This is a genomic window from Sinorhizobium kostiense (assembly GCF_017874595.1).
Classification (GTDB): domain Bacteria; phylum Pseudomonadota; class Alphaproteobacteria; order Rhizobiales; family Rhizobiaceae; genus Sinorhizobium; species Sinorhizobium kostiense.
In genome coordinates this window covers 281,941-338,655 of sequence record NZ_JAGILA010000007.1, presented here as the reverse complement: position 1 = coordinate 338,655, position 56,715 = coordinate 281,941, and the positions used below count along the sequence as shown (strand labels likewise).

The window sequence follows — 56,715 nt, the reverse complement described above, 5'->3', positions numbered from 1 at the left end:
TGCTGAAAAGACGGGGCATTCGCGGTAATCTGTAGGCATGGCGTCGTGACGCCACGCCGCGGTGGCGCCGCCGCGTTTCGGATTTCAGCGCCGCGAATCCCAACGGGCGCGGTCGCTGCAGCACTTTGAATTGCTGCATGTCCCCTTTGGTTCGAGGTTGCTCCAAGGAGACATGCGGTAGCGCACGGGAGGTCGAAATGAGACCGCGATTGAAAGTCCTGACCCTGGCGGTAGATGACCTCGATAGGTCCCTCGCCTTTTACCGTGACGGAATGGGCCTGCCGACGAAAGGGATCATTGGGCAGGACTTCGAGGATGGAGCCGTCGTCTTCATCCATATGAACGATGACCTGATATTGGCGCTTTATCCTGCGCAGTCGCTCGCCAAGGATGCGAAGATAGACGCGACGCGCCAGCGGGTCGGCGCCATCTCGATCGGCCATCTCGTCAATTCGAAGGAGGAGGTCGATAGAATCATGAACCAGGCCGAGGCTGCCGGCGCGGTCATCACCGATCCGGCCCGCAAGCGCTTCTGGGGCGGTTACTCCGGCTATTTCCATGATCCGGATGGGCACCTTTGGGAAGTCGCCTGGAACCCGCAGTGGACGGTTCCCGATTGAAGTGCGCGGACTCGCATAGCTGACGGACTCACGGGCACACCTTCAACAAAAAAGGGCCCCGGCAGACCGGGACCCTCGAGATCGATTGACCGGTTGTCCCGGCTTTCCGATCAGTGTTCCTTGTTCGCGTAGACCGACTTCTTCGTCAGATAGATGAGGCCGGTGAAGATGAGCAGGAACACCATGACCATGAAGCCGGTGCGCTTGCGATCCTCGAGATGCGGCTCTGCCGCCCACATCAGGAAGGCCGACACGTCCCGGGCGTACTGATCCACCGTCTGCGGCGCGCCGTCGTCATAGGTGACCTGGTCGTCCGAAAGCGGCGCTGCCATCGCGAGGGCGGCGGCGCTGGCGAAATACGGGTTGTAGTGCGTGCCTTCCGCCACCTCGACGCCCGCCGGCGGATCCTGATAGCCGGTCAGCAGCGCGTGGATATAGTCCGGGCCGCCTTCCTGGTAGGGCCAGAAAATGTCGAAGACGAACTGCGGGAAGCCGCGCTCGATTCCGCGCGCCTTGGCAATCAGCGAGAAGTCCGGCGGAGCCGCACCGTTGTTTGCCGCCGCAGCCGCTTCCTTGTTCGGGAACGGCGACGGGAAGTAGTCGGACGGAATTGCCTTGCGCGCGAACATCTCGCCGTCCGCGTTAGGACCGTCCTGCACTTCGTAGTTGGCAGCGAAGGCCTTCACCTGGGCTTCGGAGTAGCCGAGGTCTCCCAGTGTGCGGAAGGGAACCAGGCTCATCGAATGGCAGGCAGCACAGACTTCGGTGTAGACCTTGAGGCCGCGCTGCAGCTGGCCCTTGTCGTAGTGGCCGAAGAGACCGGCAAAGGTCCAGTCCTGCTGCTCCGGCTTGTGGATCGGGTAGTGCGGCGTGCCGCCTTCGGCATGACCTTCGCCGCCGGCTCCGTCCTGGGCGATAGCTGCGCCCAGGCCCAGACCGGCAACGACAGCAAGTGACAGAATGCCTGTGACAAGCTTTTTCATTGTTGTGAGTTCCTTATCAATCGCTGTTCCGGTCAGGCGTGGGCGGTCTTCGGCTGCACCTTCGCATTCTGTTTTTCCAGCACCGCCTCGGTGATGGAATTCGGAATGCGCTTCGGCGTCTCGATCAGGCCGAGAACGGGCATGATGACGAGGAAGAAGCCGAAGTAGTACAGCGTACCGAGCTGCGAGAGCACGACATAGACGCCTTCGGCCGGGCGGGAGCCGAGCCAGCCGAGCATGATGGCATCGGCGACGAAGATCCAGAAGAACAGCTTGTACCACGGGCGGTAGACGGCGGAGCGGACCTTAGACGTGTCGAGCCAGGGCAGGAAGAACAGAACGATGATGGAGCCGAACATCACCAGAACGCCACCGAGCTTGGAGTCGATCGGGCCGATGTTGAAGGTGATGGCGCGCAGCATCGCGTAGAATGGGAGGTAATACCATTCCGGAACGATGTGCGCGGGCGTCTTCAGCGGGTCGGCCGGGATGTAGTTGTCCGGATGGCCGAGATAGTTCGGCATGTAGAAGACGAACCAGGCGTAGACGATGAGGAAGACGGAAACACCGAGCGCATCCTTCAAGGTCGCATAAGGCGTGAAGGGCACCGTATCGGTCTTCGACTTGACCTCGATGCCAGTCGGATTCGTCTGGCCGGTGACGTGCAATGCCCAGATGTGCAGGACGACGACGCCGGCGATCATGAAGGGCAGAAGGTAGTGCAGCGAGAAGAAGCGGTTCAGCGTCGGCTGGTCGACGGCGAAGCCGCCGAGCAGGAACTGCTGGATCCATTCGCCAACCAGCGGGAAGGCCGAGAAGAAGCCGGTGATAACGGTAGCGCCCCAGAAGGACATCTGGCCCCACGGCAGAACGTAACCCATGAAGCCGGTCGCCATCATCAGGAGATAAATGACGACGCCGAGTATCCAGAGGATCTCGCGCGGCGCCTTGTAGGAGCCGTAGTAGAGACCGCGGGCAATATGCAGGTAGACGGCGATGAAGAAGAAGGATGCACCATTGGCATGCAGGTAGCGCAACAGCCAGCCGTGGTTCACGTCGCGCATGATCTTCTCGACGGAGTTGAAGGCGACGGTCGTCTCGGCCGAATAATGCATCGCGAGGACGATGCCGGTCAGAATCTGCACGATCAGCATTACCGACAGCATCGCGCCGAAGGTGTAGGCGTAGTTCAGGTTCCGCGGCACCGGATAGGAGACGAAGGAGTCGTGGACGAGCCGCGGCAGCGGAAGACGGGAATCAACCCACTTCTCGATGCCTGTTGTTGGCGTGTAGGTTGAATGATCAGCACTCATTCTCAGTAGTCCCCTCAACCGATCTTGATAACTGTGTCGGAAACGAACGTGAAGGTCGGCACGGGGAGGTTCTCCGGTGCCGGGCCCTTGCGGATGCGGCCGGCGGTATCGTAGTGGGAACCGTGGCAGGGACAGAACCAGCCGCCAAAATCGCCGGCCTGGCCCAGCGGCACGCAGCCAAGATGGGTGCAGGAGCCGATCATCACGATCCAGTTTTCCTTGCCTTCGCCGGCGGAGCGATCGATGTCCGTTGCCTGCGCTTCCGACGGGAGGTTGGCGTTGCGCGCGGCCGGATCCTTGAGCTCGTCGAGCGCCACTGCCTTGGCTTCCTCGACTTCCTTGTCAGTGCGGTTGCGGATGAAGACCGGCTTGCCGCGCCACTTGGCCGTGAGCGACATGCCCGGCTGCAGGCTCGAAACATCGACCTCGATCGAAGCGAGCGCAAGCGTTGAGGCATCCGGACGCATCTGGTCGATGAACGGCCAGACTGCAGCCGTGGCGCCGACGACGCCAGCCATCCCGGTAGCCAGGTACAGGAAGTCGCGGCGAGTGGGCTCGCCCAAGGTCTCGCTTGAAGTGTCGTGTTCGCTCACGGCTAAACCATCCTCTCACGCAATGTTGCGGACACTGCATCCGCCCCCGGCGCGCTTCCTCCCGTCCCCGAGTCACGGAACCGCGCCCTGTCTCATTCGCTGCCACCCTACCCGGCTCACCGCTGCAAGCCTCGGATCAGGTGCCAGAATCCGGAGAATCCGGCACGCGGAATCCCCGTCAATCGGGCGCGTTCTATGCTTGAACGCGGACTATGTCCAGCCTTCATGCGGTCAGGCGGGCAGATTGTCGCGGGGAAAGATGCGGCCAATCAGCGCAAGGGCTTGGCGCGCTCCGAGGACGCCTTCCGGTCTCCTATTCGGCGGCTTCTTCCTGTGCGATGAAGCCGCCTGATTGGCGCGCCCAAAGCTCCGCGTAGAGACCCCCGCGCGCGATGAGCTCGGCATGCGTACCGTCTTCGACGATCCGCCCGCGGTCCATGACCACCAAGCGATCGAGAGCGGCAATCGTCGACAACCGATGCGCGATGGCAAGCACCGTCTTCCCGTGCATCAGTCGCTGAAGGTTTGACTGGATGGCCGCCTCCACTTCGGAGTCCAGTGCCGAGGTCGCTTCGTCGAGAACGAGAATGGGAGCGTCCTTCAGCATGACGCGGGCAATCGCGATCCGCTGCCGCTGTCCGCCGGAGAGCTTGACGCCCCTCTCTCCGACATGGGCATCGAACCCCTTGCGGCCGCGCTGGTCCATGAGGTCGTCGATGAACTCATAGGCCTCCGCCTTGCGTGCCGCCGCGATCAGTTGCTCCTCCGATGCACCCGGCCGGCCAAACAGGATGTTGTCGCGGATCGAGCGGTGCAGCAGCGAGGTATCCTGGCTCACCATACCGATGTTGGCCCTCAGCGACTCCTGCCGGACCGCGGCTATGTCCTGGCCATCGACCAGGATCTGACCGCCCTCGAGATCGTAGAAGCGCAGCAATAGGTTGACGAGCGTCGATTTGCCAGCTCCCGAGCGGCCAACGATGCCGACCTTTTCGCCGGGGCGGAGGGTCAAGGACAAGTCGTCGATGACGCCTCCCCCCTTGCCATAATGGAACTTCACGTGCTCGAAGCGGATTTCGGCCTTGCTGACCTTGAGGTCTGCCGCGTCCGGCCGATCGACGAGGCCGATCGGCTGTGACACGAGTTCGGCCGAGTTCTGCATCGTGCCGATGTTGCGCATGATCGCGTTGAACTGGCCCATCATCCGTCCGAGCAGCATGTTGAGCCGCAGCACCAGCGCCAGGGTGAAGGCGACGGCTCCGGAACTCACCGAGCCTGCCAGCCACAGATCGATGGAGTAGACCGCGATCGCGGTGATCATCAGCCCGGAAAGGAGCGCCTGCGATGCCCGGACGCCCGTCAACAGTCGCGTGAAGGGGATGACCGCTCCCTGGAAACGATCGAACCCGGCGCGGATATAGCGGTCGTTCTCTTCGTCGCTGCCGAATAGTTTCAATGTCTGCATGTTGGAATAGGCGTCCACCATGCGACCGTTGAGCATCGAGGCCATCTCGGCGGTGTTGCGGGCATGCCTGCGCACGCGCGGGACGAAATAGCGGGCGAGCCCCATGAAGACGAGGATCCAGAACGCCACCATTGCCGCAAGACGCCAGTCGAGCTGGGCGATCAGCGCCATCGTCGAGGCGGTGTAGATGACGATGAACCAGACGACCTGCAGCAGGGAAACGATGAGGTCGCTCGTCGCCTGCGCGCCGGTCCACACCTTGGTGACGATACGGCCGGAAAATTCATTCTGGAAGAAGCTTAATGACTGGCGCGCGACATGCACATAGGACTGCCAGCGAACGAGATTGAGAAAACCGGTGATGATCGACTGCTCCTCGACGAGCGCGGCGAGCGAGACGGCGACGAAGCGGAACACCAGCACCGTCAGCAGCATGAAGAGCAGTTCCGGACCGTTTGATGCGATCAATCCGCTCCAGCCGTCCTCCGGCCGCACCGTATCGAGTACGTCGACCAGCCGGCCGACGAAATAGAAGAGCCCGGCTTCGAGCATTGCCACCAGGCCGCCAAGCGCCGCCATCGCCAGAAACGGCCCCTTTGCCTGGCGCGCATAGAACCAGGCAAAGCCCCAAAGGGACCTTGGCGGCTGCAGGCGATCCCGCGGCGCGAAGGGATGGATCCAGTTCTCGAAGATGGCGACGATGGAGCGCAGCATTGTTCTGATAATAGGTGGCAGAGAGCGGACGGCAATCGGTTATCGCCGAACCGTCCATTACAAATGCGCAAGCTTCCGGCAACCTTTCGGCGAAAAGGCGAAGCGGCGGATCACTCCGCCGCCTCCTCCTTCTCGACCTGGTCGGCGATGAAGCCGCCAGACTGGCGTGACCAGAGATCGGCATAAAGACCGCGCTTTGCGACCAGTTCGGCATGCGAACCCATCTCGACGATCCGCCCGGATTCGAGGACCACAAGCCGGTCCATCTCGGTCAGCGTCGACAGCCGGTGGGCAATGGCGATCACCGTCTTGCCGGCCATCAGCGCGAACAGGTTCTCCTGGATCGCCGCCTCAACCTCGGAATCGAGCGCCGAGGTCGCCTCGTCGAGGATCAAGATCGGGGCGTCCTTCAGGAAGACGCGAGCGATCGCGATGCGCTGGCGCTGACCGCCGGAGAGCTTCACCCCGCGTTCGCCGACCTGTGCGTCGAGCCCTCGCCGTCCGTGCTGGTCTTCGAGCGCCAGGATGAAGTCCCAGGCATTCGCCTTCTTCGCCGCGGCGATGATCTGAGCGTCCGTCGCCTCGGGATGACCATAGGCGATATTGTCGCGAATGGAGCGATGCAGCAGCGACGTATCCTGCGTCACCACGCCGATCTGCGAACGCAGGCTGTCCTGCGTGACGGCGGAGATGTCGGTGCCGTCGATCCGGATCACGCCATCTTCGAGATCGTAGAAGCGCAGGAGCAGGTTCATCAGCGTCGTCTTGCCGGCGCCCGAGCGGCCGACGAGGCCGATCTTCTCGCCGGATCGGATATCGAGCGACAACCGGTCGATAACGCCTTTCGCCTTGCCGTAGTGGAAGCGGACATTCTCGAAGTTGATCGCACCTTGCTTCGCCTCGAGCGTGCCGGCGTCAGGCCTGTCGACGATGTCGTGGGCCTTGGTCATCATGCCCATGCCGTCATAGACGGTGCCGATGTTCTCAAACAGCGTCGAGACTTCCCACATGATCCATTGCGACATGCCGTTGATGCGCATGGCGAGACCGATCGCGACGGCGATCGCTCCGACGGAGATCGCACTCGTCAGCCACAGATAGATGCCGAGCGCACCGACGGCAAAGAGTGCGATGCAGTTGTTGGAGTAGACGCAGATGTGGAACAGCGTCACCTTGCGCATCTGCCGGTAGACCGTCTCGAGAAACTCCTCCATGCCGGCGCGCGCATAGGTTTCCTCGCGTCCCGCATGCGAGAAGAGTTTCACCGTCCCGATATTGGTGTAGCTGTCGACGATGCGCCCGGTCATCATCGAACGGGCGTCCGCCTGCTCCCTGGAGATCTTCTGCAGCCGCGGCACGAAATAGGCGACGATCGCAATATAGATCGCCAGCCAGATCGCGAGCGGAGCAACGAGACGCCCGTCGGCGGTCGCCACCACGACAAGCATCGTCGTGAAATAGCTCACCACGTAGACGAAGACGTCGAGGATCTTCATCACCGTTTCGCGCACGGCGAGCGAGGTCTGCATCACCTTGGTCGCGACCCGCCCCGCGAATTCATTGGCAAAGAACGTCATGCTCTGTCGAAGCAGATAACGGTGCATCTGCCAGCGGGCGATCATCGGATAGTTGCCGAGCAGAACCTGGTGCATGACGAAAGAATCGAGCGCCACCAGACCCGGCAATCCAATCAGGATCAGCGCGCCCATCCATGCGAGCCTGCCGCCCTCCGCCTCGAGGAAAGTCTCGCGGTCTGCATTCGACAGCCAATCGACAATGTTGCCGAGGAACTGGAACAGCGCCACCTCGCCGATCGCGATCAGCATCGTGCACAGGGCCATGACGAGAAGCCACGGTGCGGCGGGCTTCGTATAGTGCCAGCAAAATGCAAAAAGCCCCGTTGGCGGAACCGCCGGTTCTGCCAACGGATAGGGATTGAGGCGGGATTCAAACCAGCCGAACATTTCTGAAGCTCCTTCATGGGATATTGAAGGAAGGCGGGTCTCCCCGCATTCGTTATCTCTGAAAAATTCTCCGGAAATGGCCGCGACTCGCGCTAGAACCTCCGGAGAACCGGAGCGCGCTTCATTCGATCGATAGACGGAAAGGGCGCGGAACCGGTCAGGCCGGGGAAGGCCCGGCCACATGTGGGAGGCGTGTCAACATCAGAACTGTCATGCATGCCTCCGTCGGTTCGCGTGGAAGAGGATTGACCTTTACCCTTATTCCGCCTGCCGCGCCAGATTGTCGCATGTATTTTCCTGCACGTTTCTTCTCCAGCGGCCCAAATGTTGCCAATCCAGCACAGATTAGCGGCGGCAAATTCAGCGATACCGCATACAGCGCTTGACCAAATGCTCGTCGTTGAAGCCCATTCGATGCAAAAGGACAGTCCAATCCCTCCACGTCTCACCAAACGGCCTGATCGTCCATGAACGCTCTTCGCATCGCACTCTACCAGCCGGACATACCGGGCAACACCGGCACCATCCTCCGGCTCGCCGCCTGCCTCGGCCTTTCGGTCGACATAATCGAACCGGCTGGCTTCGATCTTTCCGACCGGAACCTGAAACGCGCCGGCATGGACTACATCGCCGCCGTGACGCTGACCCGGCACGTCAGCTGGGAACGCTTCCAAGCATGGCGAGCGGAAACGGGGAAACGACTTGTGCTCGCCTCGACAAAGGCGGCCGAGCCGTATACGCGCTTCAGCTATCGCGCCGACGATATCCTTCTCTTTGGCCGCGAAAGCGCCGGCGTGCCCGATCATGTGCATGACCGAGCCGACGCACGGATCCTCATTCCGATGGCGCCGGGCCAGCGCTCGCTCAACATAGCAATGGCGACCGCGATGATCGTCGGAGAGGCGATGCGGCAGACCGACGCCTTCTGACCGCATCAGCCAGAAGGGCGCCACCGGCCTGGAAGGGGCCGTGCCCGTCATGCGGCGATCTCGTTATAGGGGGTCGCCCTGCGTGCGGATTTCAGGGTGCGCGCCCACCAGGTCAGCCGATCCATCATCAGGAACAGCGGCGCCTGCATCTCCCCAGGCTTGTAAGGATTGCCGGCCGCGTCGAACTTCGACCAGGCTTTCGGGAAGGCTACTCCGTCCCTCAGCGTAACCGCATGCAATTCGCCGAACACCTGGCGCAACTGTTCGACCGCCCGGATGCCGCCGGAAGCGCCGCCATAGGAGACGAAGGCCACGGGCTTGGCGTGCCAGGGCTCATAGACAGAATCGATCAACTCCTTCAGAGCTGCCGGATAGCCATGATTGTATTCCGGCGTGATGACGATGAAGGCGTCCGCTTCAGCCACCTTGCGCTCCATCCACTCGGCCATGTCGCCGGGCTTTTCGCCTCGAGCGCTCCTGAATCTCAGCGGATCGATGATCGTCAGGCTGAAGACGTCGGAGGTCGAAAGCTCGCGGATAAGCCAGCTCGCGACCGTATCGCAAAAGCGGCCCTGCCGCGCACTGCCGTAGATCAGGGCAAGCGTCATCTTCTCTGTCATGCGGGATCAGCTCCTTGTTGTTGGCTACAGGGAGCTCATGCTATAGAACCTCAACTATAGTTGAGGTCAATAGCGCCCATGAAAAAAGATTACACCCACGATCTCAAGCGCGAGCTGACGGTCGGCGAGGTCGCCGAGCGTAGCGGCGTCGCCGTCTCGACGCTCCATTTTTACGAGACGAAAGGCCTCATCCGCAGCAATCGGAGCCGCGGCAATCAGCGCCGCTACCCGCGTGGGGTTCTGAGGCGCGTTGCCGTCATCAAGGTCGCGCAGCGCACCGGCATCCCGCTCTCGGAGATCCAGACCGCTCTGTCGGTGCTGCCTGACGACCGGCCGCTGACGGCCGAGGACTGGGCCCGATTGTCAATGACTTGGCGGCAACAGCTCGACGAGCGCATCACCAAGCTGACGGCGCTGCGCGATCAACTGACCGGCTGCATCGGCTGCGGCTGCCTGTCGATGCGCGACTGCCCATTGCGCAACCCCTATGACGTGCTCGGAACCGAAGGGGCCGGGCCACGCCTGATCGATCCGGCCGACGGCCCAAGCGAACGCGAGACCGGCTAAACCAATTCATGCAGCGGTTCTCATCCGGCTGAGCAGGACCATGCTCGCCAATGTGCCAAGGGAACAGCCAAGTGCGACCGCCAGCGCCAAGCGGTTGCCCGCCTCGGCGAGCACAAAGGAGAAAAACGGCGGCGCGGTGGCGAAAGCCAGATTGAGCGGCAGGCCAAGGCGCGCCATGACCGTGGCATATTGCGCCGGCGTAAAAAAGGCGAGCGGCATCGTCGCCCGGCTGACAGACATAGCGCCGCTCGAAAGCCCGTAGAGCACGAGGAAGAGAACGATCGTCCCTTCCGTCCCTCCTCCGAGGATCAGCATGAACAGTGCGATCGGCATGAGCGCTGCGGCGAAAAGGCCGGTCGTCACCCCATCCCAGCGATTGCCGCCGAGAAAATCGAAGAGCCGCGCCGAGAGCTGGATAAAGCCGATCGCGGAACCGAAACCTACCGCTAGATAGTCCGCCACCGCGAAGCTGCGAAACAGGTCGATCAGGACCAGTTGAAATCCCCAGGTGACGAAGCCGTTGAGCGCAACCGCTGCGGTGATCAGAGCGACGACCAGCAGGCGATGTCGCTGTGAATGTCCAGCTTTCCCGGCGGCAACAGCAGCCTTTGGCGCGGTGGCCGCCGGCCTGGTCCGCGGCAGAGCCCAAAGATGCAGCGGTGTGCAGACGAGGAGCATCGCGGCACCGTAGAGCACATATGTGCCGCGCCAGCCGAGGGTGGCTTCCCAGTAGACGGTCATGGGCCAGGAAACGCTTGGCGCAAGCGCCATCGCAAGCATCTGTGCCCCGATCGCCCTGCGCGCACCCTCCCCGGCGACCTCGGTCAGAAAGACATGCGCCGATGTCGTCAACGTCTGAGCCCCCGCCAGACCGAGGATCGCCCAGGCGGCAAAATAGACGAGCGGTCCTTCAGCCACGGCGAGCAGCCAAAGCCCGGGTGCGGCAAGTGCCGATCCGCAGGCGAGCACCGGCCGCGCCCCAAGGCGCGCATAGTACGACCCCAACGGCGGGGAACCGAGCGCCATGGCCAGAAGCATGACTGTTGGGCCGAGATAGATGCTTGAAGGCGCGAGCCCGAGATCCCTCGCCATCGCCGGCGCGGTCACCGAGACGAACATGAACATCGCACCCCAGGCGATGATCTGGGTGACAGACAGAACGATGACCGAGCGAAGGACGGGCATGAGACCGGACGGGTGCACGTGGGACTGGTGCGGGGCAGAAGAACAGCCAGAGGTTTATCCCGTCTGCGTGGACTTGGCCATAGCGTCTGACGGCAAACGAGGATTTTGCCGTTAAAAGGTGCACCTGGCGAAGAGCCGGATGCATTACCTCCGTCCCCGGACTTGCCCCGTCCTCCGCAGCTGCGTGGACCGGCCAGCGAGGGTGACGCATCCCGTCCCGGTGCGCCTCAAAAAGGCCGCGACAAAGTGCCCGAAGCGGACGGACCTTAATCCGCGCTTGGAAGCCGCCGCATCGTAAACTCGATCTCACCGCCCTCGAGCTGCCGCCAGCTTTCGACCTCAGTCCAATAGGCGGCCTTCGGCCAGGTCTCGAACCATTCGCGAGCCTTGGCGCGGGCTGCATTGCGTTCGAGGCGGAAGGTCTCGCGCACGAAGAGACTATCGCCTCGCGCGGGATTTTCCCGGCGGTGCCGGTCGATCTGACGCCGCAAGCCATCGAGCGGCGGTCCTGGTGGTAACTTCGCCATGGCTGTACCTCTCCAAGAAATGTAGGATGGCGACGGCACCATTGCCAGCCCTTGTGTCTCTCGCCGCAGCGCAGTCCGGCATTGCGGAGATTGTCACGGGAATCGCCCCGCCGTTGCCATTCGAGCGAAAATATGAACTGTGGCGACGACGATCGAATCGGCAACGACACGCGCCGCAAACGGAATTGAATGTCCATGGAAAGACCGCAATTGCCGCAGGGACTGCCTGCCGACATCGAAGACAAGAAGGCCGAAGCCAAGGCCTGGTTCGAGAGCCTGCGCGATGCGATCTGTGCGGCCTTCGAGGCGCTCGAAGACGATCTCAGCGGCCCGCTGTCGGACCAGCCCGCAGGCCGCTTCGTCGCCAGGGACTGGCTTCGTGAAGAGGGCGCCGGCGGCGGCGGGCGCATGTCGATGATGGAGGGCCGAGTCTTCGAGAAGGTCGGCGTCCACACCTCCACTGTCCATGGCGAATTTTCCCCGGAGTTCCGCGGCCAAATCCCGGGCGCCAGCGAGGATCCGCGCTTCTGGGCCTCCGGCATTTCGCTGATCGCCCACCCGGTCAACCCCAACGTGCCTGCCGTTCACATGAATACGAGGATGGTCGTCACCACCAGCAATTGGTTCGGCGGCGGCGCGGACCTGACGCCGGTGCTCGATCGACGGCGCGTCATGACCGACCCGGACACGGTACTCTTCCATCGCGCGATGGAGATCACCTGCAATCGCCACCCGGTCGCCGATCATGCGAAATTCAAGGAATGGTGTGACGAATATTTCTTCCTCAAGCACCGCAACGAACCACGCGGCACCGGCGGCATATTCTATGATTGGCTGCATTCGCCGGACGAGCTCGGCGGCTGGCAGGCAGACTTCGCCTTCACCCGGGACGTCGGCAGGGCTTTTGCGCTCGTTTACCCGAAGATCGTCAGGTCGAATTTCAATACGCCCTGGAGCGAGACGGATCGCGACGAGCAGCTGGTGCGCCGCGGCCGCTATGTCGAGTTCAACCTGCTCTACGACCGCGGCACGATCTTCGGCCTCAAGACTGGCGGCAACGTCGATTCGATCCTCTCGTCGCTCCCGCCGGTGGTTCGCTGGCCATGATTGTCGCATCCAACGGCAGTAGATTCTGACCGATCTGGTGGGACAGGCCGGCTCTTGCGCGCTGCGGCTGCGTTTGCGCCGCGCTCGTGATGCTTCGGTCACAATCCACTGCCGCTGGTATGACAGCAGCGAAGCCACGAACAAATTTCATGCTACGGCGTTTCCCTTCGAACGAGGGATCGAGGCATGGTGTTCAAGAAACGCACATTTTTTGGCGAGGAACCGGAGCGCGTGACACCGGAGCATCCGGCCGAACTCGAGCGCCGTGTGGCACACTTGCTCGCCGTGGCCCCCGGGCTGGATGCCGTCAACGTTCAGGTCACCTGCACCGGCAGCACGGCAGTGCTTGACGGAAGGGTGGCGTCGGAAGAGGAAATCGTCCGCGCTGAAGAAGCGGCAAGAGCCGTCCCCGGCGTCACCGATGTAATCAACCGAATCGAGCTGGCGAAGGTCGGCAGCGGCTGAACGCCGCGACCCGCCGGGCGGCATTTGCCCTCATCTGCGGGCGAAATCCCTTTGGCGTCAGAAGCTAGATCGATGCCAACGTCCAACCGACGATGTCAGCCGCCACCTTCGCGAAAGCCGCATCCAGGGCCGAAACAAAGGCTGTATTGCCCGGCCCGCTTACCGGCGCCACAGCCTTGAACGCTCGTTGGTGGCGCACTGTGCCATTCCGGTCGTCCAGAAGCTTCGCGAAGATCTCGACTACCGCCGTGTCCGGCCCGTCGGTGGAAATCTCGAAGGCACGGATTTCAGTGACGACCTGATAGTCGATCGCCAGCCCCTGACCCGGCTTGCCGACGCCGCCGACCCTGCCGGTGTTCTCGAAGGTCTGGACGAGCTTGTCCTGCACGATCCTCGGCAGCCGGTCGCCCCATTGCGCCCTGGCGAGGAATTGTATTTCCGACCGCGACAGTCGGACGACGATCTGTTCGCTGTCGAGTGTTTTCAGCGCTGTCGGCTCCGGCACCAGGATTTGCCGCCCGGTAGACGCAGGTCGATCGACAACGGGTGTGGTTGCCAGGCTGAAGGTATCGTTGACTGCCGGACGCGTTCCGCAGCCCGCCAACATCATCGCTAACGAAACGACTACTGCTGTCCGGGCGGCCCCCGCCTTACGCACAGCTACCAGACCCGGAAAACGCATACTGCAGACATCCCCAAACAATCAGGCTTCGCGCAGCCCCCCGCCGCGCTCAACCCATTCGCGATCCCGCGACGTGCGAATCAGCGCCGCGTGCGGCCATCATATTGCTTAACTGTTTCGCCGCCGAATAGAAGGCGTTGTGGATTTCTGTCGAAACTGGAAATCGTGCTTTGAAGACTTTGCACAGTGCGGCGCGTTTCGGTGACGAGTGCCTCCACGTCGCGCAGACCCGACCCCGAGAAACGCTTGAGGTTCTCTGTGATGGGACCGATCTGCGCATTGAGGTTGTTGGCCATTTTCCGGAAGGATTCGAGCGTCGAACGCGCTTCGGCCGAAAGCGACGGCGCATCGGCATCGCCAAGGAAGCCGTCGATCTTCGCCAGAATGCCGTCGACACGATTCGAGGCGGCATTCAGCTTGTTCGACATCTGGGTGAAATCAGTGATCGTCTGGTCGATGTCTTCCTGGCGGCCGGAGATCTTTTCGGCGAAGCTGGATACCTGGGCGGCAATCTTTCGGGCATCCGCGCTCGCAACGGAAATGTCGTCGACGACCGATCCGATCTTCTGCGCGTCGACGGCCGCCACCAGCGCGTCGACGCGCTTCAGCGTCTCCCGCGCGCTCTCGCCGAACTGGTTGTAGGTGCCAACCGTGCGCCTGAAGCCGGCGATCGCCTCAGAAACGCCACCCGAGGCATCCCTCAGATCCTTGCTCAGTTGCTCGGCATTGCTGACGATCGTGTCGATCTTCTTCGGGTCGACGGACTTGATCAGCCTGTCGGCGCCTTCGAGCGTGGTGTCGAGCTTCCTCGAAGCTGTACTGACCGATGCCGACAATTCCTCGACGCTTTTCAGGAATTGATCGATGACGTCGGAATTATCTGCAAGCGCCTTCGAGAATTTCTCGGCATTGCCGATCGTCGAGGTGAGCGGGCGGCGGATGTCCGTCACGAAGCCCTGGATATCGGTGATGGCGCTGTTTGCCCGGTCGAGGATCTGGTCGGCGGTCGCAAGCAGGCTGGTGACGCTCGATTGGTCGGCGGTGATCGTGGCCTGCGTCCCTTTTTCGAGCGCCGTCTTCAGAATGTTCTCGTCACCCTTGCGGCCGCCGCTGAGCTCGATATAGGCGGCACCGGTCAGCCCCTGGACTTCCAGCGTCGCCCTGGTGGAGGTCAGCACCGGCGCATCGGCCGAAACCTCCGTAATGGCGATCGAATAGCGCGGATCATTGGCGTCGATCGCCAGATTGCGGACGGTGCCGACATTGATGCCATTGAAGCGCACGGGCGAGCCGACGGTAAGGCCACTGGCGGAACCGGGAATGTTGACCACGAGTTCCACCATCTGCCCCGCCCGGCCATATTGCGCCATCCAGTAGACGAAGCCGAAGGCGGCGGCGATCACGAATACCGTGAAAAAGCCGACAATGGCATAATTCGCTTTGGTTTCCATCGGCTCCGATCACCCTTGCGGCTCTTGCCGCTTATCCAACCGGCTTCGGCAGGCGAACCTTTCCGAAGCGCGTCCTTCCACTGACGGGCGGGTCGCCTTCACGCCCGCACGACCGCCCTTCCCCGCTTGCCGCGGAAATAGGATTTTACCCATGGCTCCTCGCAGGCAAGCATGTCCTCGATGGTCCCGGACACGAGCACGCGTTTCTGGCCGAGGACCGCGATCCGGTCGCAGACCGTAAACAGGCTGTCCAGATCGTGAGTCACCATATACACGGTCAACCCAAGTGTGTCCCGCAACTTGGCGATCAGCTCGTCGAACTCCGCCGCACCGATCGGATCGAGGCCGGACGTCGGCTCGTCCAGGAAGACCAGGTCCGGGTCGAGTGCGAGCGCACGCGCGAGCGCCGCACGCTTAATCATACCACCGGAAAGCTCGGCGGGATATTTATCAGCTGCCTCGGGCGCCAAGCCGACCAGCTCGATTTTCAGGCGAGCAAACTCGTCCATCAGATCCTGCGGCAGGTCGAGGTACTCACGCATCGGCACCTGGATGTTCTCGCGAACGGTGAGCGCGGAAAAGAGCGCGCCGTGCTGGAACAGCACGCCGAGGCGCATGTCGAGTGCAATTCGCTCCCTCAAGCTCAATCTGTCGTATTCGTTTCCGAGGATTTCAATAGTGCCGGAACGCTTCGGCAGCAGCCGCAACACCGTTCGCATCAGCACCGATTTGCCGGTTCCCGAAGCGCCGACAAAGCCGAGGATTTCGCCGCGATAGACCTCGAGATCAAGCCTGTCGAGCACGATGTTGTCACCGAAGCCGACGGTGAGATCGCGAACGGAAAGGACGGCCTCGCGGTGCTCCGCCGCCTGGTCCGGCTGCTTCTTCAATACCGATTGAACCATGCCACCCGCCTCAAAAATCGATTGCCGCATAGAACATGGCAAACAGTCCGTCGACGAGAATGACGACGAAGATCGACTTGACCACCGACGAAGTGACGTGGCGGCCAAGAGACTCGGCGCTGCCGCCGACTTTCAGGCCCTCGACCGCGGCGACCACCCCGATGATCAGCGCCATGAAGGGCGCCTTGATCATGCCCGCTGCTACCGTGGAAAAGTCGATCGACTCCTGCAGTCGCGCAAGGAATGTTGCGAAGGTGATGTCGGAATAGCCCCAGGCGACGAAGGCCGCCCCGGTAAGCGCGGCGAAATTGGCGACAATCGTCAAGAGCGGCAGCACGATCGTCAATGCCACCAGCCGCGGAAAGACAAGCACGCCGACAGGGCTCAATCCCATGACTTTCAGCGCATCGACCTCTTCGCGCATCTTCATCGAGCCGATCTCGGCCGTGATGGCACTGCCCGACCGGCCGGCAATCATGATCGCCGTCAAAAGCACTCCGATTTCACGCAATTGCAGAATGCCGACCAGGTCCACGACGAAGATTTCGGCGCCGAAGGAGCGGAGCTGGAACGCGCCCTGTTGTGCGATGATGGCGCCGATCAGAAACGACATCAGCGTGATGATCGGCACGGCCATGACGCCCATGCGGTCGATCTGGTGAACGATGGCGGCAGGCGACACGCCGGCGTGGCGCCCCAACTTCATTTGTGCGCCACGCACCGCCGAGCCGAGGATGAACATGGCCGCGAATGTGTCCGTCCATATTGACACCGTCAATTCGCCGATCGGTGCGAACAGTCTTTGAAATAGCGATCCCCTCCGGCTGTCGCGTTTCGGAAGCGGCAGTCCGTCCGGCAGGGCGCGCACGAGTTCGACGTAACGCTGCCCACCGTCGGCGAAGCGAACCTCGCCCCCGGCCTCGCTGCCGATTCCATTCATGAAGCGCCGGATGAGCCAAGCACCGGCCGTATCCATCGCCGTGATACTGGACAAGTCGAATTCGTTCTGCCCGCCGGAGAGCTTTCCGAACCGCTTCAACTTGGCGGCCATGGCCTCGGCCGTGTGGTGCCGCCAGTCACCACTGAAAACGAAGCGACGTCCTGTCCTCGCCTCGTCGAGGACGACATCGGCAACGGACTGGGACTGAAGCTGTGTCACGTGATCTTGGTCTTCCGGTTTCTATTGCGTAATCTCTTAAACCAGATTCGACCAACGACAAAATCAGGCAGAAATTCAAAGCGGTTACTACGGACCCTTATGCGACCGAAAAGACACAGCGGCAAGACCATCAAGGGTAACCGCTACGATCTCGGCGCTCCCTTCCTGCCGGAGAGGATCTCATGCCCACTTCGCTTACAGCGGCTGTCGAACACTTCCCGATCGCTGGCGCTTTCACGATTTCCCGCGGTTCGAAGACGACCGCGAGCGTGGTCACCTGCCGCATCACCGACGGTCCCCTCGCCGGCTGGGGCGAATGCGTGCCCTACGGCCGTTATGGCGAGACGATCGAGCAGGTCGTCGGCGATATCGAGCTCATGCGCCCGCTGATCGAGAGCGGCTTGACCCGTGAGGCTTTACAGCAGGCGATGAAGCCGGGGGCTGCCCGCAATGCCATCGATTGCGCGCTCTGGGATCTCGAGGCGAAGCGGAGCGGCAGGACCGTCGTCTCGCTCGCCGGCATTGCCGACCCGAAGCCGCTGACGACGGCCTACACCATCTCGCTTGCCGAACCGGACGAGATGCTGGCGCGGGCGGCTGAAAACGCTCATCGCGCTTTGCTCAAGATCAAGGTCGGCACGGCCGACGATATCTCCCGCATTCGCGCCGTACGCCGCGGCGCGCCCCAGAGCCGGATCATCCTCGATGCCAACGAAGGCTGGACGGAGGACAACCTCGCGATCCATTTCGCCGCCTGCGCGGAAAACGACATTGCTCTCGTCGAGCAACCGCTACCGGCCGGCCGGGACGAGGCGCTGGCCGAAATTGCTCGCCCAGTACCAGTGTGCGCCGATGAGAGCGTGCACAAGACCGACGATCTCGCTGGCCTCGTCGGCCGCTACGATGCGGTCAACATCAAGCTCGACAAGACTGGCGGTCTCACCGAAGCGCTCCGCATGCGCAGTTCGGCAGAAGCGCTCGGCCTCAAGATCATGGTCGGCTGCATGGTCGGCAGTTCACTGGCGATGGCGCCCGCCGTGCTCGTTGCTCAGGGCGCCGACTTCGTCGATCTCGACGGTCCATTGCTGCTCGCCAGGGATCGCCAACCCGGCCTCCGCTACGAGGCTTCGCTGGTCTTCCCGCCCGAAGCGAGCCTCTGGGGCTGAAGATACCAGCCGGCGAAGGCGAAACATGAGCCGCCGAGCGCCACGATCGACATCGAATAGAAGCCGGCGACGCCGAACCAGGCATACAAGTAACCCGACAGAAAAGTGAACACCGCCGTGAAGACGCCGGTATAGAAGAAATAGAGGCCCTGGGCCGAAGCCTCCTGATCTTCGCTGACCCGCTCGATCAGCTTGTGCTGCATGCCGGTGTGCATGGTCGCATAGGTGAAGGCGTGGAGGCACTGGAGAATGAAATAGCCGGAGAAGCCGAGCTCCATCGGAAAGACCAGCCAGCGCACGACCGCCAGCAGGCAGCCGGAGAAGATCATCGTCCAGACGCTGAACCGCCGCATGATCCTTCCGGCGAAAAAGAACATCAGTACCTCCGCGGCCACGCCGGCGCTCCACAGGATTCCGATCTGCGTGCCGCTATAGCCGATGCCCTGCCAATAGATGGCCGAGAATGCAAAGAGCATCGCATGGCTGCTGTTGACGAGCGTGACGCCGAGGAGGAGCAGCTGAAGATCCGGCTGGCGCAATGACTGCGGCGGCGGCTCGGTGATTGCCGTGATCGGCGACGGCCGGCGAGGACGGCCGATCCGGGGTGCTGCGAGGGCCATCAGGACCGTCAAGCCGAAGCCCGCTGCCATCGCCGTCAACACCATCGCGCCGCCGACGAGCCCGATCAACCACCCGCCGAGCATGGTCGCGCCGATGAAGGCAATCGATCCCCAGACGCGCATATGCGCGTAGTCGAAGTTCCAGCGCCGCACGCCGGAAAGTGCGATCGCATCGACGATCGGCAGATACGGCGAATAAGCGGCCGACTGCAGTGTGTAAATTACCAGGACCGGCCAGAAGCTTTGCGCAAAGAACAGAATGAATGCCGTCGCAAACGACAGGCAACCCGACCAGATAAGCACGATCGTGCGTTCTCCGATCCGGTCGGCGAGGACCCCCGCCAGGGGCGCGGTGATGACGCGGATGAACATCGGGACCGCAAGCACCACGCCGATTTCGAAATCGCTCAGCGACAATGTGCTGAGCCAGACCGGGAAATAGGGCATGGCAAAGCCGTTGACGATCAACGGCGCACAAAAGAGCAGCGCGAGGCGAAGCGCGAAATGGCGCGGCGGGGGCCCCAGAACCGGGGGCGCGGATGCGGGAATCATGGGAGGACCTGGTGGCTGTCCGCCAGCTGTAGCACGACAGGACGGCCGCTCGCCATCCGCTAGTTTTCGCTACATCACCGCCTGGGGGCCAAACGGCCGGGGCTGGCGGATCAGGCCGCCTGCGCCGGAACGGACACTGCCAGTTCGGCACTGCTCATGCTTTCCGCGACTGCGGCACTGCCGCGCAGGCTGTGCCAGGTGATCAGTTCCATCGTGCCGTCGTGGTGCTCGCCGATCGCCGTGCAGCTTTCGACCCAATCGCCCGTGTTGATGTAACGGATATCGCCGATATCCTCGATCACCGCATGGTGGATGTGGCCGCAGATGACGCCTTGTGCGTGGTGGCGGCGCGCCTCCTCGGCCACGACCTTCTGGAACTCGCCGATGAAGTTCACCGCATGTTTGACCTGCAGCTTTGCCCAGGACGAGAACGACCAATAGGGCATGCCGAGACGGCGGCGGATGGCGGCAAGCCCGACATTGATGGCAATCGCCATGTCATAGGCCCAGTCGCCGAGATAGGCGAGTATCCGCGCATTGCGCACGACCACGTCGAACTCGTCGCCATGCAGCACGAGATAGTTGCGCCCGTCCGCGCTCCGGTGCACGTGGCGCGGCGCGACCTCGATGCCGCCGAAGTGGATGCCCGGAAAATCCCGCATGAACTCGTCGTGATTGCCGGGAATATAGACGATGCGCGTCCCCTTGCGGGCCTTGCGCAGGAGCTTCTGGACGACGTCGTTGCAGTTCTGGGGCCAAAACCAGCTGCGCTTCAGCCGCCAGCCGTCAACGATGTCGCCGACGAGGATGATGGTCTCGGCATCGTGGTGGCGCAGGAAATCGAGGAGATAGTCCGTCTTGGCCGCCTTCGAGCCCAGGTGGACGTCGGAGATGAACAGTGTTCGCAGTTTCCGGACGGGGTTCGGTTCAGATACCGCTGCCGCTGCCATGCGAGCCTCGCCTTGCTGGAGCCATTTGCCGCCCCGTGAAAACCAGACTCGTGTTTCAGGAAGATGACACCGGTCGGATTTGCCTGAACCCGACATGGAAACGACCGAAAGCGAAAACTATACGTCGCGTGGAAATCGTGCCAAAAGGCGACCATTCAGAAATCGAGGAACGCAAGGTATGAACACGGGCGACAAAGCGAAATCCCAGACGGTCCCAGCAAGCGGAGACATCGACCAGCAGGCACTTTTCTTTCATCGCTATCCTCGCCCCGGCAAGCTCGAAATCCAGCCCACCAAGCCGCTCGGCAACCAGCGTGACCTGGCGCTCGCCTATTCGCCCGGCGTCGCCGCCCCCTGCCTCGCCATCAGGGACGATCCGCAATCCGCCGCCGATTTCACGGCGCGCAGCAATCTCGTCGCCGTGGTCTCGAACGGCACGGCCGTGCTTGGCCTCGGCAATATCGGGCCGCTTGCCTCCAAGCCGGTGATGGAGGGCAAGGCCGTCCTCTTCAAGAAGTTCGCCGGCATAGACGTCTTTGACATCGAGATCGATGCGCCCACCGTCGAACGCATGGTCGATGTCGTTTCGGCGCTCGAACCCACGTTCGGCGGCATCAATCTCGAGGACATCAAGGCGCCCGAATGCTTCGAGGTCGAACGGCGTCTACGGGAGAAGATGGAAATCCCGGTCTTCCACGACGATCAGCACGGAACCGCGATCATCGTCGCCGCCGCCGTGCTCAACGGCCTCGAACTCGCCGGCAAGGATATCGCCAAGGCCAAGATCGTCGCCTCCGGTGCGGGAGCTGCGGCTCTTGCCTGCCTCAATCTCCTCGTTACGCTCGGCGCGAAGCGCGAGAACATCTGGGTTCACGACATCGAAGGCCTTGTCTACAAGGGCCGCGAAGCCCTGATGGACGAGTGGAAGGCGGTTTACGCTCAGAAGAGCGACAACCGCGAACTGGCCGACAGCATCGGCGGCGCCGACGTTTTTCTCGGCCTCTCGGCCGCCGGCGTTCTCAAGCCGGAGCTCCTGGCGCAGATGGCGGAAAAGCCGTTGATCATGGCGCTTGCCAACCCGACGCCGGAAATCATGCCGGAGGTCGCCCGCGCCGCGCGCCCGGACGCCATGATCTGTACCGGCCGCTCCGACTATCCGAACCAGGTCAACAACGTTCTCTGCTTCCCCCATATCTTCCGCGGCGCGCTCGACTGCGGCGCTCGCACGATCAATGAAGAGATGAAGATGGCGGCGGTACGGGCGATCGCCGGCCTTGCGCGGGAGGAGCCGTCGGACGTCGCCGCCCGTGCCTATTCCGGTGAGACGCCGGTTTTCGGACCGGATTACCTGATCCCCTCGCCCTTCGACCAGCGGCTCATCCTGCGCATCGCGCCGGCGGTAGCCAAGGCCGCCGCGGAAAGCGGCGTCGCCACACGTCCGATCCAGGACTTCGACGCCTATCTCGACAAGCTCAACCGCTTCGTCTTCCGCTCCGGCTTCATCATGAAGCCGGTTTTCGCCGCCGCCAAGAACGCCGCGAAGAACCGCGTGATCTTTGCCGAAGGCGAGGACGAGCGGGTCTTGCGCGCCGCTCAGGTCCTGCTCGAGGAAGGTACCGCCAAGCCGATCCTGATCGGCCGACCGCAGATCATCGAGACGCGCCTGCGCCGATACGGGCTGAGGATCCGCCCCGATGTCGATTTCGAGGTCGTGAACCCCGAGGGCGATCCGCGTTACCGCGACTATGTCGATGACTATTTCGCCCTGGTCGGACGGCTCGGGGTCATTCCGGAAGCCGCGCGTACGATCGTGCGCACCAACACCACGGTGATCGGTGCGCTGGCAGTCAAGCGCGGTGAGGCGGACGCACTGATCTGCGGCGTCGAGGGACGCTACAGCAAACATCTGCGCGACGTTTCCCAGATCATCGGCAAGAAGCCGGGTGTGCTCGACTTCTCCGCCCTCAGCCTATTGATCTCCCAGCGCGGCGCGACTTTCTTCACCGACACCTATGTGAGTTACGATCCCAGCGCCGAAGAGATCGCCCAAACGACGGTGATGGCGGCGAGTGAAATCCGCCGTTTCGGAATCACGCCGCGCGCGGCGCTCGTTTCGCATTCGAACTTCGGCTCACGCGATTCCGAAAGCGCTTTCAAAATGCGCGCGGCGTTGAAGCTCGTGCGCGAGCTTGCGCCCGATCTCGAGGTCGACGGCGAGATGCACGGCGATGCGGCAATGTCGGAAATCCTGCGGGAGCGCGTGATGCCCAACAGCACGCTCAAAGGCGAAGCCAATCTGCTCGTCTTCCCCAATCTCGACTCGGCCAACATCACGCTCGGAGTAGTCAAGACGATGACGGATAGCCTCCATGTCGGTCCGATCCTTCTCGGCTCGGCCCTGCCCGCGCATATTCTTTCGCCGTCGGTGACGTCGCGCGGGGTCGTCAACATGGCGGCACTCGCCGTCGTCGAGGCAAGCCATCCCGCTTGAGAGCAGTGCTGGGCGCACGCCTCGCCAGTCGATACCCATCAGAACCGAGGGATGCGGCGATTTTCAGGTCCACGCAACCTAAAATCGCCGCATTGTCGGTATCATCGATCTCCGTGACGCGTTAAAGGCGAATCTCAAGTCCCGCGCCCATGAGAGTACAATCATAGATTGATATTTCAGGACCGCTACAGCGTCTACTAAATATAGCACTAGACAAAGCCAGCCCCTCTAAACCATGTTTATTCTAGGGGCATGAATCGGTGTTACGGCATGACTAATGAACAGGCTGTCCTCGATCTGCTGGATCTCGTCGAATACGGTGGCTGCGCCGACCCGCAGCACTTCTTTGCCTTGATGCGCCGCACGTTCAATATCGCGCATCTCCTTTATCTCGAAGCAGAGCCGCTGCCCGAAGGTCTGAGGGTCTGTCACCTGCACCACACCTTCGGCGCTTATGCCGCGGAGATTTACGTTTCGAGAGATCTACACCGGATCGACCCGATTTTGAAACTCTCGCTCGGCGGCGTTCGTCCAGTGGACTGGGCGACCGCCCGTCGACGCTTTCCCGAATGCGAGCCTCTCTTCAAGGCGGCCGAAGAGATCGGCCTGTCGACGGAAGGCGTAGCGCTGCCCCTCCCGTCCCCGGCCGGCCATGTGGCGCTTCTTGCCATCGGTGCCAACATGTCGCCGGCGGAGTGGTCCGCCTACCGGCGCCACCATCTCCGCGACTTCCAATTGGCGGCCAATCTGTTTCACGCCTCGATGCTGGAGCATTCCGCGACGGCTGCCGCGATCGATGAGCGGGACATGCGGCTCACCTCCCGCGAGACGGAAGTCCTCACCTGGTCGGCGGCTGGCAAGAGCTACTGGGAAATCGCGACGATCCTCGGGATTTCCGAGCGCACTGTACGCTTCTTCATGACCAATGCTCGACGCAAACTCAATGTCGTTTCCAACACGCAAGCCGTAGCGCAGGCCGTTCGCCACGCCCTCATTCCCACCATCTGAGATCCCCGCGATCTGACGGACCGATTGCCTGCGCTGCGGCAATCCAGCGCCAAACCCCCATAAAATCTATCTGGAATAGCAAAGCATTTGAACTGTCACTATCGACAGTTACATGTGTCAGCCAGGCCTGACAGCATCGCCCCATTGCGCAAATACAATGGAGCGAAAAATGATCAGGATAGTGAACGGAAACGCTCGCGGGCGGCATCCGCAGGCGATCGACGAAATGTTCCGGCTGCGCAAGCGCGTCTTCCACGACTTCTTGAAATGGGACGTCAAGACCGAAGGCGCCTGGGAAATCGACCATTATGACAAAGCCAATCCGCTTTATGTGATGTCGTACTCGCCGGAGACCGGCAAGCTGCGCGGCTCCTTGCGGCTGCTGCCAACGCTTGGGCCGAACATGCTCGACGACACCTTTCCGATCCTTCTCGGTGACAATCCGCAGATCCGCAGTGCCTCGGTCTGGGAATCGAGCCGTTTCTGCATCGACCCGGACATCTCGCAGGACCGCTCGTCGAACCAGGTTACGGTCGCCGCGGCCGAGCTGATGTGCGGCGTAGGTGAACTTGGCCTCGCCTCCGGCATCACTCACATCGTCACGGTGACGGACGTCTTCCTCGAACGGATGTTCCGTCGGATGGGATGCCCCGGCGAGCGCATCGCCGAACCACAACGGATCGGCAATGTCCACGCGGTCGCCGTTGTCTGGGAGGTGTCGCGAGATCTGCTCGAGACGATGAAGGCCGTTGCCGCGATTGAGGGTACGGTGCTCGAACGCCCAATGTCGCTCGAAACCGCGCGGGCAGCCTGACATTTCTCCGGGCCGCGCGAGCGGCCCGGCTCTCCCTGCGGACCGTCCGTTAACGCAAACGCCGCCTCGCCATTGCACCGCCACGCCAACCCCGTATGATGGGAAGTTGCAGCGGTGCGCGTCTTTTCAGACGCACAGGACCGCTGTAGCACCAGGCGGCTGCGGCATTTTGAACGCTCCGCCGGAATGCAGGAAGAGAGAAGAGTCCCTTGCCCCGGTGTACCGCGTCCCGCAGTATCGCGTACTTTGCGGTTGCTTTTCTGCCGTTGGCGTTGGCGACGGCTGAACGGGCCACGGCCGCGAGCGTTTGTGAGCGCTTGAATTCCCGCCTAACTGAACTTTCCAGAGATTTCACGCCGAACGCCAATCTGGGCGAATTTACCGGTGCGATCTCACGCCAGAACATCGAGATCCGCCGCGCCAAGAACGAGCGGCGACGGCTTGGGTGCAGCCGCGGCAGCATCATCGTCATCGACGATAAAGCCGCCGAATGCGCCGACCTCGACGATATGATCGCCGAGATGGAGGACAATCTCCGTGAACTGAAAGCCTATCGCCAGCAATTGGTCTCCAACGGCAACGAAGACGCGCGCCGGCGCGTACACGCCGCGATGGAACTCAACGGCTGTCTGGAGCTGCAATCAAATAGACCGGAGCAGGACGACTTCGCAGGCACGGGAGAGGCGGAGAGCCACCGCAACATCCTCGAGGATCTTGCACCGGACAGCGAGGCCTATCCGTTGCTTTCCGATCCGGCGATTGAGGACTACTCCTGGATGGAGGGCGGCGAGAACGGCCGGTTCAGGACCATGTGCGTGCGCACCTGCGACGGCGCCTTCTTCCCGATCTCGTCAAACTCGACACCGGCGGATTTCGCACGCGACGCGGAGCTTTGCCAAAGCCGATGCCCCAACACCGAAACCGAGCTCTACTATCATGTGCTCGAGACCGAGGAGAGCGACCAGATGGTTTCGGCCTCGACCGGCAGGCCCTATAGCGAGCTTCCGACTGCATTCGCCTATCGAACACGCGCCGTCGGTACCCCGGGCATCTGCGGCTGCCGGGCTCAGAGGACCGCCACCAGCGTGATCGGCCGGAGTTCCGCAGCCAGACTTTCCGCCGCCAGCCCCTCGGTCCTGTCGATCGAAGGCGCCCAGGCGGAAAAAGGCACAAAAACGCCCGCTGAGACTAGAGCCTCGGCGCCAGCGCAAGAGCGCCCCTACGATCCGAAGAACAGCAAGGTTCGCGTCGTCGGCCCGACCTTCCTGCCGCAGGAAGAAAGCGCCATAGATCTCAAGAACCCTCGGGGCCCGCGCTATCAACCGCTACAGGAAGAGTGACCTCTCCGGTCCTGCGCCTCTGACGCACGCCCCATCCCTCCTCGAAAATCAGTTCCTCGAGCGGCAGGCGCTGCCGCCACCCCTTCGCCGCGAGTTCCGGCTGCTGGTAGAGGCGATCGACGAAGCCGAGGCAAAGCCAGGCGACGATCTCGATATGCTCCGGTATGCCGAGGATCGCCTTGACCTCTTCTTCATGGAAGATGCTGACCCAGCCGACACCGACACCCTCCGCGCGCGCGGCAAGCCAGAGATTCTGGACGGCGCACACGGTGGAGTAGACGTCCATCTGCGGATTATGGGTGCGCCCCAGCACGACCGCGCCACCACGCGTGCGATCGCAGGTCACACAGATGCTGAGCGGCGCCTTGCGGATGCCTTCGAGCTTCAGGGAACGATATTTCGCCTGTGCCTCGCCCGAGAACATCCGCGCGGCTTCCTCATTGGCGCGCTGAAACGCCTTCCACACTCTTTCCCGCGTCTCTTTCTGGCGCACGAGCAGGAAGTTCCATGGCTGCATGAAGCCTACCGACGGGGCGTTATGCGCCGCGGCAAGCAGGCGGGCGATCAACGGCTCGGGCAAGGGCTCGGCGAGAAATTCGTCGCGAACGTCGCGGCGGGTTTCTATGGCACGGTAGACGGCGGCGCGCTCGTCCGGCGAAAAGGCTCCGGCCGCCACAAGGCGACCGCTCGGGTCAGGCAGCATCGTTTGATCCCCAACAATGCACAACCTCCCGCCGTCCACGCGGGGCCGGTCTATCTTGCCAGGCCGGTCTTCTGACTCCGGATCCACCGGCCGCACCGCCTTCCCAAATCGGTTCACGATTCAGTGGCAAAGTCCTGAATTCAGGTTTGATGCTGCCGTCCCCATCACAGCGTTGGGCACGTGCCGGAATCGCACCGGCTTCCCGATTCTCCCGCGAAAGCGGGCACCTGGGCACGGACATATGGGCACAGGCGCCAGCGAAAGGCAAGACAGGGTCGCGTGGTCGGCTCAAAGCGGCGCTTCGGGATGGGGCGACGAGTCATAGGCGCCCCAGATCGATTGGTCGAAGCAGATCACCGAACCCGTCATCAGCCCGGACTCCTTAGATGAGAGATAGGCGCAGGCGCGCGCAACCTCGGCGGGGTCGACGAGCCGCCCGAAGGGCTGGCGCGCCGCCGCCTTCTCCAGCCAGTCGGCCGGCGCCCCGTGGTACTCCCGCTGTATGCGATCCTCGCCCTCGGATGCCATCCAGCCGATATTCACACCGTTGACCCGAATGCGGTTGCGCAGCAGCGCGTAGGCGGTGTTCTTGGTCAGCGTTTCCAAGGCGCCTTTCGATGCGCAATAGGCCGCGATGAAGGGCTGGCCTGCCATTGCCGACATCGAGCCGATGTTGACGATCGTTCCGTCAGTCTTGTCGCGCCGCATCAGTTTCACCGTCTCCTGCATCAGGAAGAACGGCGCCCGCACGTTTACGGCGAACATGCGGTCGAAGAGTTCGGGTGTGGTGTCGAGGATCGTGCCGCGGTCGGTGATCGCCGCGGCATTGACGAGCGCATCCACACGCCCGAACTCCCGATCGCAAGCCGCAACGACAGCGCGGGCGTCCTTGACCCGCTCCAGATCCGCCGGAACATAGACCACCTTCGCGCCGGTGGCTTTGCCGATCTCCGCCGCTTTCGCCTCGCCCTTCGCCGAATTTCGCCCGCAGATGACGATGCCCTCGGCACCGCGCTCCGCAAACAGCGCCGCGATCGAGGCACCGAGGCCCTGCGTACCGCCTGTCACGATGGCTATCTTGCCGTCCAGCCGAGCGCAGTCCTTCCCCATGGAATCCTCCTTTGCATCCAAATACCGACCGAAGGCATGTATTGCCGGTCGTCTACGGCTCCGGCCAATACCGGACGAAGGCGAACGCTTCACCCGAGGGCGACCAGTTCGGGACATTCACCGTTCCCTGCCCGCCGAAGAGCTCGAACAGCACGCGCGGATTGCCACCGTCCGGATCCGTCAGCCGGAGCCGCACGTCGAGATCGCGCGGATGGTCGAAGACGTCGCCGTCATAGGAGAGCACGAGCAGCTTCCTCCCGTCCGGCGAAGGATGTGGAAACCAGTCGGCATAGGGGCTGTCGGTGACGCGCTCGACGTCGCTGCCATCGGGCCTTATGCGCCAGATCTGCATACGGCCCGTGCGACTGGAGTTGAAATAGATCCAGCGGCCGTCGGGCGACCAGTCCGGCCCATCGTTGCGGCCTTCCCCCTGTGTCAACCGGCGCTCCTCTCCACCCTCGACGGAGATCGTGTAAATGTCGAAGAGCTGGTCGCGAATACCGCAATAGGCGAGCATGCGCCCGTCCGGCGACCAGCCATGCCAGTAGGAGGGCAGGTTTCTTGTGACGAGCCTGGGCGTGCCGCCCTCTACAGGCAGGAGATAGATTGCCGACTGGCCGAACTCCGTCTTGTCGCTGATGGCGAGCATCGTCCCGTCAGGCGAGATGCCGTGGTCGTTGTTCAACTGGCGAGCAAAGCCGGTATCGATTTCGACGGGATCGGGCGCCCCTTCGAGTGCGATACGATAAAGACGCCCATCGCCATTGACGATGAGAAAGCGCCCATCCGGCGACCAGTTCGGCGCTTCGACGAGCCGCTCGGTCTGCCAGACGACGCGCGTCTCGCCAGCGACGACGTCGAAGATCTCGACCGAGCTGCGCATGACTATCCCCTGTCGCGGAAGCGGTTGGTGATCGGGTAGCGCCGGTCACGACCGAAATTCTTTTTCGTGATCTTCACGCCCGGAGCCGATTGCCGGCGCTTGTATTCGGCGATGTAGAGCAGGTGCTCGATCCGGTGGACCGTCGCTTCGTCATGGCCGCGGGCGACGATCTCTTCCGTACCCATTTCCTTTTCCACCAGGCACTCGAGAATGTCGTCGAGCACCGGATAGGGCGGCAGCGAGTCCTGGTCGGTCTGGTTCGGGCGAAGCTCGGCGGAGGGCGCCTTGTCGATGATGTTCTGCGGAATGACTTCGCCGGAGGGTCCGAGGGCGCCGGCCGGTACTGCGCCATTGCGCCAGCGTGAAAGCGCATAGACCTGCATCTTGTAGAGGTCCTTGATCGGGTTGAAGCCGCCATTCATATCGCCGTAGAGGGTAGCATAGCCGACCGACATTTCCGACTTGTTGCCGGTTGTCACCACCATCGAGCCGAACTTGTTGGAGATCGCCATCAGTATCGTCCCGCGCGTGCGGCTTTGCAGGTTCTCCTCGGTGATGCCTGGTTCCGTGCCTTCGAACATATCGGAGAGCGCATCGAGGAAACCTTCGACCGGGGCTTCGATTGCAACGGTGCCATAATGGCAGCCGAGCGCCTTGGCGCACGCCGCCGCATCGGTCAGTGAAGCTTCGGACGTATAACGATAGGGCAGCATGACGGTGCGGACACGCTCCGCACCAAGCGCATCGACCGCCAGCGCGGCGCAGATGGCCGAGTCGATGCCGCCGGAAAGCCCGAGCACGACAGACTTGAAGCCATTCTTGTTGACGTAGTCGCGAAGCCCGAGCATGCAGGCGCGATAATCCGCCTCATCGCGTTCCGGCAGGTGCGAGCGCTGCCCGTCTCTCGAGACCCAACCGCCCCCGGTCCTCCTCCACTCGGACACCGAAATCGCTTCTGCGAACTGGCTCATCTGGAAGGCCAGCGACTTATCCGCATTGAAGCCGAAGCTCGCACCATCGAATACGAGTTCATCCTGTCCGCCGAGCTGGTTCGCATAGATCATCGGCAGCCCGGTCTCGATCACCTGTTTCAGGACGACCTGGTGGCGCACGTCCACCTTACCGCGATAATAGGGCGAGCCGTTTGGTGACAGCAGGATCTCTGCGCCGCTTTCGGCGAGTGTTTCGCAAACGCCGAGTTCACCCCAGATATCCTCGCAGATCGGAATACCGATCCGCACCCCGCGGAAATTGACGGGACCCGGCATTTCTCCGGCATCGAAAACCCGCTTCTCATCGAACTCACCGTAGTTCGGCAGATCCACCTTGTCGCGGATGGCAATGATCTTGCCCGCGTCCAGCACGGCGGCGGAATTGTGGCGGTGCTCCGGCGCCTGGCGCGGAAAGCCGATGATGATTCCCGGACCGCCATCGGCAGTGTCTTCGGCAAGCTTCTCGACCGCCTTCTGGCAGGCGTTCAGGAATGCCGGTTTGAGCACGAGGTCTTCCGGCGGATAACCGGAAATGAAGAGCTCGGTGAACAGCAGCAGATCGGCGCCCTGACGCGCCGCCTCGGCCCGCGCCTCGCGCGCCTTGGCGAGATTGCCGGCGATGTCACCGACGGTTGGATTGAGCTGGGCCACGGCAATCCGTAGCGTCGATGGTGCGGCGGTCTGTGTCGTCATGGCAGGCCTGTCGGTGGTTTCTCGAGGAAGGGCGTCCGGCATGTGACCGTTCTTATCGTATACCGCGGTAAAAAACCTACCCGCAATGACAGTCAACATGGAATAGGCTGAAAAATCCAGCTTTTTCCGGCCCTTACGCTACGAGATTTGCTCTTCCCCGCAGCGGAACAAAGAAGCCCGCGCCCTCGTTCTGGCTATTCATCCCCCGTTCAAGATGACGGGCGTATGACGCTACTATGAAAGTTTTATGAATTTCTTGGAGAGGCTGTTGGCCACCTTAAAATCCGCTGCCGTGAAGGGTTCTCAGGTCTACGTCGAGAGACAGAGCTTTTCCGTCCGACACTCCAGAACGCTTGCCGGCGCGCGCAGCACGTTGCTCTCGCTTTTGTTGGCGGCGGTGCTCGTCTTCGTGATCGAACTCGTCGTGCGCCAATCCTTCTCCGAGACTCTCGCCTACTTCACCGATCCGGCGCGGCCCGCCTGGACCACCGTCGGCGCATTCTTCCTGATCCTGCTCGCCTTCGACGCCCTCTTTGCCCGTGAGCATAAGGCCGCGGTGCTGGTCGCGCCGTTTGCCGTGCTGCCGGCCTTCGTCAGTCAGCAGAAGCAGGTCTTCCTGTCCGACCCGCTCTACCCCACGGACTTCCTCTTCGGCCGGCAGATCATGGAACTGATGCCCGTTCTCGTCAAAGATCGGCCGTGGACCGCGGTCGCCGTGGTAATAGGGCTTTTGGCGGCGATCGTGGGGATCGGCCTGCTGCTGCGATATGCCTGGCGCAACTTCCCCAAGCTCACGCGCAGGGAACGACTCGCCCGCGTCGTCTTCGCGGTGCCGATGCTCATCGCTTTCTGGAATGTCATGGACTACACGCAGTTCTCGTGGATCCGCGACCGATTGCGGGTCGTCCCGATCATGTGGGACCAGAAGGAGAACTACAGGCATAACGGCTTTGCCCTCGCCTTCATGGTCAATCTGCCGATGGCCAATGTCAGTGCGCCGGCCGGCTATATGGCGGATGCGATCGATCGTATTCCGGTCAAGCCGCTCCCGGCCGGGACCACGCACCGCAGCAAACCGGACGTCATCGTACTGATGAGCGAATCCTTCTGGGATCCGACGCTGCTTCCCAAGGTGAAGCTCACGCCCGATCCGATGCCGACTGTGCGCGAACTGCAGGGTGGAACCGTCTTCTCGCCCGAGTTCGGCGGCATGACGGCCAATGTCGAATTCGAAGCGCTCACCGGCTTCTCGAACGCGTTCCTGCCCTACGGCAGCATCCCCTACCAGCAATATATCCGCAATCCGATTCCATCCCTCGCCACCTTCTTCCGCGGCGAAGGCTATGCCGCGCGGGCTGTCCATCCTTTCCAGGGCTGGTTCTGGAACCGGACGGCGGTCTATAAGTCCTTCGGCTTCGACACGTTCCGGTCCGAGGAGACGTTGCCGCCGATGCAGAAGCGCGGGATGTTCGCCTCGGACGAGTCGTTGACGAAGGAGATCATCCGCCAGGCCGACGCAATGGAGGACCCTTTCTTCTTCTTCGCCGTCACGCTGCAGGGCCACGGCCCGTATGAACCGAACCGTTACGCGAAGAATACGATCAAGGTCGAAGGCGATCTGCCGGAGAAGGACCGCCAGGTACTCGCCACCTATGCGCAAGGCATCAAAGAGGCCGATGACAGCCTCAAAATGCTGATGGAGTGGGCAAAGAGACGGGATCGCGAGACGATCATCGTTCTCTTCGGAGACCATCTGCCGCCCTTGCACACGGTCTACACCAGCACGGGCTACATGAAGGATGTGACGGCGGCGCGCAAGGGTACGAAGCGCGAGATGCTGGCCGGTCACGAAACACCCCTCGTCGTGTGGTCGAACAAGACCGGAGCGCAGAAGGACATCGGCAGCATCAGCCCCGCGTTTCTCTCCTACACGATCCTGAAGCAGGCTGGCTACGAGCACCCCTACTACACCGGGTTCCTCGGCAAGGTGCGCGACCATTTCCGCGTCGTCGACCGCTATATGCTGGTCCGCAAGAACGGCAAAGACGTCGCCGACTGGCAGCGCCAGCCGAAGATTCCGGGATTGCTTCGGGACTACCGCTTCCTGCAGCACGACATGATGTTCGGCAAGCGCTACAGCACCGAGCGCTTCTTTCAGTCCCACGCGGAGCTATTCAGCACGGGGTCGTGACCTGTGGAGACGGGCAAAGCGCAGAGTTAGCCCGCCTCTCCTAATTCGCCTGCCATCCCGCTCTGGCCGTAACGCGGGTGGTTGAGCGGCAGCCATACGCGCCCATCGCTGCCCCGTCGTGCGAACCCGCAGCCGTGCAAATGGAGCGGGCTCGCTGCAGCCTCTCCCATAAGGCACAGCGGTTGAAATCGGGATCGAAGCGCGGCGAAAGCCGAAAAACAACGAGAAAATTAACCAAAGTGGCGCACGCTGGAGATGCAGGAACATTGAAGTGCCAGCATCGATGGATACTCGGAGCGCCACTTGCCATCTCCATTCTCAGGCGGCGCAGGCAGGACCCATCGGACCTTTGTCCAGCACAGGTAGGACTTTAGTCTGGAAACAAATGTCGTAGTTGTAGGTTAGAATTCTCTCATGCTGGTTGCATCGAGACACGGGTGATTGGGGCAATCGTTACGTGAAGGGGGCACACGCGGCAGATGCAAGGGACTGCAAGCAAGAGCGCCGGCGACGACGACTCGCCCGGCATGACAGCGGATGCGTTGCTGCGGAATCCGCGTTTCCTGCACGCCTTGCAGGAGAGCGCGCGCACGCTGACCGCCGTGAGCGAGCTGTTGCCGCGCATCGCTCGCCTCGTCTCCTCGCATCGCAAATGGATGCTCACCCATGCGTCCTACGCACTCCACCTGGAGCGCGAGCCCAGGGACCCGGAAACCGGCATCACTGCCGCGCGGCTGCTTAAGTTCATGCGCGAGACGGGCGGGGCCAGCCGCAACACGGCCACAGCCTTCCTTGCGGAACTCGTCGCCTACAAGCTCCTTCGCCCGACGACGGACCGGCAATCGAAGAGGGCGCGCCCACTGGAACCAGCCGCGGCGAGCGAGGATGCCATGCGCCTCTGGTTCAAGACCCAGATGGGCACGCTCGATGGGATCGACGGTGGGGAGAGAGTGAAGCGCGTGGAAACTGACCGCGGGATTTTCGAGCGCGCGCAGCCGCTCGCGGCCAGACGCCTGCTCAAGGATCCGAAATGGACGGAGCCGCCCCGCGGTGTTGCCATCTTCGTCTGGGCAGAATCAGGCGGCGCGATCCTGGACGACCTGATGACACGGCCGGCAAGCCTGACACCCGTCGAAGGCAAAGTCTGGATCGACGTCAATCTGGCGAAACTCGCCCAGCGCTACATGGTTTCGAACACGCATATCCGCCGCCTGTTCGCCCGGGCGGAAGCCGCCGGTTTCATCGGCAAATCCGATGACGATACCCGTAACCGTTATTGGATGAGCGCCCGACTGATCGAGGAATATGCGTCCTGGCAGGCAATCAAGCTCGAGGCGCTGGCGAGCGCCTATGATCGGGCCACTGGCGCTCGGTAAGCTCCAACTCATCCCCACTGGCCTTGCCGCTAGAGGGTGTCACCGCCGTGAGCGTCAGAACTTTCGAGACTACTCGCGTCCGCTGGCAAAGCGCGGGAGATCGTCGCGGATCTCGTAGTAGTCGCCTTTGTCGGCACAGAAGATATGGTAGCCCGGCTCGAGTTCGGTCGGCTTCTCGAATGCGCCGGCAAGGATCGACGTATAGTCGAGCCCTTCCGCCTTCCAGAACAGGGCTGAGCCGCAATTCCGGCAGAAACCGCGCCGCGCGTCGTCGCTGGAGCGATACCAGGTGACCGCGTCGGCGCCCTCGACTTCGATGTTGCCGTCGAGCACATTGGTGGCCGCGTAGTAGAGCCCTGTCTGCTTCCGGCACTGCGAACAATGGCAGAAGATCAACTCTCGCAATTTTCCCCGGGTTCTGAACCGCACTGCGCCGCAAAGGCAACTGCCTTGGTGCATTTCCTGCATCCCTGTCTCCATCGGCAATAAAAAGCCGGGCCAGCTTCTATGGGCTGGCCCGGCCATGTCAAATTCAGAAGATGCGCTCGAGGTTCAGATATTTTGAACCAAATATCGAGCGCCGAGCGTCTTGTCAGGCGGCGACGTCGCCCCTGCCTCATATGTGCCGCATGTCTTTTTCCCTAGATCGAAGGCGATCAAGGCGACATGCAGTCGGTGATGGTGGTCAGCCGTTGACCACCATTTTCTTCTCGTCGCGGCCGCCCTTCATCCGTTCGGCGAGCAGGAAGGCGAGTTCGAGCGCCTGGTCCGCATTAAGGCGCGGATCGCAATGGGTGTGGTAGCGATCGGCGAGATCGTCGCCAGACAGGGCGCGTGCGCCGCCGGTGCACTCGGTCACGTCGTTGCCCGTCATCTCGATGTGGATACCACCCGGATGCGTGCCTTCGGCGCGATGTATCTGGAAGAAGCTTTCGACCTCCGACAGGATCCGCTCGAAGGGCCGCGTCTTGTAATTGTTGAGCGTGATCGTGTTGCCATGCATCGGATCGCAAGACCAGACGACCTTCTTGCCTTCGCGCTCAACGGCGCGGATCAACCGCGGCAGATGCTCGGCAACCTTGTCATGGCCAAAACGGCAGATCAGCGTCAGCCGCCCTGCCTCGTTGGCTGGGTTCAGGAGGTCGATCAGTTCCAAAAGACCGTCGGCCGTGAGCGAGGGGCCGCATTTGAGCCCGATCGGGTTCTTGATGCCGCGGCAATATTCAACATGGGCATGGTCCGGCTGGCGCGTGCGATCGCCGATCCAGATCATGTGGCCGGAAGTCGCGTACCAATCGCCCGAGGTCGAGTCGACACGGGTCAGCGCCTGCTCGTAGCCGAGCAGCAGCGCTTCATGGCTGGTGAAGAAATCCGTCTCGCGCAGGCTCGGATGGTTTTCCGCCGTGATGCCGATCGCCTTCATGAAGTCCATGGTCTCGGAGATCCGGTCGGCCAGCTTGCGATAGCGCTCGGCCTGAGGACTATCCTTCACGAAACCGAGCATCCACTGATGCACGTTTTCCAGATTGGCATAGCCGCCCATCGCGAACGCCCTCAACAGATTGAGGGTCGCGGCGGACTGGCGATAGGCCATGATCTGCCGTTCGGGATTGGGCACGCGCGCCTCTTCCGTGAACTCGATGCCGTTGATGATGTCGCCGCGGTAGCTCGGCAGCGTCACATCCCCCTGCTTCTCAATGCCCGACGAACGCGGCTTGGCGAATTGGCCGGCAATACGGCCGACCTTTACGACCGGTTGCTGGGCTCCGAAGGTCAGGACGACGGCCATCTGCAGGAAGGCGCGGAAAAAGTCACGGATAGTGTCGGCGCCGTGCTCGGCGAAGCTTTCGGCGCAGTCGCCGCCCTGCAATAGAAAGCCGCGACCCTCCGCGACATTGGCAAGAGCATGCTTGAGCCGCCGAGCCTCACCGGCAAAGACCAGCGGCGGATATTTCGAGAGGCGCGCTTCGACGCTCTCCAGGGCTGCGAGGTCCGGATAGTCCGGCACCTGCTGAATGGGTTTTTGCCGCCAGCTGTTCGGAGTCCAAGTCTGTGCCATTTCCATCACCTGTTATCTGACGCGGACGGATCCGCGTCTCACCTTTGCGCGTCGGCCCGAAATCGGAACCGATTTCCGGAAAACACGATGCGCAGATTCAAAGACTTCAGCGTCGTTGTGCGTACCCGAAAGACGCGCGGCGCTGTAGCGGCCGTGGAGGCCGCCCTGAAATTCGGATTGCATCGCATCGGCAAGCCGGCCGGTCCGCCGCCACCGCCGCTAGCCGATGACGAGGCGGATGCGGGCTTATAAACGTTAACATGAGGCTTGGAAAGCCACTCCGCCCGAAAACATAGGCGTTTGAACTCACCGATGGCAGGGGATCATGGCAGCCTTTCGCCGTTCCTCAGGCGATAGCTCGGCTGATACATGGTGACGAGTTCCTCCGCCGCGGTCGGGTGGACCGCCATGGTGCGGTCGAAATCATCCTTGGTGCAACCCGCCTTCAGCGAGATTCCAAGCAGTTGCGCCATCTCGCCGGCGTCATGGCCGAGGATATGCGCACCCACAACCTTGCGGTCGGCAGCATTGACCAGGAGCTTCATGATCATCTTTTCCTTGCGCCCCGAGAGTGTCGCCCTCATCGGTCGGAACTCCGCCCGGTACACCTCGAGTTCCGCGAACCTCCGTGCCGCCTCGTCCTCCGCCATGCCCACCGTGCCGATTTCCGGCTGCGAAAAAACGGCGGTCGCGATCAGGTCGTGGTCGGGTGAAGTCGGGTTGTTCTTATACTCCGTTTCGATGAAACACATCGCCTCGTGAATCGCCACTGGCGTCAGTTGAACGCGGTCCGTGACATCGCCGAGCGCAAAAATGCCAGGTGCGGTGGTGCGGGAATAGGCGTCGACGACGATGGCGCCGCGCTCGTCGGTCTTGACCCCCGCCGTCTCGAGCCCGAGGCTCCTGGTGTTCGGGACGCGGCCGAGGGCGAGCATTACCTGGTCGGTGACGATCTCGCCATGCTTCATCGTCGCTGCAATCCGGCGGCCGTCGCGGCCGGCCGAGACCGACTGGATGATGTCCTCGCAGAGGATTCGTATACCCTTTTCCTCCATCGCCGCGTGCAGCCCGCGCCGCAAGTCCTGGTCGAAGCGCGAAAGGATTTCCTTACCGCGATAGATGAGGGTCGTCTCGACACCGAGCCCGTGGAAGATATTCGCAAACTCGACGGCAATATAGCCGCCGCCGGCAATCAGGATCGATTTCGGCAGTTGATCCAGATCGAAGGCTTCGTTCGAGGTGATGCAGAGCTCGTGGCCGGGCAATGCATCATGGGGGCTCGGATGCCCCCCCACGGCGATCACGATGCGCTCCGCCGACACGGTCTTGCCGGTGGCCGAAAGCCGCACCTCGTTGGGCCCGACGAGTTCGGCCCGCGTATCGAGAATTTCGGCGCCCGCATTGGCGAGACCTTTTCGATAAAGCCCTTCCAGGCGGGTGATCTCCTGCTCCTTGGCGGCAACGAGCTTTTGCCAGTCGAAGCGGCGCTCGCCGACGCTCCAGCCAAAGCCCAAGGCATCCTCGAAATGTTCCGCAAATTGCGAGGCATAGACATAGAGCTTCTTGGGCACGCAGCCGCGGATCACGCAGGTGCCGCCATAGCGGAACTCCTCGGCGATCGCCACCTTCTTGCCGAGCGCCGCCGCCAAACGCGCGCTCCTGACGCCACCCGAACCGCCACCGATCACGAAAAGGTCATAGTCGAAAGCGGTCATGGAAACTCCTTAAGGAATGCGGCTGCGGAACAGGTCTCCGGGGCGCAGCTTCGGCCCGGCATGGGCGGCGACCGGAGCCGCCTACGGGCAGATATAGTATTGCGACGCAAAAAAAGAAAAGCCCGGATCGCTCCGGGCCTTGTAAGTCGTTTAATTGCAACGATTGCCCCGCGGGCATCACTGCGCGGGTGCCTGGGCGGCCGGGGTGTTGCCAATCTTTTCGTCCAGCGACTTGGTCGCTTCGGTCGTCAGGTCGCGCGAAACTCCGGCGGCCCAGATGTCGGCAGCCTTCAGCAGTTCGCGCGAAGCGATCGGCCCATCATTCAAGAGCTTCTTGCCGGCGGCCGAACTGTAGAACGCGGTGATGGCGTTGAGTTCCTCGACCGAGAAGGTCTTGGCGTAGATGGCCGCCGCCTCGCGCTCGAGGTCCGAGCGGCGGGCGGCAAGCCCGAGCGCTTTTTCGTCGATGGTTGCGGTGATCAGTTCCTGATGGTTGGGCGAAGCCTGGATCAGCGTGTTCTTCAATCGTTCGGCCAGGTTCGGCAGAATATTGTCGAAGCTGTTGGTCACGCCAAGCGCGTCAATGGTTGCGCGGGCTGCCTTGATCTGCTCTTCCGACACGTCCTGGGCCTGTACGGCCGGCGCGGTCGCGCAGAAGAGGACGGCTGCGGTTGCGAATGCGCGGGCAAGACCTACGAATTTGCTCATTTTTATCGATGCTCCTGTGTTGGCGCATGCCGCCTGGCCGATTGCCGCCGCCCGGCGCGCATGCGCGGAAATTCTCTTGTACGCCGGCCGGCAAGTGCCGCTCAGGCTGCCATCAGGACGCGTGCCCCTTCCGGACCGGCGATGATCGCCAGGGATGCCATGCCGATGAACAGTCCGTGCTCGACGACTCCCGGTATGGCGTTCAAATCGGCCGCAAGCGCCTCTGCATCAGGAATACGGCCAAAAGATGCATCCAGGATCAGGTGCCCGCCATCGGTCATGAAGGGCCCGTCACCCGAGGTGCGCAGGGTGATATCGCCGGCCAACCCAAGTCGTGAGGCTGCCTTCTCGATGGCGATCAGCGTCGCAATCTGCCCGAACGGGTTGACCTCGATCGGCAGTTTGAAGGCGCCAAGAACGTCGACGACTTTCGATTCGTCGGCAATGACGACCATGCGAGCGGAAGCGGCCGCCACGATCTTCTCCCGCAGCAATGCGCCGCCGCCACCCTTTATGAGCCGCAATCTCCTGTCGACCTCGTCCGCACCGTCGACGGTCAGGTCCAGTTCAGGCAACTCATCCAGTGATTTCAGGGGCACGCCGAGTTCCAGGCAAAGTCGAGCCGTGCGCTCGGAGGTCGGCACGCCCTGGATGCGAAAGCCGGCTGCGACCTTCTCGGCCAACAACCGCACGAATTCCTCCGCGGTCGACCCGGTCCCGATCCCGAGCCGCATTCCATCTTCTACATAGTCAAGCGCCGCCTCGGCGGCCTTGATCTTCATCTGGCGGGCGTCCATGCGCCACTCGCTCCCTCTGATGCTGGCACGGAAAGCCGGCGACGAACCGGCTGCCATCGAAATTCCGCTGAGACACTTACACGCCCGCAACCGCAAACAAAAGCCAAAATGCGTGGCCTGCACCGGATTCCGGCAGCCCTGCAGACGAAGGTCTCCATTGCATTCCGGCAAGAGTTCGCCTACCCGAATGGACAGGATTTAGAACGAGGCACCCCTTGTCCCCACCCCTTGTCGTCTTCGACCTCGACGGTACACTCGTCGATACCGCGCCGGACCTCGTTGCCAGCCTCAACCATGCGGTGACGCAGGCGGGCATCGAACCGGTCACTTACGCCGACCTCACGCATCTCGTCGGGCACGGCGCCCGCGCCATGATCGAACGGACCTTCGCGCTCAGAGGCAAGACGCTCGGCGAAGCGGACTTGGCCTGGCAGATGAAGGAATTCGTCGAGTTCTATCACGGCTCAATGCCGGGCGAATCCCTGCCCTACCCCGGACTTGTCGAGGCGCTCGATCGCCTTCAGGACGCGGGGCTGAAACTCGCGGTCTGCACCAACAAGCCGGAAATGCTGGCAAAGCGCCTTCTCGATGGGCTCGGTCTTGCCGGCCGCTTTGCAGCGATCGCCGGCGGCGATACGTTCTCTGTCCGCAAGCCCCATGCCGAGCACCTGCTCTCGACCGTTGCCAATGCCGGAAGCAGCGTCGAGCGCGCCGTGATGGTCGGAGATAGCCTCAATGACATCCTGGTGGCGCGCAACGCAGCCGTCCCGTCGATCGCGGTACCGTTTGGTTACTCCGACGTGCCGATCGAAAGCCTCTCGCCAGACCGCATCATCACTCATTTCGACGAGCTGACGCCCGATCTCGTCAAGTCGCTTTTAAGCCGAGAGCCGAAATAAAAGAGGCCGCTTTCGCGGCCTCGGCTCATCCCTCCGCGTGCCGCGCCTTTCGCGTCGCCTCGAAAGCGCGGTTCATGTACATGTCGCGGTCATAGACGTCGCCGAAATATTCGACCTTGCCGTCCTTGTTCGGCCATGCCGTGAAATATGAGACATAAACCGGAATATTGTGCGGGACCGGCAGTGCCTTGTTGCGACCGCTTGCGATCTCGTTCGCGACCTCGTCGAGGCTGACCCCGAGAACGGCGGCCGCCATGCGACGCGGCTCCGCAAGACGAACGCAACCGTGGCTCAGGGCTCGCTGGTCGCGCTTGAAGAAACTCTTCGACGGCGTGTCGTGCATGTAGATCGCATGGGAGTTCGGGAACAGAATCTTGAGTTCACCAAGCGCATTGTCGCTGCTCGGCGGCTGACGAACCGAGACGGAAGCCGTCGAGCCGTACCAGTTCACTGCCGAAGACGGGACGACGCGGCCGCCGACCTCGACCTGATAACCCATGCGATCGAGATAGCTTGGATCGCTTCTGAGCTTCGGCAGCATCTCGTTGACTATGATCGACTGCGGCACGCCCCAATAGGGGTTGACCTCTACCGTCTGGATCTCGTCCTGGAAGAAATAGGTCTGGTTGGCCTTCGAACCCACCACCACGCGCATGGAGAACTGCTCCGTCCCCTGCTCGTTGTAATAGGCCATGAAGGCCGGCTGGTTGATGAAGACGTAGCGATCGCCGAGGCCATCCGGCAGCCAGCGCGCCTGCTCCATCGCGATCTCGAGCTTGTCGATCTTGCCCGCGGTCGTATCGCCGCCGACCAGGGCGCGGATCGACGCCTGGCCGATAATGCCATCCGGCTTCAAGCCCTGCTCCTGCTGGAACGCTTCGACGAGGGAGACCAGCTCGGGCGTGTATTCCGGCGCACCCTGATAGCCAGCGAGCACCAGAGCGTGCTCGCTCTTCAGCGCCTCCGAGGCCTTCAACCTAATGCCGGCGACGATATTGGCGAGTTCCGGATTGCTGTCGCCGGGCTTGAGCAGCGTCCCCGGCGCGATCTCGACGCGCGGGGCGGCATCCGTTTCGGCGCGAAGCCTCTCGAGTTCCTGTTTCAGCGCAAGGAATTGCGTACTCTTCGGATTCTGGTCCTCAATCAGCGCCGCAACGTCGCTCGCGATCGCCAGCTTTCCGAGAAAGCCGGAAAGATCGACACTCTTGCGCTTGAAGTCGTGATATCCCGAAATCCTGTTCGGATCGATGCGGCCGCGAACCGTGTCCTGAACATAGGTGAGCACCGCGGCGGACATGGCGATCTCAAACCGCACCAGATCCTTCTCGCGCGCGATCATGTCGGCGTGATCGAACGTGTCGGCAGGAACCACGACCGCATAATCGGCGGGATCGAGGCCGACCTTGCTAGCGTCCCTGAGGACAGCGATCGCCGCGCGTGCGCGCGAAGTGACGCCGCTGCCCGCAATCCAGAGAAAATCCGTCCGGCCGCCGTAAAAGCTCTCCAACGCCTTCGCCACGTCCGCCGGCGCCCTGACATCGACCTCCGGCAGAAGGTGGCGCGCATTCGAAAGCGGCACACGCAGCATCGGCGGCAGACCATAGGCCCCGACGGATCCGGTGACGACCGGATCGACCAGCCGATCTGTCGCAACCCTGCGCAACGGCTCGGGCCTGTAGGTATAATAACGCGGGCCGGAAACCCGAGGCGGCGGCGCGACCGCCCTGTTCTGCTGCAACGTATCGAAGCCCGGCACCGGCCGGCTGGGATAACCCTGCTGGGGCGCGACGCGTCTCTTGCCGCGGATCAGGTCCATCAGGGTGATTGCCGACGCGGGCCGTACATCAATGGTGGCGATCGCACAGCTGCTTATGAGCGCAACAATCGCCGTCGATCTGATAATGTTCATAAGAATAAATGTCCCCGTATCGCGTTGCCGCCGAATTCGGCCGCTGCCAGATTCTCGCCACGCCCTCGTGCCGGATGACTTATAGAAAAGGATGGTGAATGAAAAGGAAACGCCCCTCGCCCGATCGGCCCAAAGTCTACCAGAACCTCTTCCAATGCAACTCATCCACGACACGCGCAATCGTCACAAAAGCCTTATTTTCTGGAAGTTATACAACAAAACACTACCCTTGATTGTTCCTGTAGGCACAGAGGTGTTCCGGCAAGCAAGACGCCGAATGTGACCGAAAGGCCACAAGAGGGCCTTGCGCCGGAGCGGGGCTATAGGAGGCTCGGAGAGCTGATGCCGCACCGCAGCAATTCAAACGATTGTAGCCCGTTCCCAGCCCTTGCGACCCCTTTACAAGGCGCCACTGCCGGGGCAGAGAGATGCGCGGTACCGGGGTGGGCGACCGACTCCTCGCCTCGGCTTCATGAACCGCATGACGAAGGCAGGTATCACGATGACATCCACGCGCACGGAATCAGATACGTTCGGTCCCATCGAAGTGGCGAGCGACCGCTACTGGGGTGCCCAGGCCCAGCGCTCCCTCGGCAACTTCAAGATCGGCTGGGAAAAGCAGCCGCTGGCGATCGTCCGCGCGCTTGGCATCGTCAAGCAGGCCGCCGCCCGCGCCAACATGGCGCTCGGCCGGCTCGACCCCGCGCTCGGCGAAGCCATCGTCAAGGCGGCGCAGGAGGTGATCGACGGCAAGCTCGACGACCACTTCCCGCTCGTCGTTTGGCAGACCGGTTCCGGCACCCAGTCCAACATGAACGCCAACGAAGTCATCTCGAACCGGGCAATCGAGCTGCTCGGTGGGGTCGTCGGCTCGAAGAAGCCGGTGCACCCGAACGACCATGTCAATATGAGCCAGTCGTCGAACGACACCTATCCGACGGCGATGCACATAGCCTGCGCCGAGCGGGTGATCCACGACCTTCTTCCGGCGCTGAAGCATCTGCACAAGGCCCTTCAGGAGAAGGTCAAGGCCTTCGACCACATCATCAAGATCGGCCGCACCCACACACAGGACGCAACGCCGCTCACCCTCGGCCAGGAATTCTCCGGTTACGCGGCGCAGGTAGCCTCTTCGATCAAGCGGATCGAGATGACGCTGCCCGGCCTTTGCGAACTTGCCCAGGGCGGTACCGCCGTCGGCACCGGCCTCAACGCGCCGATCGGCTTTGCCGAGAAGGTGGCGGAGGAGATCGCCGCGATCACCGGCATCGCCTTCACTTCCGCGCCGAACAAGTTCGAGGCGCTCGCGGCGCATGATTCGATGGTCTTCAGCCACGGCGCAATCAACGCGACCGCCGCCGCACTCTTCAAGATCGCCAACGACATCCGCTTCCTTGGCTCCGGACCCCGCTCCGGCCTCGGCGAACTGGCGCTCCCTGAGAACGAGCCCGGCTCGTCGATCATGCCCGGCAAGGTCAACCCGACGCAGTGCGAGGCGCTGACGCAGGTCTGCGTCCAGGTCTTCGGCAATCATGCTTCGCTTACCTTTGCGGGCAGCCAAGGCCATTTCGAGCTCAACGTCTATAATCCGCTGATGGCCTACAATTTCCTCCAGTCGGTACAGCTGCTTTCTGACGCGGCCATCTCCTTCACCGACAATTGCGTCGTCGGCATCGAAGCGCGCGAGGACAACATCAAGGCGGCACTCGACCGCTCGCTGATGCTCGTGACCGCGCTCGCACCAAAGATCGGCTACGACAACGCCGCCAAGATCGCCAAGACGGCGCACAAGAACGGCACGACGCTACGCGAAGAGGCCGTTGGCGGCGGTTACGTGACGAACGAAGAGTTCGATGCGATCGTCCGCCCCGAAACGATGATCAGTCCGGCGTGATCGAAATTGAATGGCCGCGGCAGCTTTGTGGCGCCGCGGTCACCTCTCATTTTTCTGCCCGCGCTTTGCTCTACCGGAGTCATGAGTGAGCGAATTTACTCAATTTCTATTTGTGCAAACAGGTATTTGTTAAGACTCCGCAAATCTTTTGACCCTAAGAAATAGCAAGCATTAGAACCCATTAATTTAAGGGGGCTTGCAGATGCAGACGGCAACCTCGAACAGGACGCCGACGCCCGATATTGCTGCGCAAATCACCCACGCGATGCGAATGATGGGCGTCGCGCCAATACCGCGCAATTACGAGCTTTATTACGAGGCCTATCTCGGCTCGAACCCGCAGCTTTCAAAGGAACTGGCGGCGCTCGGAAGCCGCGCAACACAGGGCGAGCTCGACGAGATCGGCGCCCGCCATTTCAGTCATATCCACCATTCACGCGGTATCGAGCGCGCCCACAGCACGCTCGCCGCCAAGCTCTCCGAGCTTCTCAACCTTCTGAAGGACGAACAATTCGCTCTCGAACGCTACAACAATGTGCTCGACGACGCCTATCTCAACATCGCGAACAAGAGCGCGGCTAGTGCCGATATCTTGCGGCATGCGATCGGCATACTGAGCGAAGCGACCGCGGACACCATGAACCAGGGCAAGGAACGGGTTCAGACCGTTGTCCAGAAATCGGTCGAGATGGAGGCCATCCGCCAGGAGCTCGACGAGTACAAGCGCATCGCCAACACCGATTCGCTGACGCGGCTTGCCAATCGCCGCGCCTTCGACGAGAGTCTAGCCGCGCTCTACAACACCGAGCATCCGCGCAACTTCACCGGCTTGCTGCTGGCCGACATCGATCATTTCAAGAAAATCAACGACAGTTTCGGCCATCCCGTCGGCGACAAGATTCTTGCCACCGTCGGTAACGTCATCCGTGCAAATCTCCGCCGGGATGCCTTCATAGCACGCACCGGCGGCGAGGAATTTGCCATCATCCTTCGCGACAGCACGCAGGAAGAATGCCTTCAAGCGGCGGATCGGATCCGCACCGTTCTGGCAAGCGCGCCCTTCAAGAACACCAAGACCGGGGTCAATTACGGCGCGGTCACCCTGTCCGTTGGCGTCTGCATGGCAACGGCCGCAGACGACCCGGTCGATCTCTACAACAAGGCTGACATTGCTCTCTACTCGGCCAAGAATTCCGGCCGCAACAGGACCGTCGTATTCGAGGAAGGCATGCGCAAGGATGCCGGCCGCAATTGGCTGATCTATCGGCGATAGTGGTGGCGATCTGACGCTTGGTAACCGAGACGGATGCTGGTTTCACACGAGCCGCTCAACTACATCTCGCATCTCCCGTAGTAGCAGAACTTCGACGATGTGCGGACTGCATGTCTCCTTAAATCGTTCTCGACCCCGGAACCCCGGCCTTCGTGTACCATTTTGACAGGGAAGCGGCATATCCGGATTGATGCGGCCGGGCGCCGCTTGCGTGAAGAAACATCTTGCCCGGGAGCTGATGACAATGGAGCGGCTGGATCCCGTACTGCAGGAAATTGCCACTGCCCTGGAGGTGGCAGGGGTCGCGGTCATCGTCGTTGGTGCGCTGTTTGCGCTCGTCAGTTCGCTCGACACGCTGCGCAACACCGGCGAAACGGAGGCCTATTACCACTTCCGCCGGCGGCTGGGACGGGCGATACTGCTTGGCCTCGAGCTTCTCGTGGCCGCCGACATCGTCGGTACCGTCGCCGTGGAGCCGACGCTTGAGAATGTCCTGGTCCTCGCATTGATCGTCCTGATCCGGACCTTTCTCAGCGTCTCCCTCACCGTTGAGATTGAGGGTCGCTGGCCATGGCAGGGCGGCGGGAAGCAAGGATGAAAGGGGTGCGCGCATGACCGAACTTCCGGCGGAAGCGCTCGAGATCCTGCTCAGGCTATGTGCCGCCGGCGTGCTCGGCGCGGCTATTGGCTTCGAGCGCCGTGTGCATCACAAGGCGATCGGAATCGCTGGGATGGTGCTGATCGCGATCGGGTCAACGACCTATATGCTGCTCGGCCGCCATATCGCTGAGACTGATCCGAGTTCGCTCAGTCGCACGCTTCAGGGGTTCCTTTCCGGCATCGGCTTCCTCGGCGGCGCCGTTATCTTCAGGAGTGGCTTCGACGTCAGGGGGATCAAGGCAGCGGCAGCGGTCTGGATCACCGGCGCGCTTGGCCTTGCGATCGGCACCTCCTATTGGGGATTGGGGCTCGTCGTCGGCATCGTCACAGCGGCCGTACTCTTCATTGCCGACAGTTTTCCAGACGAGGTCCGCGAGGAGAAGCAGGAACCGACGGAACTGAAGGGCGGCTCCAACTGGAAAGGCTGAATGCCCCGACGTAGACAATGGATGGCTCGAACGAGCCAGGTGCCGACCTTTCTCAGCCGGTCGAAGCGGCGATGAAAACCGCCAACTGAGCGTCGAAAGCACGCTTGTATGCAGGCCGTGCTTCGCCGCGGGCAACATAAGCGGAGAGGTTTGGATACTCGTCCAGCAAACCCGATCCTTTCAACCGGAGCAGCACCGACACCATCAGCAGGTCACCGGCGCTGAACGCGCCATCGAGCCAGTCGGCGTCGCCGAGGCGACCGGAAAGTTGTTCCAGCCGTTGCCGGATGCTGTCCTCGAGGGCACGCAAGCGCTGCTCGTACCAAGGCTCGTCGCGCTCGAAGATGCTTGCGAGGGCGCGGTCGAAGATCGGCGGCTCCACCGTGTTGAGCGCGGCAAACATCCAGGCAATCGAGCGCGCCCGGGCATTGGCGTCGTCTGGCAGCAGGCCCGCGTGTCGCTCCGCGATATGGAAAACGATCGCCCCCGACTCGAACAGGGCGAGGTCGCCCTCTTCGTAGGTCGGAATCTGCCCGAAAGGATGAAGCGCGAGATGCGCGGGTTCCTTCATGGCTTTGAACGTGAGGAGGCGGACGTGGTAAGGCTGACCCACTTCTTCTAGCGCCCAGCGGACGCGCATGTCACGCGCCAGACCCTTGCCGCGATCGGGCGACCGTTCAAAGGCGGTAATGGTGGGGGTCATTGGACGGCTCCCGGTGATCGGACGATGCTGTTCAGCGTGACCTGGTCGGTTGCATTGATCTTTGCCATCATCTCTTTCAATTTTCCGCGTTTTGCATCTAGAGGACGAATGAGCGGAGGATCTGCCGACAAGCAGGTACACCGAATCCCAAGAACGCGTTCACTGCCCCAGCCTTCGTCGTGCTGCGGGGACCGCAGCCCGGTCGAGATAGCCACTAGAGCGGGGCCATGGCATGGCGCTCCTTCAGGCCGGCATTGGCAATACATCGGGGTGCTGGAGCGGCGCGTCCTTGATCCAGATCTGCGCTCCGTCGGAACCCACGGCCGCCTCGAGCCGTTCGCCTGCGGGCAACCGACCCCAACTCTGCGGTCCCAGTCGCTCGCCCTGCATCGTAAGGCCGCCGGTAAGCACGAGGAATTCGAGGCCGCGGTGATTACCAACCGTGACCGCCGAACCCGGTCGCCAGTCTTCGATCGAAACGCGTTCCTTCCCATCGTCGAAAAGGACGCGGGCTGCCTCGGCCCCCGCGCGCAGTGGCGCTGCCTCGCCCTCACCAGGCAGGCGGACGATTTGCGTGTCGTCACCTTCGCGATACTGCCAGAGTCGCACGAAGATCGTGCAGCCTTCTTTCGACGCCGGCACATGCGATGTGCCGGGCGGGTTGCGGAAATAGCTACCGGCCGGATAGTCGCCGTGCTCGTCCTGGAACGTGCCGTCAAGCACGAGAATTTCCTCACCGCCCGCATGGACATGCCGTGGGAACGCGCTTCCGGGCGCATAGCGCACGATTGACGTCGCACGCGCGACCTCATCGCCGACGCGGTAGAGCATCCGGCGATCCACTCCCGCTGCGGGGCTCGGCATCCAGTCGAGCTTAGCCGAATGGACGATCACCGGTTTCGTCAGGTCTTCATTGATGCGCATCTGCCTGGTCTCCTGTCTTGAGACGATCCGAACTAGGCGTCACCGACTCCATCTTTTGAACAGCTTGCCGGGCGGCAACGGCCGGCCACCACCCGAAATCTCATCTGCTGACATATTGAAGCGCCATTTTAGCGTGGGCCGCCGCCAGGCTCCACATCTGGACGGTGCGCGTACGGAACCGCGCTGTCCGCAAAGGGCGCGCATACAGGCCTTGCGCGGCAGCCGTCGTTGCCAGTATTGCATGCTGCAAATCACGAGGTGTCGATGCTGATCGTTTGCTCCGCTGCGGCGCCTTTTCGTTCCAGTTCGACAAGATCGCGGAGTCCGCCCCCATGTCCCTTCCCGAAAAGGCCTTTCCCGTATCCTGGGATCAGTTTCATCGCGATGCGCGTGCGCTCGCCTGGCGGCTCGCCGATAACGGACAGGAGTGGCGCGCAATGGTCTGCATCACCCGCGGCGGGCTTGTTCCGGCGGCGATCATCAGCCGCGAACTCAACATCCGCATGATCGAGACCGTCTGTATCGCCTCCTATCACGACTATGACACCCAAGGGCAGATGAGGATGCTGAAGGGGATCTCGGCGGAGGTCGCCCGTGACGGCGGCGAAGGCGTTCTGGTCATCGACGACCTGACCGACACCGGCAAGACCGCGGCGGAAGTGCGCGCCATGCTGCCGAAAGCGCATTTCGCTGCCGTCTACGCCAAGCCCAAGGGGCGTCCGCTGGTTGACACCTTCGTGACCGAGGTGAGCCAGGACACCTGGATCTACTTCCCCTGGGACATGGGTTTCACCTACCAGGAACCGATCGCCAAGGACACGCGCGGCTGACCTCAGGAAGCACTCTCTTCCGGCAGCGGTGCTATGTTCTCCACGAGCATTTCGGCCGTGGCGCTGCGCCCGGTCCGCCTGCCCGCCTCACCATGGCGCCAGGCCGCGGCGGCGGCAGCCTCGAAGGCCGGCATTCCCTGGGCGAGATGAGCGCCGATGATGCCGGCGAGCACATCGCCCGATCCGGCGGTGGCGAGCCAGGGCGGCGCATTCACATTGACGACCGCGCGGCCGGAAGGCGCCGCAATGACGGTATCCGGTCCCTTGGACAGGATCACCGCATGGCTGAGCTTCGCCGCAGCCTGCGCTTTTTCGATCTTGGAGAGCTTGCCATCTGCTGCAATCTCGGGGAAGAGGCGCTGAAACTCGCCTTCATGCGGCGTCATGACCACTTGCCCGCCGCTTGCTGCAATTCGGTCGAAAAGTTCCGACCTCCGCTCCTTGAAGGAGGTCAGGCCGTCGGCATCCAGAACCAGTGCCCGCTCGCAAAGCATAAGGGCAAAGTCCCTCGCCTTCTCGCCAATGCCGAAGCCGGGGCCGAGCACGAAAGCATTGAGGCGGCTGTCCTTCAGCCACTCGGCAAGATCGGCGGCGTTGCCTATCTCCTTCAGCATGACCGCCGTCAGGTGCGCGGCGTTGACCGGGATCGCCTCCGTCGGCGAGGCAAGCGTGACCAGCCCCGCCCCGGCCCTGAGGCCCGCCGCGGCAGACAGGCGCGCCGCGCCCGTCGAGGTCGGTCCTCCTGAAAAGACGGCCAGATGGCCGCGCTTGAACTTGTGCGTTGCCGGATCGAGACCGGCAGCGCATTGCCGCCATACTGCCGGCACATTGATGCCGAGGCCGCCAGCGCGTGCCGCCACCAACCGCGCCGGAATACCGATGTCGAACACTTCGAGCGTGCCACAGCGGCCGCGGCCGGGCATCAGCACGTGGCCGGGCTTCGCGGCCATGAAGGTCACGGTATGCACCGCGGTGAAGCTCGCGCCGCGTATCTCGCCGGTGCGCCCGTCGATGCCGGAGGGCAGGTCGACGGCGACAACCGGCAAGCCTGCTTGATCGACCCTTCCAACGATCTCCTGTGCCTGGTCGGGCAGTTCGCGGGCAAGCCCGGCCCCGAACAGCGCATCGATGATGACATCTTGAGATTGCGGCTCGTAGAGTTCGATCGAAATGGCCTCGCGCCCGTAGGCGGCATGGGCGCGCGCCGCATCTCCCTTCAGCTTGCCCGTGTCGCCGAGTGCGTAAAGGGCGACGTTCGCGCCGCTCGCCGTCAGCGCCGCTGCCGCGACATAGCCGTCACCGCCATTGTTGCCGGGCCCACAAAACACGACGAAGCGCGCGGCCGATGGAAAGAGCCGCAAGGCGGCGGCGGATACGGCCATGCCCGCCGAGCGCATGAGCGAGAAGCTGTCGATCCCGGAGCCGGCCGCATCCTTGTCGACCGCCTGCATCTCGGGCGGCGTGACCAACAGGTTCCGCATGTCGTGAAGTGCGTTGGGCATGGCACGATCTAAGCGCGGCGAAGCCCGCAAGACAAGGGCATAGATCGTCGATAGGAATGCACATTGTTTGTGCATTTGCATATTATTGTTGCTCAAATAACGAGCTTTGCGCCTGAATTAACGCCGATTGTCACTGGCAGACCCGCAGCAGACGATCGCGCTTCATAAAAAATAGGCAGATTGCGACAAGAAAGGACGCTGTCACGGCGCGACGGCTCCTTGACCCCAAAAATTTCGCCGAACACGCATCATTTCTCTATAAAAGTGGCACGCTACATGCATATTGGAGGGCGAGCGGGCATGACCCGGTTCTTAAGGGAGAAGCGGAGAGACATTTTCTCATGAAAAAGATCGAAGCGATCATAAAACCCTTCAAGCTCGACGAAGTGAAGGAAGCTCTTCAGGAAGTCGGCCTGCAGGGGATCACCGTCACGGAAGCCAAGGGCTTCGGGCGGCAGAAGGGGCATACGGAACTCTACCGGGGTGCCGAATACGTTGTCGACTTCCTGCCGAAGGTGAAGGTCGAGGTTGTGCTTGCGGACGAGAACGCGGAGGCCGTCATCGAGGCGATCCGCAATGCGGCACAGACCGGCCGCATCGGTGACGGGAAAATTTTCGTCTCCAACGTGGAAGAAGTCATCCGCATCCGCACGGGCGAAACCGGCCTCGACGCCATCTGATCACGTTTCCTGCCTGGTCACCCTCACCTCATTTTGGGGCCGTCCGGCCCCGATTTGCCAAATCTCGGTTCATCTCACACGGGGAAATACAGAAATGACGACTGCGAGCGAAGTTCTGAAGCAGATCAAGGAAAATGACGTTAAATTCGTCGACCTGCGCTTTACGGACCCCAAAGGCAAGCTGCAGCACGTGACGATGGATGTCGTCGGCGTCGATGAGGACATGTTCGCCGACGGCGTCATGTTCGATGGTTCCTCGATCGCCGGCTGGAAGGCCATCAACGAGTCCGACATGGTGCTCATGCCCGACCCGGAAACGGCTCACATGGACCCGTTCTTCGCGCAGTCCACCATGGTCATCATCTGCGACATTCTCGATCCGGTTTCTGGTGAGGCCTATAACCGCGACCCGCGTGGCACGGCGAAGAAGGCCGAAGCCTATCTCAAGGCCTCCGGCGTCGGAGACACCATCTTCGTCGGTCCGGAAGCCGAATTCTTCGTCTTCGACGACGTCAAGTACAAGGCCGATCCCTACAATACCGGCTTCAAGCTCGACAGCTCCGAACTGCCCTCCAACGACGACACGGACTACGAGACCGGCAACCTCGGCCACCGTCCGCGCATCAAGGGCGGTTACTTCCCGGTTCCGCCGGTCGACAGCGTCCAGGACATGCGTTCGGAAATGCTGACGGTGCTCACGGAAATGGGCGTCACCGTGGAAAAGCACCACCACGAGGTGGCCGCCGCCCAGCACGAACTCGGCGTCAAGTTCGACACGCTCGTCCGCAACGCCGACAAGATGCAGATCTACAAATATGTGGTGCATCAGGTCGCCAACGCCTACGGTAAAACCGCGACCTTCATGCCGAAGCCGGTTTTCGGCGACAACGGTTCGGGCATGCACGTGCACATGTCGATCTGGAAGGACGGCAGGCCGACCTTCGCGGGCGACGAATATGCCGGGCTTTCGGAAACGTGCCTCTACTTCATCGGCGGCATCATCAAGCATGCCAAGGCGATCAACGCCTTCACCAACCCGTCGACGAACTCCTACAAGCGCCTCGTCCCGGGTTATGAAGCACCCGTCCTGCTCGCCTATTCCGCCCGCAACCGCTCTGCCTCCTGCCGCATTCCGTTCGGCAGCAACCCCAAGGCAAAGCGCGTCGAGATCCGGTTCCCCGACCCGAGCGCGAACGCCTACCTTGCCTTCGCGGCCATGCTGATGGCCGGTCTCGACGGCATCAAGAACAAGATCCATCCCGGCAAGGCGATGGACAAGGACCTCTATGACCTGCCGCCGAAGGAGCTGAAGAAAATCCCGACCGTCTGCGGCAGCCTGCGCGAGGCTCTTGAAAGCCTCGACAGGGACCGCAAGTTCCTGACGGCCGGCGGCGTCTTCGATGACGACCAGATCGACTCGTTCATCGAGCTCAAGATGCAGGAAGTCATGCGCTTCGAGATGACCCCGCATCCGGTCGAATTCGACATGTACTACTCCGTCTAGCGCATCGTCCCGGAAATCGGACCGATTTTCGGAAGGCACGATGTGTTGATTCAAAGGTTACGGCGTCCTTTGTGCGTCCTTCAGGGCGCACAGAGCTGTAACGACGAGAGGCCGCACCGCGCGGCGTTCGAGATCGGAAGAGGGCGGGTTTCGATCGGAGCCCGCCTTTTCTCAAATGCGACGAGTGTACGCTTGAGGGCTCGCCATCCGGTCCTTGTTTTTCATTCCTGTCGCCACCCCCGACACCGCTGCACACTGTTGGGCGACATGCATCCGGACGACGGGCTCGCGAAACTATTGATGTTCCACATGCGACAACCCAGATAATGGTCTGAAAGGATGTGTTGCGTCATGAAACAAAGAAACGCGAAATTTGAAATCGGCCAGGTAGTTCGTCACCGGTTCTTTCCGTTTCGCGGCGTCATCTTCGACGTCGATCCGGAATATGCGAACACCGAGGAATGGTGGAACGCAATTCCAGAGGAGATCCGGCCGAGCAAGGATCAGCCCTTCTATCACCTGTTCGCCGAGAACGATGAAAACGAATATGTTGCCTATGTCTCGGAACAGAACCTCGCCTCCGACGACAGCGGCGAACCTATTCGCCACGCCCAGGTAGACGCGCTGTTTGAAAGGGCCGACGACAGCCACTACAGGCCGAGGGTCGACTATAAGCATTAGCCGTTGAGGTCGAAGGTCAGGGCGTGAGCCGGCAACCGCTCGCGCCTTTTTCATGTGGCGGGATTCGCACGCGCGGGATTCGGGTGAATAGACTACGCCATCGACTCACGAAAACGCCCGGACAAAGCCGGGCGCTAGAATTTCTCACTGAGTGATAAGAGGATTACTGCTGCTTGGCAGCCTTCTGCGCCTCTTCCAGCTTCTTGCGCGCGTCTTCGGCCTTCTTCTGCATTTCTTCCTGCAGCAGGCGCTGGCGCTCTTCGAGCTGCGATTGTTCGATCGGCTCGCCGTCAAAAACGCCGGTGAAACCTTCCAGCGTCATCTTGATCGGGTTGGGAGCGCGCTGGAAGTTAACGGAGGTGAAGACGACCTCGTTGCCCTTCTTGAGGCTGCTGATCAGTGCATCGGACAGCGGTGCTTCGGCAACGCACTTGTCGGGCATGCAGATGGCGTAGTCGAGCTTGACGCCCTTGCCGCCGTCGATCTGCATCTGAACGCCCGGCGGAATCATGCGCGCGGAGGGCACGGAAACCTGCACGACCTTGCGATTGACCTTACCGGAGACGCTGATCAGGCCGACCGCGGTGACAAGCTGTCCGTTATTGGCGGTGAGCAGGTTCTGGACGATGCAGACGTCGTTGTCCTCCTGCTTCGTGCAGACCTTGAACCAACCCTGCGGCGTCCTGCCCCCCGCCTGCTGCGCGGACGCGATACCAGGCGCGCCGGCGGCTGCTACTGTGAGCGCCAGCGCTGCCATTCCCGCGCGTATGGTGAAGTTCGAATTGAAGTCCATTGTGATTCCGTCTCCTGAAATCCGGTCACGAAACATGCCGTTCCGCTGGTGAATATCGTCAGCCGCCGTTGTCCTGTTGGCCAAATGAGGCTTTTGAATGGCCCCGATTCCGGAAACACCTGTTACATTGGCTCGTGCGGTTTATCCAGTGTTTCGTTGCTTTTTTTGCACTTCTTTGAAATATGCATGCGCATTGGTAACGTGCCTGAATCGGCCCTATGCGGATCCCACGGGAGGTCAAGTTGCGCGCATTTCTCTCCGGCCTGGTAATGCTTCTGGCGACCGGCCCACTCGTCCATCACGCAGCTGCCGAGCCGGTGCACTCCATCGCCATGCACGGCAAGCCTGCCTTGCCGGCGGATTTCAAGCACTTTCCCTATGTCAATCCGGATGCGAAAAAGGGCGGCAAGATCGCCTATGGCGTCGTCGGCACGTTCGACAGCCTGAACCCCTTCATCCTGAAGAGCATGCGCACGACCGCGCGTGGAATGTGGGACCCGGGATTCGGCAACCTGGTCTACGAGTCGCTTATGCAGCGCTCGCAGGACGAACCCTTCACAATGTACGGCCTGCTGGCGGAATCGGTCGAGTGGGACGACGACCGCACCTTCATCCAGTTCAATCTGAACCCCAAGGCCCGCTGGGCCGACGGTCAACCGGTGACCGTCGACGATGTAATCTTCTCCTTCGAACTGCTGCGCGACAAGGGCCGCGCGCCCTTCAGCAATCGCCTGTCGAAGGTGGCGAAGATGGAGAAAGTCGGCGAGCGCAGCGTCCGCTTCACCTTGAACGAGGACGCCGACCGCGAATTCCCCCTCTTGCTCGCGCTTTCGCCAGTGCTGCCGAAGCACGCAATCGATGTCGAGACGTTCGATCGGACCACACTCGAGCCGCCGCTCGGTTCTGGCCCCTATCGGGTAGCCGAGGTGAGGCCCGGCGAGCGGATCGTCTACCGACGCAATCCCGACTATTGGGGCAAGGACCTGCCCTCGAAAATCGGCGTCGACAATTACGACGAGATTTCGGTCGAGTATTTCCTGCAGGAGAACACCCTGTTCGAGGCCTTCAAGAAGGGCGAGGTCGACGTCTACCCCGAAGGCAGCGCCACCAAATGGGCACGCGCCTATGATTTCCCTGCCGTTCGCTCCGGCGACGTGATCAAGGAGACTTTCAAGCCGAAGACCCCTTCCGGCATGCTCGGCTTCGTCTTCAACACCCGCAGGCCGATGTTCGACAACATCAAGCTCCGCCAAGGCCTTGCCCTCGTCTTCGACTTCGAATGGGTGAACAAGAACCTTTTCGACGGTGCCTATACGCGAACCCAGAGCTACTGGCAGAACTCGTCGCTTTCGTTCCTGGGCGTCGCTGCGGATGACCGCGAGCTCGAACTGATGGGCGACGTGAGAGAGCGCATCAATCCCGCGATCCTCGACGGAACATACCGCCTTCCCGTCACCGACGGATCCGGCCGCGACCGCAACGTGCTGAGGGAAGCGGTGACGCTGCTTCGGGAGGCCGGCTACGTGATCAAGGACGGCAAGATGGTCAATGAGAAGTCGGGCGCCCCGCTCACCTTCGAGATCATGAGCCAGAATGCGGGACAGGAGAAGATCGCGCTCGCCTACCAGCGATTCCTGGCGCCGCTCGGCATCACGGCAACCGTGCGCACAGTGGATGATTCCCAGTACCAGCTGCGAAGCCAATCCTTCGATTACGACGTGATCATCAAATCCTACCCGTCCTCGCTTTCCCCGGGCGTGGAGCAGGTCGGGCGCTGGGGCTCGCAATCGCGCGACAGGCAAGGCAGCGAAAATTTTGCCGGCGTGGCCGACAAGGACGTCGATAAGCTGATCAACAATATCCTGCAGGCGAAAACGCCCGAGGATTTCACCTCCGCCGTGCGCGCCCATGACAGGCTGCTCGTCAACAATTCCTACCTCGTGCCGCTCTATCACCTCGACGCCCAATGGATCGCCCGATGGAAGCATATCGGCCGGCCGGACCCGGTGCCGCTCTACGGCTACCAGCTGCCGACCTGGTGGGACGAGCGCGCGCAGTAAGCTGGTATCCAATCGGTAACGCATTGAAAGCCGCGGCAGGGCGGCCTATGTCGCTGTTTCAATGCATGCCGCCTAAAGCGTGAAGCGATGCGCTTTAGCGAAAGAGGAAAGCCGCCACCATGGAAACCGTCAATATCGATATCGTCTCGGACGTCGTCTGCCCGTGGTGCTATCTCGGCAAGAACCGCCTCGAAGAGGCGATCGCCAACGTCGCCGGGGAGGTGCAGGTCGCAATCCAGTGGCGGCCCTACCAGCTCAATCCCGACCTGCCGCCGGAAGGCGTCGACCACAAACGGCATCTTGCCGCCAAGCTCGGCGGCCAGGAGGCCGTCGACCGTGCCCACGAAATGCTCGAGGAACTCGGGCGCGACGTCGGCATCGCCTTCGATTTCGACGCGGTAAAGGTCAGCCCGAACACACTCGACGCGCATCGCCTGATCCGCTGGGCCGCCACCAGCGGCCCGGCTGTCCAGGCCGAGGTCGTGCGCCTGCTGTTCAAGGCCAACTTCGAGGAAGGCAAAAATGTCGGCGACCACGCGGTCCTGCTCGACATTGCCG

General features: G+C 62.0%; 52 protein-coding genes and 1 riboswitch (1 of these 53 only partly in view). Of the genes, 24 read left to right on the top strand and 28 right to left on the bottom strand.

Annotated elements, in window-relative coordinates:
• The first annotated feature begins 197 nt into the window (after positions 1–197).
• Positions 198–620 carry a VOC family protein gene (locus tag J2Z31_RS23185; protein ID WP_209605039.1) on the top strand — a complete coding sequence of 141 codons (423 nt, stop codon included), beginning with the start codon at positions 198–200 and terminating at the stop codon, positions 618–620.
• A 110-nt stretch (positions 621–730) separates the two neighbouring features.
• On the opposite strand, the gene J2Z31_RS23180 is transcribed toward J2Z31_RS23185, so the two are convergent.
• From J2Z31_RS23180 to J2Z31_RS23160, 5 genes are all read right to left on the bottom strand, one after another.
• Positions 731–1,603, bottom strand: coding sequence for a cytochrome c1 (locus J2Z31_RS23180; protein WP_209605038.1), 873 nt, complete (start codon positions 1,601–1,603; stop codon positions 731–733).
• A 32-nt stretch (positions 1,604–1,635) separates the two neighbouring features.
• Positions 1,636–2,916: a cytochrome b gene (locus tag J2Z31_RS23175; RefSeq protein WP_209605037.1), complete on the bottom strand. Its 1,281-nt coding sequence runs from the start codon at positions 2,914–2,916 to the stop codon at positions 1,636–1,638.
• Between the two features lie 14 nt (positions 2,917–2,930).
• Complete coding sequence (gene petA, locus J2Z31_RS23170; protein WP_209605035.1) at positions 2,931–3,509, bottom strand: ubiquinol-cytochrome c reductase iron-sulfur subunit; 579 nt, start codon at positions 3,507–3,509, stop codon at positions 2,931–2,933.
• A gap of 313 nt (positions 3,510–3,822) precedes the next feature.
• The gene (locus tag J2Z31_RS23165; protein WP_209605033.1) at positions 3,823–5,688 is read right to left on the bottom strand and encodes an ABC transporter ATP-binding protein; all 1,866 of its coding nucleotides are present in this window, start codon (positions 5,686–5,688) and stop codon (positions 3,823–3,825) included.
• Between the two features lie 110 nt (positions 5,689–5,798).
• Positions 5,799–7,652, bottom strand: coding sequence for an ABC transporter ATP-binding protein (locus tag J2Z31_RS23160; protein ID WP_209605031.1), 1,854 nt, complete (start codon positions 7,650–7,652; stop codon positions 5,799–5,801).
• 467 nt (positions 7,653–8,119) lie between these two features.
• Between J2Z31_RS23160 and J2Z31_RS23155 the strand changes: the two genes are divergently transcribed.
• Entirely contained in the window at positions 8,120–8,581 is a 462-nt protein-coding gene (locus tag J2Z31_RS23155; protein ID WP_209605029.1) for a tRNA (cytidine(34)-2'-O)-methyltransferase, read from the top strand.
• A 47-nt stretch (positions 8,582–8,628) separates the two neighbouring features.
• Here the strand turns inward: J2Z31_RS23155 and J2Z31_RS23150 are convergent, their stop codons facing one another.
• Positions 8,629–9,201, bottom strand: coding sequence for an NADPH-dependent FMN reductase (locus J2Z31_RS23150; RefSeq protein WP_209605027.1), 573 nt, complete (start codon positions 9,199–9,201; stop codon positions 8,629–8,631).
• A gap of 78 nt (positions 9,202–9,279) precedes the next feature.
• Between J2Z31_RS23150 and soxR the strand changes: the two genes are divergently transcribed.
• Positions 9,280–9,768 carry a redox-sensitive transcriptional activator SoxR gene (gene soxR / locus J2Z31_RS23145; RefSeq protein WP_209605025.1) on the top strand — a complete coding sequence of 163 codons (489 nt, stop codon included), beginning with the start codon at positions 9,280–9,282 and terminating at the stop codon, positions 9,766–9,768.
• A gap of 6 nt (positions 9,769–9,774) precedes the next feature.
• Here soxR and J2Z31_RS23140 read toward each other — a convergent pair whose 3' ends face one another.
• Positions 9,775–10,953, bottom strand: a complete 1,179-nt coding sequence (locus tag J2Z31_RS23140) for an MFS transporter (protein ID WP_209605022.1) — start codon at positions 10,951–10,953, stop codon at positions 9,775–9,777.
• A gap of 266 nt (positions 10,954–11,219) precedes the next feature.
• Positions 11,220–11,480, bottom strand: a complete 261-nt coding sequence (locus J2Z31_RS23135) for a hypothetical protein (RefSeq protein WP_209605019.1) — start codon at positions 11,478–11,480, stop codon at positions 11,220–11,222.
• Positions 11,481–11,675: 195 nt separating this feature from the next.
• On the opposite strand from J2Z31_RS23135, the gene hemF reads away from it, so the two are divergent.
• Positions 11,676–12,587, top strand: a complete 912-nt coding sequence (hemF, locus tag J2Z31_RS23130) for an oxygen-dependent coproporphyrinogen oxidase (protein ID WP_209605190.1) — start codon at positions 11,676–11,678, stop codon at positions 12,585–12,587.
• Between the two features lie 186 nt (positions 12,588–12,773).
• Positions 12,774–13,052 (top strand): BON domain-containing protein, encoded by a 279-nt coding sequence (locus tag J2Z31_RS23125; RefSeq protein WP_209605017.1) that lies wholly within the window; start codon positions 12,774–12,776, stop codon positions 13,050–13,052.
• Between the two features lie 64 nt (positions 13,053–13,116).
• On the opposite strand, the gene J2Z31_RS23120 is transcribed toward J2Z31_RS23125, so the two are convergent.
• From J2Z31_RS23120 to J2Z31_RS23105, 4 genes are all read right to left on the bottom strand, one after another.
• Positions 13,117–13,734, bottom strand: a complete 618-nt coding sequence (locus tag J2Z31_RS23120; RefSeq protein ID WP_209605014.1) for an ABC-type transport auxiliary lipoprotein family protein — start codon at positions 13,732–13,734, stop codon at positions 13,117–13,119.
• Positions 13,735–13,814: 80 nt separating this feature from the next.
• Positions 13,815–15,185: an MlaD family protein gene (locus tag J2Z31_RS23115; protein WP_209605012.1), complete on the bottom strand. Its 1,371-nt coding sequence runs from the start codon at positions 15,183–15,185 to the stop codon at positions 13,815–13,817.
• Positions 15,186–15,283: 98 nt separating this feature from the next.
• Entirely contained in the window at positions 15,284–16,090 is an 807-nt protein-coding gene (locus J2Z31_RS23110) for an ABC transporter ATP-binding protein (RefSeq protein WP_209605010.1), read from the bottom strand.
• A 10-nt stretch (positions 16,091–16,100) separates the two neighbouring features.
• Positions 16,101–17,249, bottom strand: coding sequence for an ABC transporter permease (locus J2Z31_RS23105; protein WP_209605008.1), 1,149 nt, complete (start codon positions 17,247–17,249; stop codon positions 16,101–16,103).
• Positions 17,250–17,431: 182 nt separating this feature from the next.
• Here J2Z31_RS23105 and dgcA point away from each other — a divergent pair, with 182 nt between their 5' ends.
• Complete coding sequence (gene dgcA, locus J2Z31_RS23100; protein WP_209605006.1) at positions 17,432–18,415, top strand: N-acetyl-D-Glu racemase DgcA; 984 nt, start codon at positions 17,432–17,434, stop codon at positions 18,413–18,415.
• Here dgcA and J2Z31_RS23095 read toward each other — a convergent pair.
• Positions 18,367–19,587: an MFS transporter gene (locus J2Z31_RS23095; protein WP_209605004.1), complete on the bottom strand. Its 1,221-nt coding sequence runs from the start codon at positions 19,585–19,587 to the stop codon at positions 18,367–18,369. The genes dgcA and J2Z31_RS23095 overlap by 49 nt on opposite strands.
• Positions 19,588–19,697: 110 nt before the next feature.
• Entirely contained in the window at positions 19,698–20,537 is an 840-nt protein-coding gene (locus J2Z31_RS23090; protein WP_209605002.1) for a UDP-2,3-diacylglucosamine diphosphatase, read from the bottom strand.
• 178 nt (positions 20,538–20,715) lie between these two features.
• Here J2Z31_RS23090 and J2Z31_RS23085 point away from each other — a divergent pair, with 178 nt between their 5' ends.
• The 4 genes from J2Z31_RS23085 to J2Z31_RS23070 all read left to right on the top strand — a co-directional run bounded on the left by J2Z31_RS23085 (position 20,716) and on the right by J2Z31_RS23070 (position 26,190).
• Entirely contained in the window at positions 20,716–23,028 is a 2,313-nt protein-coding gene (locus J2Z31_RS23085) for an NADP-dependent malic enzyme (RefSeq protein WP_209605000.1), read from the top strand.
• A 270-nt stretch (positions 23,029–23,298) separates the two neighbouring features.
• The gene (locus J2Z31_RS23080; RefSeq protein WP_209604998.1) at positions 23,299–24,036 is read left to right on the top strand and encodes a helix-turn-helix transcriptional regulator; all 738 of its coding nucleotides are present in this window, start codon (positions 23,299–23,301) and stop codon (positions 24,034–24,036) included.
• 169 nt (positions 24,037–24,205) lie between these two features.
• A complete protein-coding gene (locus J2Z31_RS23075) occupies positions 24,206–24,850 on the top strand; it encodes an acyl-homoserine-lactone synthase (RefSeq protein WP_209604997.1) in 645 nt (214 codons plus the stop codon).
• A gap of 209 nt (positions 24,851–25,059) precedes the next feature.
• Complete coding sequence (locus J2Z31_RS23070) at positions 25,060–26,190, top strand: DUF2865 domain-containing protein (protein ID WP_234939600.1); 1,131 nt, start codon at positions 25,060–25,062, stop codon at positions 26,188–26,190.
• On the opposite strand, the gene bluB is transcribed toward J2Z31_RS23070, so the two are convergent.
• The 4 genes from bluB to J2Z31_RS23050 all read right to left on the bottom strand — a co-directional run bounded on the left by bluB (position 26,144) and on the right by J2Z31_RS23050 (position 30,571).
• Complete coding sequence (gene bluB / locus J2Z31_RS23065; protein ID WP_209604996.1) at positions 26,144–26,893, bottom strand: 5,6-dimethylbenzimidazole synthase; 750 nt, start codon at positions 26,891–26,893, stop codon at positions 26,144–26,146. The genes J2Z31_RS23070 and bluB overlap by 47 nt on opposite strands.
• Positions 26,894–26,937: 44 nt before the next feature.
• A riboswitch (cobalamin riboswitch) is annotated at positions 26,938–27,139 on the bottom strand.
• 42 nt (positions 27,140–27,181) lie between these two features.
• Positions 27,182–28,003: an SDR family oxidoreductase gene (locus tag J2Z31_RS23060; RefSeq protein WP_209604994.1), complete on the bottom strand. Its 822-nt coding sequence runs from the start codon at positions 28,001–28,003 to the stop codon at positions 27,182–27,184.
• Positions 28,004–28,055: 52 nt separating this feature from the next.
• Positions 28,056–28,886: a TolB family protein gene (locus J2Z31_RS23055; protein WP_209604993.1), complete on the bottom strand. Its 831-nt coding sequence runs from the start codon at positions 28,884–28,886 to the stop codon at positions 28,056–28,058.
• Between the two features lie 2 nt (positions 28,887–28,888).
• Positions 28,889–30,571 carry an NAD+ synthase gene (locus J2Z31_RS23050; protein WP_209604992.1) on the bottom strand — a complete coding sequence of 561 codons (1,683 nt, stop codon included), beginning with the start codon at positions 30,569–30,571 and terminating at the stop codon, positions 28,889–28,891.
• A 247-nt stretch (positions 30,572–30,818) separates the two neighbouring features.
• On the opposite strand from J2Z31_RS23050, the gene J2Z31_RS23045 reads away from it, so the two are divergent.
• Positions 30,819–32,762 (top strand): LTA synthase family protein, encoded by a 1,944-nt coding sequence (locus J2Z31_RS23045; protein WP_408022055.1) that lies wholly within the window; start codon positions 30,819–30,821, stop codon positions 32,760–32,762.
• 479 nt (positions 32,763–33,241) lie between these two features.
• Positions 33,242–34,138 (top strand): hypothetical protein, encoded by an 897-nt coding sequence (locus J2Z31_RS23040; RefSeq protein ID WP_209604990.1) that lies wholly within the window; start codon positions 33,242–33,244, stop codon positions 34,136–34,138.
• 69 nt (positions 34,139–34,207) lie between these two features.
• On the opposite strand, the gene J2Z31_RS23035 is transcribed toward J2Z31_RS23040, so the two are convergent.
• Together J2Z31_RS23035 and J2Z31_RS23030 are read right to left on the bottom strand one after the other, a co-directional pair.
• Positions 34,208–34,606 carry a GFA family protein gene (locus J2Z31_RS23035; RefSeq protein WP_209604989.1) on the bottom strand — a complete coding sequence of 133 codons (399 nt, stop codon included), beginning with the start codon at positions 34,604–34,606 and terminating at the stop codon, positions 34,208–34,210.
• Positions 34,607–34,823: 217 nt separating this feature from the next.
• Positions 34,824–36,197, bottom strand: a complete 1,374-nt coding sequence (locus J2Z31_RS23030) for a class II 3-deoxy-7-phosphoheptulonate synthase (protein WP_209604986.1) — start codon at positions 36,195–36,197, stop codon at positions 34,824–34,826.
• Positions 36,198–36,284: 87 nt separating this feature from the next.
• On the opposite strand from J2Z31_RS23030, the gene J2Z31_RS23025 reads away from it, so the two are divergent.
• Complete coding sequence (locus J2Z31_RS23025; RefSeq protein WP_209604984.1) at positions 36,285–36,449, top strand: hypothetical protein; 165 nt, start codon at positions 36,285–36,287, stop codon at positions 36,447–36,449.
• A 71-nt stretch (positions 36,450–36,520) separates the two neighbouring features.
• On the opposite strand, the gene gor is transcribed toward J2Z31_RS23025, so the two are convergent.
• The 3 genes from gor to rpiA form a co-directional block, all read right to left on the bottom strand.
• The gene (gene gor, locus J2Z31_RS23020) at positions 36,521–37,912 is read right to left on the bottom strand and encodes a glutathione-disulfide reductase (protein WP_209604982.1); all 1,392 of its coding nucleotides are present in this window, start codon (positions 37,910–37,912) and stop codon (positions 36,521–36,523) included.
• Positions 37,913–38,089: 177 nt separating this feature from the next.
• Positions 38,090–38,620 (bottom strand): DUF2059 domain-containing protein, encoded by a 531-nt coding sequence (locus J2Z31_RS23015; RefSeq protein ID WP_209604980.1) that lies wholly within the window; start codon positions 38,618–38,620, stop codon positions 38,090–38,092.
• Positions 38,621–38,721: 101 nt separating this feature from the next.
• Positions 38,722–39,417: a ribose-5-phosphate isomerase RpiA gene (gene rpiA / locus J2Z31_RS23010; protein WP_209604978.1), complete on the bottom strand. Its 696-nt coding sequence runs from the start codon at positions 39,415–39,417 to the stop codon at positions 38,722–38,724.
• A 215-nt stretch (positions 39,418–39,632) separates the two neighbouring features.
• Between rpiA and J2Z31_RS23005 the strand changes: the two genes are divergently transcribed.
• On the top strand, positions 39,633–40,316 hold the full coding sequence (locus J2Z31_RS23005; RefSeq protein WP_209604976.1) for an HAD family hydrolase: 684 nt from the start codon (positions 39,633–39,635) through the stop codon (positions 40,314–40,316).
• 25 nt (positions 40,317–40,341) lie between these two features.
• Here J2Z31_RS23005 and J2Z31_RS23000 read toward each other — a convergent pair whose 3' ends face one another.
• Positions 40,342–42,225: a L,D-transpeptidase family protein gene (locus J2Z31_RS23000; protein WP_209604974.1), complete on the bottom strand. Its 1,884-nt coding sequence runs from the start codon at positions 42,223–42,225 to the stop codon at positions 40,342–40,344.
• 502 nt (positions 42,226–42,727) lie between these two features.
• Between J2Z31_RS23000 and fumC the strand changes: the two genes are divergently transcribed.
• The 4 genes from fumC to J2Z31_RS22980 all read left to right on the top strand — a co-directional run bounded on the left by fumC (position 42,728) and on the right by J2Z31_RS22980 (position 46,480).
• Positions 42,728–44,119 (top strand): class II fumarate hydratase, encoded by a 1,392-nt coding sequence (gene fumC / locus J2Z31_RS22995; protein ID WP_209604972.1) that lies wholly within the window; start codon positions 42,728–42,730, stop codon positions 44,117–44,119.
• Between the two features lie 202 nt (positions 44,120–44,321).
• The gene (locus J2Z31_RS22990; RefSeq protein ID WP_209604970.1) at positions 44,322–45,392 is read left to right on the top strand and encodes a GGDEF domain-containing protein; all 1,071 of its coding nucleotides are present in this window, start codon (positions 44,322–44,324) and stop codon (positions 45,390–45,392) included.
• A gap of 211 nt (positions 45,393–45,603) precedes the next feature.
• The gene (locus tag J2Z31_RS22985; protein ID WP_328243627.1) at positions 45,604–45,990 is read left to right on the top strand and encodes a DUF1622 domain-containing protein; all 387 of its coding nucleotides are present in this window, start codon (positions 45,604–45,606) and stop codon (positions 45,988–45,990) included.
• Between the two features lie 13 nt (positions 45,991–46,003).
• Positions 46,004–46,480 carry an MgtC/SapB family protein gene (locus J2Z31_RS22980; protein WP_209604968.1) on the top strand — a complete coding sequence of 159 codons (477 nt, stop codon included), beginning with the start codon at positions 46,004–46,006 and terminating at the stop codon, positions 46,478–46,480.
• Positions 46,481–46,532: 52 nt separating this feature from the next.
• Here J2Z31_RS22980 and J2Z31_RS22975 read toward each other — a convergent pair whose 3' ends face one another.
• Positions 46,533–47,183 (bottom strand): glutathione S-transferase family protein, encoded by a 651-nt coding sequence (locus J2Z31_RS22975; protein WP_209605184.1) that lies wholly within the window; start codon positions 47,181–47,183, stop codon positions 46,533–46,535.
• A gap of 243 nt (positions 47,184–47,426) precedes the next feature.
• Entirely contained in the window at positions 47,427–48,107 is a 681-nt protein-coding gene (locus tag J2Z31_RS22970; RefSeq protein WP_209604965.1) for a cupin domain-containing protein, read from the bottom strand.
• A gap of 332 nt (positions 48,108–48,439) precedes the next feature.
• Between J2Z31_RS22970 and gpt the strand changes: the two genes are divergently transcribed.
• Complete coding sequence (gene gpt / locus J2Z31_RS22965) at positions 48,440–48,937, top strand: xanthine phosphoribosyltransferase (protein ID WP_209604962.1); 498 nt, start codon at positions 48,440–48,442, stop codon at positions 48,935–48,937.
• Positions 48,938–48,939: 2 nt separating this feature from the next.
• Here gpt and J2Z31_RS22960 read toward each other — a convergent pair whose 3' ends face one another.
• Positions 48,940–50,439 carry an NAD(P)H-hydrate dehydratase gene (locus J2Z31_RS22960; RefSeq protein WP_209604960.1) on the bottom strand — a complete coding sequence of 500 codons (1,500 nt, stop codon included), beginning with the start codon at positions 50,437–50,439 and terminating at the stop codon, positions 48,940–48,942.
• A gap of 341 nt (positions 50,440–50,780) precedes the next feature.
• Between J2Z31_RS22960 and J2Z31_RS22955 the strand changes: the two genes are divergently transcribed.
• The 3 genes from J2Z31_RS22955 (at position 50,781) to hspQ (ending at position 53,304) form a co-directional block, all read left to right on the top strand.
• Entirely contained in the window at positions 50,781–51,119 is a 339-nt protein-coding gene (locus J2Z31_RS22955) for a P-II family nitrogen regulator (protein WP_003528058.1), read from the top strand.
• Positions 51,120–51,213: 94 nt separating this feature from the next.
• Entirely contained in the window at positions 51,214–52,623 is a 1,410-nt protein-coding gene (gene glnA / locus J2Z31_RS22950; RefSeq protein WP_209604958.1) for a type I glutamate--ammonia ligase, read from the top strand.
• A gap of 351 nt (positions 52,624–52,974) precedes the next feature.
• On the top strand, positions 52,975–53,304 hold the full coding sequence (gene hspQ, locus J2Z31_RS22945) for a heat shock protein HspQ (RefSeq protein ID WP_209604956.1): 330 nt from the start codon (positions 52,975–52,977) through the stop codon (positions 53,302–53,304).
• Between the two features lie 163 nt (positions 53,305–53,467).
• Here the strand turns inward: hspQ and J2Z31_RS22940 are convergent, their stop codons facing one another.
• Complete coding sequence (locus J2Z31_RS22940; RefSeq protein ID WP_209604954.1) at positions 53,468–54,097, bottom strand: invasion associated locus B family protein; 630 nt, start codon at positions 54,095–54,097, stop codon at positions 53,468–53,470.
• 242 nt (positions 54,098–54,339) lie between these two features.
• Between J2Z31_RS22940 and J2Z31_RS22935 the strand changes: the two genes are divergently transcribed.
• Positions 54,340–56,157, top strand: a complete 1,818-nt coding sequence (locus J2Z31_RS22935) for an extracellular solute-binding protein (RefSeq protein ID WP_209604952.1) — start codon at positions 54,340–54,342, stop codon at positions 56,155–56,157.
• A 119-nt stretch (positions 56,158–56,276) separates the two neighbouring features.
• Positions 56,277–56,715, top strand: partial view of a DsbA family oxidoreductase gene (locus J2Z31_RS22930; RefSeq protein ID WP_209604950.1) — the 5' portion only. 227 nt of this gene lie beyond the right edge of the window; only the first 439 of its 666 coding nucleotides appear in the window; the start codon lies at positions 56,277–56,279; its stop codon lies off the right edge, out of view.

What these genes read in the sequence shown, in the direction of transcription:
- J2Z31_RS23045 (WP_408022055.1), top strand. Translation starts at nt 30,819, where the DNA reads ATGAATTTCTTGGAGAGGCTGTTGGCCACCTTAAAATCCGCTGCCGTG.
- gpt (WP_209604962.1), top strand. Translation starts at nt 48,440, where the DNA reads ATGTCCCTTCCCGAAAAGGCCTTTCCCGTATCCTGGGATCAGTTTCAT.
- J2Z31_RS23075 (WP_209604997.1), top strand. Translation starts at nt 24,206, where the DNA reads ATGATCAGGATAGTGAACGGAAACGCTCGCGGGCGGCATCCGCAGGCG.
- glnA (WP_209604958.1), top strand. Translation starts at nt 51,214, where the DNA reads ATGACGACTGCGAGCGAAGTTCTGAAGCAGATCAAGGAAAATGACGTT.
- J2Z31_RS23110 (WP_209605010.1), bottom strand. Translation starts at nt 16,090, where the DNA reads ATGGTTCAATCGGTATTGAAGAAGCAGCCGGACCAGGCGGCGGAGCAC.
- J2Z31_RS23035 (WP_209604989.1), bottom strand. Translation starts at nt 34,606, where the DNA reads ATGCAGGAAATGCACCAAGGCAGTTGCCTTTGCGGCGCAGTGCGGTTC.
- J2Z31_RS23160 (WP_209605031.1), bottom strand. Translation starts at nt 7,652, where the DNA reads ATGTTCGGCTGGTTTGAATCCCGCCTCAATCCCTATCCGTTGGCAGAA.
- J2Z31_RS23015 (WP_209604980.1), bottom strand. Translation starts at nt 38,620, where the DNA reads ATGAGCAAATTCGTAGGTCTTGCCCGCGCATTCGCAACCGCAGCCGTC.
- J2Z31_RS23000 (WP_209604974.1), bottom strand. Translation starts at nt 42,225, where the DNA reads ATGAACATTATCAGATCGACGGCGATTGTTGCGCTCATAAGCAGCTGT.
- J2Z31_RS23080 (WP_209604998.1), top strand. Translation starts at nt 23,299, where the DNA reads ATGACTAATGAACAGGCTGTCCTCGATCTGCTGGATCTCGTCGAATAC.
- J2Z31_RS23095 (WP_209605004.1), bottom strand. Translation starts at nt 19,587, where the DNA reads ATGATTCCCGCATCCGCGCCCCCGGTTCTGGGGCCCCCGCCGCGCCAT.
- J2Z31_RS23135 (WP_209605019.1), bottom strand. Translation starts at nt 11,480, where the DNA reads ATGGCGAAGTTACCACCAGGACCGCCGCTCGATGGCTTGCGGCGTCAG.
- J2Z31_RS23175 (WP_209605037.1), bottom strand. Translation starts at nt 2,916, where the DNA reads ATGAGTGCTGATCATTCAACCTACACGCCAACAACAGGCATCGAGAAG.
- J2Z31_RS22960 (WP_209604960.1), bottom strand. Translation starts at nt 50,439, where the DNA reads ATGCCCAACGCACTTCACGACATGCGGAACCTGTTGGTCACGCCGCCC.
- J2Z31_RS23150 (WP_209605027.1), bottom strand. Translation starts at nt 9,201, where the DNA reads ATGACAGAGAAGATGACGCTTGCCCTGATCTACGGCAGTGCGCGGCAG.
- J2Z31_RS23090 (WP_209605002.1), bottom strand. Translation starts at nt 20,537, where the DNA reads ATGGCAGCGGCAGCGGTATCTGAACCGAACCCCGTCCGGAAACTGCGA.
- J2Z31_RS23025 (WP_209604984.1), top strand. Translation starts at nt 36,285, where the DNA reads ATGCGCAGATTCAAAGACTTCAGCGTCGTTGTGCGTACCCGAAAGACG.
- J2Z31_RS23030 (WP_209604986.1), bottom strand. Translation starts at nt 36,197, where the DNA reads ATGGCACAGACTTGGACTCCGAACAGCTGGCGGCAAAAACCCATTCAG.
- J2Z31_RS22955 (WP_003528058.1), top strand. Translation starts at nt 50,781, where the DNA reads ATGAAAAAGATCGAAGCGATCATAAAACCCTTCAAGCTCGACGAAGTG.
- bluB (WP_209604996.1), bottom strand. Translation starts at nt 26,893, where the DNA reads ATGCTGCCTGACCCGAGCGGTCGCCTTGTGGCGGCCGGAGCCTTTTCG.
- J2Z31_RS22940 (WP_209604954.1), bottom strand. Translation starts at nt 54,097, where the DNA reads ATGGACTTCAATTCGAACTTCACCATACGCGCGGGAATGGCAGCGCTG.
- J2Z31_RS23055 (WP_209604993.1), bottom strand. Translation starts at nt 28,886, where the DNA reads ATGCGCAGCTCGGTCGAGATCTTCGACGTCGTCGCTGGCGAGACGCGC.
- J2Z31_RS22975 (WP_209605184.1), bottom strand. Translation starts at nt 47,183, where the DNA reads ATGACCCCCACCATTACCGCCTTTGAACGGTCGCCCGATCGCGGCAAG.
- J2Z31_RS23050 (WP_209604992.1), bottom strand. Translation starts at nt 30,571, where the DNA reads ATGACGACACAGACCGCCGCACCATCGACGCTACGGATTGCCGTGGCC.
- J2Z31_RS23120 (WP_209605014.1), bottom strand. Translation starts at nt 13,734, where the DNA reads ATGCGTTTTCCGGGTCTGGTAGCTGTGCGTAAGGCGGGGGCCGCCCGG.
- hspQ (WP_209604956.1), top strand. Translation starts at nt 52,975, where the DNA reads ATGAAACAAAGAAACGCGAAATTTGAAATCGGCCAGGTAGTTCGTCAC.
- gor (WP_209604982.1), bottom strand. Translation starts at nt 37,912, where the DNA reads ATGACCGCTTTCGACTATGACCTTTTCGTGATCGGTGGCGGTTCGGGT.
- J2Z31_RS23085 (WP_209605000.1), top strand. Translation starts at nt 20,716, where the DNA reads ATGAACACGGGCGACAAAGCGAAATCCCAGACGGTCCCAGCAAGCGGA.
- soxR (WP_209605025.1), top strand. Translation starts at nt 9,280, where the DNA reads ATGAAAAAAGATTACACCCACGATCTCAAGCGCGAGCTGACGGTCGGC.
- J2Z31_RS22970 (WP_209604965.1), bottom strand. Translation starts at nt 48,107, where the DNA reads ATGCGCATCAATGAAGACCTGACGAAACCGGTGATCGTCCATTCGGCT.
- J2Z31_RS23040 (WP_209604990.1), top strand. Translation starts at nt 33,242, where the DNA reads ATGCAAGGGACTGCAAGCAAGAGCGCCGGCGACGACGACTCGCCCGGC.
- J2Z31_RS23140 (WP_209605022.1), bottom strand. Translation starts at nt 10,953, where the DNA reads ATGCCCGTCCTTCGCTCGGTCATCGTTCTGTCTGTCACCCAGATCATC.
- fumC (WP_209604972.1), top strand. Translation starts at nt 42,728, where the DNA reads ATGACATCCACGCGCACGGAATCAGATACGTTCGGTCCCATCGAAGTG.
- hemF (WP_209605190.1), top strand. Translation starts at nt 11,676, where the DNA reads ATGGAAAGACCGCAATTGCCGCAGGGACTGCCTGCCGACATCGAAGAC.
- J2Z31_RS23115 (WP_209605012.1), bottom strand. Translation starts at nt 15,185, where the DNA reads ATGGAAACCAAAGCGAATTATGCCATTGTCGGCTTTTTCACGGTATTC.
- dgcA (WP_209605006.1), top strand. Translation starts at nt 17,432, where the DNA reads ATGCCCACTTCGCTTACAGCGGCTGTCGAACACTTCCCGATCGCTGGC.
- rpiA (WP_209604978.1), bottom strand. Translation starts at nt 39,417, where the DNA reads ATGGACGCCCGCCAGATGAAGATCAAGGCCGCCGAGGCGGCGCTTGAC.
- J2Z31_RS23165 (WP_209605033.1), bottom strand. Translation starts at nt 5,688, where the DNA reads ATGCTGCGCTCCATCGTCGCCATCTTCGAGAACTGGATCCATCCCTTC.
- J2Z31_RS22980 (WP_209604968.1), top strand. Translation starts at nt 46,004, where the DNA reads ATGACCGAACTTCCGGCGGAAGCGCTCGAGATCCTGCTCAGGCTATGT.
- J2Z31_RS23185 (WP_209605039.1), top strand. Translation starts at nt 198, where the DNA reads ATGAGACCGCGATTGAAAGTCCTGACCCTGGCGGTAGATGACCTCGAT.
- J2Z31_RS23060 (WP_209604994.1), bottom strand. Translation starts at nt 28,003, where the DNA reads ATGGGGAAGGACTGCGCTCGGCTGGACGGCAAGATAGCCATCGTGACA.
- J2Z31_RS22990 (WP_209604970.1), top strand. Translation starts at nt 44,322, where the DNA reads ATGCAGACGGCAACCTCGAACAGGACGCCGACGCCCGATATTGCTGCG.
- J2Z31_RS23125 (WP_209605017.1), top strand. Translation starts at nt 12,774, where the DNA reads ATGGTGTTCAAGAAACGCACATTTTTTGGCGAGGAACCGGAGCGCGTG.
- J2Z31_RS23180 (WP_209605038.1), bottom strand. Translation starts at nt 1,603, where the DNA reads ATGAAAAAGCTTGTCACAGGCATTCTGTCACTTGCTGTCGTTGCCGGT.
- J2Z31_RS23155 (WP_209605029.1), top strand. Translation starts at nt 8,120, where the DNA reads ATGAACGCTCTTCGCATCGCACTCTACCAGCCGGACATACCGGGCAAC.